This window comes from Micromonospora sp. C95, from assembly GCF_018070465.1.
Taxonomy (GTDB): Bacteria; Actinomycetota; Actinomycetes; order Mycobacteriales; family Micromonosporaceae; genus Micromonospora.
Genome location: NZ_JAGPXT010000007.1, coordinates 1 through 56,527, shown reverse-complemented (window position 1 = coordinate 56,527; position 56,527 = coordinate 1). Strand labels below are relative to the sequence as shown.

The following is a 56,527-nucleotide window of genomic DNA, read 5'->3' as shown; positions in this document are numbered from 1 at the left end:
CGGCCCTGTACGGCCTGTTCACCGGCGGCGGCGGGACGTGGCGTGACGCGGGTGTGGTGATCGTCGAGAAGGAGTCGGGCGCCCGGTTCGTCTACCGGGACGAGCGGCTGCACCCGGTGCTCAACTACGCCTCCGCGCTGCTCATCATCGGCGTGCAGCGGCCGAAGACGGTGCTGGTGTCCCGCCGGTCGATCGACGGGGTGCCGAGGGGGCTGCCGTTGGGCATCCGGGACGCTCCCGACTCGCTGCCTCCGGCGGCCCGGCTCGCCACCGCCGGCTGGACGGTCTGTTCGATGTCACCGACCGGGGACGGAGCGGGCACCCGGTCGGTGCTGCTGGTGGGTGCCGGCGGCACCGGCGGCCGACCGCTGGGCCGGGACGCACTGCTGCTACGTGATCCCGACGGCCGGCTGCATCTGCTCTGGCAGCAGCATCGGCACCTGATCCGGGACACCGAGCGGGTGCTGGCCGCGCTCGCGACCACCCGCTCCCGGTCCGTCCCGGTGGCCGCCGCCCTGCTCAACTCGGTGCCGGCCGGCCTCGATCTGGCCCCGCTGAACCTGCCCGGCCTGGGCCGGCGGTCCACCCGGGTGGTCGGGGCCAGGGTCGGTGACGTACTTGTGGTCCGCAACTCCGGCAGCGGGCGGCAGTACGCGGTGGTGCTACGCAACGGGCTCGCCGGCATCACCGAGCTACAGGCCGGTCTGCTGCTCGCGCTGACCGGCCAGCGGGAGCCGGAGCAGATCAGCCTCGGCCGGTTCGCCGCCCTGCCGCAGCTGCCCGACCTCGTTCCCGCCGGGCCCGACGCGCCGCCGGCTGCCCCGCCCCCGCTGGCCACGCCGGGCCCGGCGACGATCTGCGCGCGGGTCGGCGACGACAGCCGGCCGGTCGAGCTGCGGCTGGGGGTGGAACTGCCCGTGCTCCCTCGGGCACCGGATCGATCGACCGAGCCGACGACCGCCGACCACGTGCTCGTGGAGCCGGGTCGGGGCGCGGTCGTCGAATCGGTCGCCACGCCGGGCGCGGCCGGCGGCGCGATCTCCGTGGTGACCGACCTCGGCCGCCGGTACACGCTCACCGGCCCCGAGGTGACCGGCATGCTCGGCTACGCCGATGTCCGACCTGTCCGGCTGCCCGCGGGTGTGGTCAGCCTCGTACCGGCCGGTGCGCCGCTCGACCCGGACGCGGCCCGCCGGCGCGCCGCCCCCGCCTGACGTGCTCGGACGCGCGCCGCGCAGGTGGTAGGAATTTTTGCCGTGGGCTGTCGAATCCGGCGACTCCCGCTCGTCGCACTGACGACAGCACGTCAGACAACCACCAAGGAGCAACCTGATGCGTACCCTGATCGCCACCGCGTTCGTCTCGCTCGACGGCGTCATCGAGGCCCCCGGGGGAGAACCGGGCTACCGCAACTCGGGCTGGACCTTCAACGACATCGAGTTCGACGAGTCCGCCTACGAGATCAAGGGACGCGAGCAGGACGAGGCCACCGCGATGATGCTGGGCCGGGTCAGCTACCAGGCGTTCGCGCCGGTGTGGCCGGGCATGACCGACGAGTTCGCCGGCTACAACGCGATGCCGAAGTACGTCGTGTCGACGAGCCTCAAGGAGCAGGATCTGGTGTCCAACTGGGGGGAGATCGTCATCCTCCGGTCGCTTGACGACGTCGCCGCCCTCAAGCAGACCGACGGCGGCCCGATCAGCATCCACGGCAGCGCGACGCTGAACCGCAACCTCTCCGACGCCGGCCTGATCGACCGCTACCACCTGTTGGTCTTCCCGGTCCTGCTCGGCGCGGGCAAGCGGCTGTTCTCCGACACCGACCGGGACAAGCAGAACCTCAAGCTGGTCGAGAGCGAGTCCTACGCCAACGGCATCCAGAAGCTGGTCTACGACGTCGCCCGCTGACCGCGCCCCGAATCAGGTGCGGCTCTCTGGGTGCATCTGTTGCTGCTCCGACGACAACAGATGCACCCAGAGCGGAAGCTGCGTCCGTGGCGGAAGCCGTCAGCGGCTGGGCACCGACCGGATGCTCATGGCGATGGCGTCGGCCACCTGTTCGGCCGGCTGGGACACATCGGCGAGATGAGCGCCGGTCACGGCGGCGAAGGTGGTGAGCGCCCGGGCGACATCAGCTTCCCAGGCTGGCGGCTGCCTACTGGTACTCGGCCGCGACGTCCTCCGCCTCGGCGAGGAACTCGTCCAGCTCGGTGACGCTCAGGTTCTTGTCCAGAAGTATGTGGACGAGGACGAAGATCTCGGCGTCGAGCACGGTTTCGGCGGGCATGTTGTCGACCAGCTCCGGTTCGCCGAGGGCAGCGCGGATGAGACCCTCCGTTTCGAGGGCCGGCGGGGTGTCTCCGTCCTGATAACGGGCGCGGACTGTCGACACCCAGGCGGCGACGTCGGTGGGTGTCGCATCGGGCGCGAAGTACCGGTTGACGGCGAGGGCGAACGCGGCTCCGATGACGTAGGGGGCGCCGGCCTGACCGCTGCGGCGAATCTCGTCGCACAGTGCTTCGGCGGTGTCCCAGTCGGCTCGGGCCATGGCCCGGATGAGATCGCTGTACGGCTGTTCGTGCACCATGCCTCACTCGTTGGGTCGGTTGGTGTCCGGGTGGGTCACGGCTGTCGGGTCAGGCCGACGAGCGTGGCGAGCCGGGTGACGTCGGCTGGGGAGTTGCCTGCACGAAGCACGGCGGTGAGCGCGGCGCGTCCGGCGGGCCGCACGCGGGTCTCGGCAGGGGCGATGCGGTCGGCGACGACCAAGGCGCGTCCGGCGGCCTGAGGGTCGCCAAGGGCCAAGTGCGTGCGAGTGATGTCGATCAGGTGCCCGGCGCGGTGTTCGGCGGGCAGCCGATGCCAGGCATCGGTGTTGACGGCGAGTTTGTGGGTGGCAATGGCGAGGCCGTTGTCACCGAGATTGGCGGCTGTCAGGGCCCGGGCGAGATCGACAGCGACCGGCCCGAACCCGGCACCATGTCCGGACAGGCGGGCCAGGCGGGCTGCCTGATCGGTGAGGGTGCCGGCGGTGGTGGCGTCGCCGCAGGTGGCGGAGGCGAGGGCGGCTTCGACGAGCAGGACACCGGCGAGGGCGACGTCCTCCGGTGGGCTGGCGGGGGAGGGCGTCGGGCCGAGGGCGTGCAGGGCGGTGCGGGTGACGGCCAGCGCCAGCCGGCCACGCCGTACGGCTCGCAGCGCCTGCGCCAGGCCGACCACGGCGATCGCGGTACGCCGGGGGTCGCCGCCGGCAGCGGTCATGGCCCGGTCGGCGGTCAGCCAGGCCAGGTCGGGCTCGCCGAGTTTGACCAGAACCTGGGCGGCCAGCCGGTACACCCGTACCAACACGTCGACGGCGGACACCGGCAGGTCGGTGGTGGCGGCGTGGCGGGCGTCGGCAAGCAGGTCGGGCAGGATCCGCAGCAGCTGGGGATACTGGGCGTGTCGGTACGCGGCGAGCGCGTACCCGACCTGCCGGTCAAGGTCTACCGTGGTGGCACAGCTGGTCGGAAGGTCGTAGCGGGCGAGGGCCTCCCGTACCCGCTCCACGGCGGCCGTCATCTCGCTGACCGTCGGCTGCCGGCTGTCGCGTCCGACCAGCACGCCGGTGGCGACGCCGAGTGCCCCGGCGACCGTCTCGATCACCGACAGCCGGTCGAGCCGGCGGGCACCCCGTTCGATCTTGTCGACCCAGCTTTTCGACCTGCCGATCCGGTCGGCGAAGACCTGCTGACTCATCCCACGGCGGACCCGTAGCTGCGCGATACGCCGCCCGATCGGCAGCTCCTGCCGGCCGCCGCCGGTCATCGCCGCGCCGCCGGACCGATGGCCTCCGTGGACGCTCCGCAGCGCGGACACCACCGCGCCTTCACCTTGAACGCCAACAACCCCGCGAGAAACCCCAGCAGTACGCCGCCGAGCACCATCATCGCTACTTCGACGCCCACGCGCACTCACCTCAGGCGGATGGTGCAAGTCGAGCCGCTGACCGCGAACCTTGGCCTTCGGGTACGAGCGGCCCCCACGACCGCCGCAGCTGCGGGGGTTCGATCTCGGCGAGGGATAGGAATGCGTCTTGCATCCACTGCCTGAGCGACCACCGGCCGCATCAGGGAGGCCGGATTCAGTTGGTGATCCTGTCTGGTCTTGCAGAAACTCTGCCGCATCGAAGCTACTCCCGCATGGCTGGTCCGTGGGATCTCGCACCAGCCCGCTCCGGTCTCGAAGTGGGGGTCGGTGCGAGGTCGATCGCTGTAGGACCAACCATGATGGATTGTCCGCAGACAATCAAGTGGTCTGCGGACAATTCTTGCCGCTACACCTCTGGGGGGAAGGCGTAGACCAGCTCGTACACCTCTGCGTCGAGTACCATCAGCGACACCTCGACGCAGCGGTCGCCCGCGTAGGCGTACCTGGTGATCTCAAAGACGAGACCTCCTTCGCGGCGTAAGCCCAGCCCGTCCCGGCCTTCGGTCCCGTTGATTTCCGCCGGGGTGGGCGCGCGACTGATCACTCGTTCCACGAACCTCGTGGGCCCGAACCCCTGCTCATCGAGTCGTGCGAAGGTTCCGCCAGGACCGGTGTCCGTGTGTTCGATGCGAGTTCCGCGCGTCAGCTCGATGGGGAGGTAGGCGGTGGCGAGCTGCACCGAGCGCCGGTCTCGTACGTACCGGCGATACCTCGACAGCACGGCCTCGCCGGGCGGTACTCCGAGCGCCTCGGCAACATGGGCTGGCGGCACGACATCGCCCACCGCTACATCTACCGCCCGTGGTGGGTTATCCGTGTCGTGCGCCTGGATCGACAGCCCGTTACCCCACTGGGTCGGTGACAAGCGACCTGGAGAGGTGCGGGGAATCCGACTCGTTCGGACGTAGCTGCCGGAGCCTCGACGGGACTCGATCAGCCCTTCCGCACGGAGGCGATCGATAGCCTTCTCCGCAACGCCGCGTGCTACGCCTTCTTCCGAAGCGGCGAACTCGCGCAGCGTGGGTAGTTTCGCGCCAGCCTCATAGCCCTTGACGTGCTCCTTGATCCTGCGCCTAAGTTCGGCGGCGAAGGTCTCGGCGCTGTGCTTCCTGCCTGGTTCGCTCGTGTTGTCCACCGGATCTCCAACTGTCGCGTGACAAAAGGTTACTGGTGGCCTGTCTGAGGCAACGCGCTGCCCTTGGTGGGTCGGTATTCGGGCGAAATGTCAGCCGACTAAAAGATTGTCCGCTGACACTTAGCCAGGTGATTGCCGAAGATCGCCCGGAGTCGAATTGCCGAGAGTGAGCATTGCGATGCTTTGGGTGAGGTTGGTTTAGTCAACCGCTTGGCTATCCCATCCCTGTGCCGTTGTAGCGAAACGACTGTGGCGCCACGTTTCTACAGGTGCTCGGCTGCGAGTTGCTCCGCCTCGGCCACGAACTCGTCGAGTTCCGTCGCACTCAGGTTCTCCTGCAGAATTATCTGACCGAGCATGAGGAGTTCGGCCCCGAGCGCGGTTTCGGGAGCAATCGTGTCGACCAACTCTGATTCGCCTAGGGCGGCCCGGACGAGACCTTCCATCTCGAGTGTGGGCAAAGGTTCCTCCCCTTGGTACTGAGCACGGAGCCCAGCGACCCAGTTGGCCACATCGGTCGGGGTGGCGTCGGGGCCGAAGCGTCGGTTGACGGCGAGAGCGAAGGCGGCCCCAATAACCCGGAGGCCGTTTGCCAGGCCATCCTGGCCGATCTCGACTACCAGCGCATCGACAGCATCCCAGTCAGCCCTAGCCAGAGCTTGGATCAGGTCGCGGAGCGTTTCTTCCCTCACCTTTGTTGTCCTTTGCTGTCCATCTGCGGATCAATCTGGTGGCCCGATCAACTACCACGCCGGCTAGTAGGCCGACCACCACGAGGTTTCCGGCGGCTTCTGCCCCATCTATCTTGGGGCGTGGCGCGGGTGCCGGGGCGGTTGGGGTAGCAGTGCCAGCTGTTTGCGTGCCGGAGGGGCCGTTCATATCACGGAGGGCCTTGGCCCAGGATTGAAGTCCTTCGGTGGTGGAGGATGCCACGTCCTGTGCGTCGTCCGCCCGCCGCAGAGAGCGAGTGAGGAACCCTCCCGCCTTTTTGCGGCCGAGGTCGCGGCGGTCGCTGTCGGACAAGAGGTCTTCGCCGGAGGGTGGGCCGGACGGGGCGACGGTTGCTTGCGGCACCGAGCCCGGGGCGATCGCATTCAGGTACGCGGTGACATTCCGGGCGGCCTCGCTGCTCAACCGGGCGAGCCGGTGCGCCTTGTCGACACCGGTGCGGCTGTGGCTCACCGCCGCGCGGATGGTCGGGTGGTCGGAACCCTTGCCGGCCGTCGTGTAACGGGTGTTCGCCCCGGCGACGTCCGTGGCGGCGCGGGTCGCCTGCACCGCGAGGCCGTCCAATCGGTCCACTGCGGATCTGAGTTGGGCGATGACCTGTGCGAGCAGATCGCTCACCCCAGCCGCTTCCGGTACGCGCTGCCGTTCTCCTGGGCCGCGCCGATGGCTCGCAGGGTCAACGTCACCTCGCGGATGGCGTCCGCGATGGCCTTGCGGGCCTGTTCCGCCTCGGCTCGTCGGCTGTCGTGCAGGGTGGCGAAGACCAGCCCGGAAACCTCGTCCAGGGTCGCGCCGACTCCTTCGATCGTGGCCTTGCCCTGGTCGAGCAGGTGGTTCGCCTCATCGAGGGCGGCCTTGACCTCGCCGATGCTCACGGGTCACCCGAGCACGCTGATGTACTGCCGGGCCGCCTGGGTGCTGCCCTGGAGCACCGTCGCCGCCTCGACCAGCCGCTGCTTGCTCTGCTCGGCCCGGTTGATCGCCTCGGCGATGGCGGGATGACCGGTGCCGGCCGAGACCGCGCGCAGCCGAGAGATCACCTGTTCGGTGCCGGCGATGGCGGCCCGGATCTGATTCGTCGTCGCGTTGCACTGCTCGGCCGCCTGGGCGAGCTCGGCCTTCACTTGCTCGATGCTGGCCATGCCGTCCTTCCGGTCCGCCGCAGGGGTCGCGGTCAGTCACGTTTCGTGGCGGAGTCGACACTATCCAACGTGAATCCCGCTCCGCAGCCCCGTACCTCGGGGAGCCGTAGCGCTGACATCCACCTGCTGGCTCAGCCGTGCCAGGAGTGCCAGAGGGCGGCGTAGGCGCCACCGGCGCGGACGAGTTCGTCGTGGCTGCCGAGTTCGGTGATCCGGCCGTCCTCCAGCACCGCCACCCGGTCGGCGTCGTGAGCGGTGTTGAGCCGGTGCGCGATGGCGATGACGGTACGCCCGTTGACCACGGCGGCGAGGGCTCGCTCGGTGCGTCGGGCGGTCGTCGGGTCGAGCGCGGCCGTCGCCTCGTCGAGGATCAGGGTGTGCGGGTCGGCGAGTACCAGGCGGGCCAGCGCGAGCTGTTGGGCGTCGGCGGCACCGAGTTCGCGGGCACCGTCGCCGAGTTGCGTGTCGAGTCCGTCGGGCAGGTCGCCGTACCAGTCGGCGCTCACCGCGCCCAGGGCGGCGCGCATCTGCTCGTCGGACGCGCCCGGCGCGGCGAAGGCGAGATTGTCCCGCAGCGTACCGATGAAGACGTGGTGTTCCTGGGTGACCAGGGCGATCCGGCGACGTCGCTCGGCCGGGTCGAGGTCGGTGACCGCGACGCCGTCGAGGCTGACCACGCCCTCGCGTGGCTCGTCGATGCCGGCGAGCAGCCGGGCGAGGGTGGACTTTCCCGCGCCCGAGGGGCCGACGATGGCGAGGCGTTCGCCAGGACGCACCACCAGATCGATCCCGTGCAGCACGTCGGGGCCGTCGGCGTACGAGAACCGGGCGCCCCGCACCACGAGCCGCCCGGGTGGGGCGGACGCCGGAACCCGTGGTCGCGGTGTCCCGGTGGCGACCGGGGCGGCGGCGGATTCGCTCTGCTGGCCGACACCGAGCACCCGGGCGAACGAGGCGAGGCCGCGTTGGGCCTGTTCCATCCAGAGCAGCAGCCGGTCCAACGGCTCGATCGCCTGTTGCAGGTAGAGCGCCGCCGCGACCACCTCGCCGAGGGTCACCATGCCACGGTTCAGCAGGAAACCGCCGAACAGCAGCACCACCGCGATCGGCAGCGCGTAGCTCGCCTCCACCACCGGGAAGAAGACCGACCGCAGGGCCAGGGTCGCCCGGCGGGTGGCCCACACCTCACCGATGCGCTGCCGGCCGTACCCGATGCGGTCGGCACCGAGGCGGAGCGCCTCCACGGTCCGGGCGCCCTCCGCGGTGGTGGTCAGCGCCTCGGTCAACTCGGCGGTCGCCGCACCCTCGGCCAGGTAGGCGGGCCTGGCCCGACGCAGATACCAGCGGGTGACCGCGACGATCGTCGGCAGCCCGGTCAGGGCGACCAGGCCGAGCAGCGGATGCAGCAGGAAGATCGCGCCGAACAGCAGCGACAGCTGCGTCGCGGCGATGACCATGACGGGCATCACGTCCCGCACGGTCGTCCCGACGGTCGTCACGTCCACCGAGCTGCGGGTGGCGAGTTCGCCGGTGCCGGCCCGTTCGATGACGGAGATGGGCAGGTCCAGCGCTCGCGTGACGAATGCCTCGCGGAGCCGGGCGACGGACCGCTCACCGAACCGGTGACCGACGTACTGGGCGTAGCGGGCGAGCAGCCCGTGCGCCAGCACGCAGCCGCCGATCGCGAGGGCCAGCCGGTCCACCGCGGCGGCACCGGAACCGGCCGTGACCTCGTCGACGATCCGGCCCAGCAGCCACGGCGGGGCGAGCCCGGCGACCGCGGCGGCACCGTGCAGCACCAGGATGGCGGCGACCGCGCGGCGGTCCGCGGCGATGAGGTTCAGCGCGGCGCGGCGGACGACCTGACGGTCCGCGACGGGCAGCCCGCTCATCGCAGTGATCCGTCCACGTCGGCGGGTTCGCTGTCCCGGGACACCAGGGTCCGGTAGCTCGGATCCTGTTCGAGCAGGTCGACGTGGGCGCCGACGGCGACGATCCGGCCGTCGCGCAGGTGTGCGACCAGGTCGGCGCGACCGAGCAGCAGCGGCGAGGTGGTCAACACCACGGTGGTCCGCCCGGCCCGCTCCGCCCGGAGCCGCTGCGCGATGCGCGCCTCGGTGTGCGCGTCCACAGCCGATGTCGGGTCGATGAGGATCAGCACGTCCGGCTCGGCGAGCAGGGCACGGGCCAGGCGTAGCCGTTGCCGCTGGCCGCCGGAGAGTGTGCGGGCCCGCGCACCGACCGGCATCGCGAGCCCGTCCGGGTGGGCGTCGAGAAGATCCTCCGCCGACGCCGTACGCAGCGCCGCGCGCAGCTCGGCGTCGCCGAGATCCGCCCGGACGTGCAGGATCTCGCGCAGCGTGCCGGCGAAGAGGTAGGAGTCGTGGTCGGCGACGAGGATGAGGGCGCGCACCTCGTCCAGCGCGATGCTGGTCAGCGGTACCCCACCCCAGGTCACCTCGCTGGCGACGAACCGTCCGAGCCGGTCGGCCAACGCGCTGGCCTCAGCCGGGTCGTCGGCGGCGACGGCCAGCAGCCGCCCGGTGGGTACGGTCAGCCCGGAGGTGGGATCGTGCAGGTCGGCGGGCCGGTCCGGCGCCTGGCGCGTCCCGCCACCCGGCGACGTCGGGCCGGCCGCGTCCGGCCGCAGGTTGAGCAGCGCGACGATCCGGCGGGCGGCGACCCGCCCCCGGATCACCTGGTGACCGCCTTCGAGCAGGAACCACACCGGCACGATGAGGACCGCCACGTACCCGTAGACGGCCACCATCTGCCCGATGGTGATGTCACCGGCCGAGGCCATCCGTGCCGCCAGCCACACCACGGCGGCCAGGAACACCCCCGGGACGACGATCGTCAGCGACTCGATCCAACTGTTCACCGCACCCACCCGGTACCCCTCGGCCAGCAGCCGTTGCGAGCGGGCCGCGTACCGGCGGGCGAACAGCCCCCGACCACCGACTCCGGCGAGCACGCGCAGCCCGGCCACGACGTCGGCGGCGCGGGTGGTGAGCAGGCCCTGCTGGTGGCGGTAGACCGACTCGACCCGTTCGAGGCGGCGCAGCAGCGGAGCGACGAGCAGGACCACCGTCGGCACGCCGAGCAGCACGAACACCGCGAGCGACGGCGACACCGACCACAGCAGAAAGGCGACGAAGACGTACGCGAGGACCGCCCCGACGCCGGGCCCGGTCATCGTCAGCACCGCCGAGGTGTGGGTGATGTCGGCACCGCCCACCGTGGCCACCTCACCGGCGGCGAGTCTGCGGGGGAGCACCGCACCGATCCGGGAGAGGTGACGCAGCAGGACGGCGGCGGACCGGGCCGAGGCGTCCTCCCGAACGAACGTCATCGTGCGGTGCCGCATGATGCCCAGGTAGGCCAGCCCGACCCCGGCGACGACGATCGCGGCCACCCACCACAGCAGCGTCCGGTGGTCGGCGGCGCGCAGCCCGTCGTCGATGGCCCGGGCGACGAGGTACGGCCGCAGCGACAACCCGAGCATCCAGGCCGTGCCGATCAGACCGCCGCGTAGCACCCGCCACGGCTGGCAGCGGACCAGCCACCAGATGTACCGCAGTGGCCCCCTCGTGTCCGGCGTGCCCGGCTCGACGTGCGGGAGCTGCGGGGGCATCGGTCCAGGCTACGATGCGGCTCGGAACGCTTCCACGTCAATATCAGCCGGTTCGGGCGTGGTTGAGGAGTCAGGTGGGTCGGCGCAGGATGGTGACGGCGAAGTCCGCGTCGTCGCGCCACGGACGCAGGTCCCAGGTGGCGAAGCGATGGTCGAGGCGCAGTCCGGCGCCGACCGCGTCGGCGTCGAAATCGGTGAGCGGATACCCCCGGTCGGTGCCGAATCCGACCGCGACCACCCCGTCCGGGCGCAGGTGCGCGGCGACCCGGCTGAGCACCTGCCGTTCGGTGCCGGCGGCGACGAACGCCATCACGTTGCCGGCCAGCACCGCCGCGTCGAAGGGCTCGCCCTCACCGGCCGCCGCGAGGTCCAACTCGGCGAGGTCGGCGACGAGCCAGCGGGGCGCGGGGTGGTCGGCGCGGGCGGCGTCGATCAGGACCGGGTCCGCGTCCACCCCGACCACCGTGTGACCGCGTGCGGCCAGCTCGGCGCCGACCCGACCGGTGCCGCAGCCCGCGTCGAGAATCCGGGAGGCCGGCGGCACCAGCGTGTCGAGCAGCCGGGCTTCACCGGCCAGGTCCGCTCCTTCGGCCGCCAACTGCCGGAACCGGTTGACGTACCACTGGGAGTGCTCGGGACCGGTGTCGGTGGCCCATCGGGTCCTGTTGGTCATGTCTGCACCGTATCCGGACCGGCTCAGGGCAGCCGTCCGGCCGCCGGAACAGACAAACGGCAGGTATCCGGAGACCATCTCGCGCGCTACCATGTCGTGACTCATGGTGAACCGAACTGTCCCGCCGGCGAGGCCGGGCCCGGCCGTCGGCGCTGATGCCGTCGGCGAACACGGCCGATTGTGGGGGTTGGCGCGCGACACCCTCGACGGCAATTGGGCGGGCGGACACACTGTGCCGTCGCGCACCCTGTATCCGCACCAGTGGAGCTGGGATTCCGCGTTCATCGCGATCGGTTGGGCGCAGGTCCGTCCCGACCGTGCCTGGTCGGAGCTGACCAGCCTGTTCCGCGCCCAGTGGCGCGACGGCCGGGTGCCGCACATCGTGTTCAACCCGGCCGTGTCCGGTGGCGCCTACTTTCCCGGGCCGGGATTCTGGTCGTCGTCGACCGTCGCGGGGACGCCCTCGGTGGCCACGTCCGGCCTGGTGCAGCCGCCCGTGCACGCGCTGGCCGCCTGGCACGCGTACCGTCGCGTGCCGACGCAGGAGAGCCGCGCCGCGTTGCGTCGGCTCTATCCGCACCTGGTGGCGCAGCAGCGCTACCTGGCCACCTGCCGCGATGTCGGTGGTGCCGGGCTGGCCAGCATCGTGCACCCGTGGGAGTCCGGACTGGACAACAGCCCCGCCTGGGACGAACCGATGTCCGCGGTGGCGGCGGAGGTGGCGGTGATGCGCGCGTACCGGCGGCGCGACACCGTGCACGCCGATCCCGCGCACCGACCCACCGACCTGGACTACGCGCGGTACGTCACCATCGTGACCGCGTACCGGGCGAACGGTTACCGCGACGACGGCCTGGCCGACCGGCACCCGTTCCTGGTGGAGTGTCCGCTGTTCAACGCGGCCATGGGTGCCTCGGAGTCGGCGCTCGCCGGGATCGCCGAGGTGATCGGTGCCGACCCGGGCCCGCACCGGGAACGGGCGGTCGCGATCACCGAGGCCGTGGTGGCCCGGCTGTACGACCCGGACACCGGCACCTTCCACCCGCGTGACCTGCGTACCGGCCGGCTTACCCCGGCCCGTACGGTGCTCGGCCTGGCCCCGCTGATCCTGCCCGACCTGCCGGCGCGGCAGGTCGAGGCGGTGCTCGCCGAGGCCCGCTCGGCGCGCTTCGGTCTCGGCGCGCGGATGGACCGGCCGCTGCCCAGCCACGACCGCACCGCCACCGACTTCGAGCCGCTGCGCTACTGGCGCGGCCCGAGCTGGACGAACATCACCTGGCTGGTCCGGCGGGGACTGCTGGTGCACGGACACGACCGGTTGGCGGCCGGGCTGCGCACCTCGATGATCGACCTGGTCTCGACGGCCGGTTGCCACGAGTACTTCCACCCGGACACCGGCGCCGGCCTCGGCTCACCGGCGTTCAGCTGGACGGCGGCCCTGCTGCTGGACGTGCTGGCCGACTGACCGGCGCGGGCGCGACCCGCCCGGTGCCGCAGTCCGGGTGGCACGGGAGGTGACGTCGCCCGGGGACAGGTAGGTTGCTGTCCAGGGTCGGCCGGCCGCCGTGCCGGTTCCGGGCGCCACCGTGACCGGGTGACCGGGCTGGACGGGAGGGACACGCGATGAGCCGGGACAGCTACGACGAGCAGCTCGACCGGCTGACCGGTGTGCTGGCGCTGATGAGCCGGGACGCCAGTGCGGCGATCCGGCGGGCCAGCACCGCCCTGCTGGAGGTGGACCGGGGCGCGGCCGAGACCGTGCTCGCCGAGGACGCCGTGCTGGACACCCGGCGGGCCGAGGTGGAGGCGATGATTCCCGAGGTGCTGGTGCGGCACCAGCCCGTCGCCTCGGATCTACGCCTGGTGGTGTGTGCGCTGCGGATCGGCGGTGCCCTGGAGCGGATGGGCGACCTGGCGGTGCATGTCGCGAAGGTCGCGCTGCGCCGGCATCCGGTCGGGGTGGTGCCAGAGCTGGCGATGCCGGTGATGACGGCGCTGGCCGAGGCGGCGGCAGGGGTGGCCGACAAGAGCGCGGTCGTGCTGGCCACCAAGGACCGGCTCGACGCGATGCAGCTCGGGCTGGACGACGACGAGGTGGACGCCGCCCAGGAACGCCTGCTGTCGCTGCTGGTCTCCGGCTGGCCGTACGGGGTGGAGTCCGCGATCGACCTGGCCCTGCTCGGCCGCTACTACGAGCGTTACGCCGACCACGCGGTGAACGTCGCCCGTCAGGTCGTGTACCTGGTGACCGGCACCATCCGCCTCTGACGAGGCGCGCGAAGGCCAGCATCCGGCCGACAGAATTCCGGACATCCGGTACGGCGCGCCCGCAACGTCACATCCCGGCTCCCAGGTGGCCGTCACCGGGCCGGCAAGTTCATTTTTCGTTCACCTGGGTCCGGGAGTCCGGCTACCTGCGCCTCCTAACTTGACTCGCGTACGGCCCGGACGGGCTGATGCACCCCGATAGAGAGGCTTACCTGGTGAACCGCAACGTGCTTTCGCGGCGCGTCCTTGCCGGCGTCGCGCTTGCCGCGCTCGCGCTTACCGGCTGTGGTAGCAACGACAGCAGCTCGGAGCCGGGCGGCAGTGGCGGCGACGGCGCCTACGCCGACCTGTCCGGCGAGTTGAAGGCGTCGGGCGCCAGCTTCCCGGACGCTTACTACCAAGAGGTCGTCGAAGCCTTCAAGGCCGAGGCGTCCGACGTGACGGTCACCTACAACGCGACCGGCTCCGGCACCGGCAAGAAGCAGTTCGGTGAGGGCCTGGTCGACTTTGCCGGCACCGACAGCCTGGTGAAGGACACCGACGGTGTGACCGCCGGTTCGTTCATGTACGTGCCGACGGTGGCGGCGCCGATCACGGTTTCCTACAACCTTGAGGGCGTCGACAAGCTCCAGCTCAGCCCGGAGACGCTTGCCAAGATTTTCCAGACCGACATCAAGACCTGGGACGACGCGGCCGTCAAGGCCGACAACCCGGGTGTCGAGCTGCCTAGCACCCCGATCGTGGTCGCCCACCGCTCGGACGGCTCCGGCACCACCAGCAACTTCACCAAGTACCTCGACGCCGCCGCCGCGGGCACCTGGAAGCTGGGCAGCGGTGACACGGTGGCCTGGCCGGCCAGCACCCAGGGTGGCGAGAAGAACACCGGCGTCGCCCAGATCGTCAAGCAGACCAACGGTGCCGTCGGGTACGTCGACCTGAGCGACGCCAAGGCCACCGGTCTGAAGTACGCCGCCATCAAGAACAAGGACGGCCAGTTCGTCGAGCCGTCGCTGGAGGGCACCACCGCCGGCCTGGAGGGTGCCGAGATCGCCGAGGACCTGAGCTACAACCCGCTCAACGCCGCCGGTGCCGCTGCCTACCCGATCACCGCGCCGACGTTCATCATCGTCAAGACCTCCTACGACGACGCGAACAAGGCCGCGCTGGTCAAGGGCTTCCTCACCTACCTGCTCAACGACGGCCAGGAACTGGCCGAGGAGGTCGACTTCGCACCGCTGCCGGCCTCGCTCAAGGACAAGGCGCTGGCCCAGGTCGAGAAGATCCAGGGCTGATCAAATCAAGATCGCTAGGGCGTTCCAGCTGGGGACGGGATCACGTCGATCCCGTCCCTAGCGGGGTACCTGAGCTGGAGTGAAGATGACCTTGACGAACAATCCCCCCGCCGCGAAGCCGACGTTGACCCAGCGCGGCCGCAGCGCCCTCGGCGACCGCGTCTTCTCCTGGTGGACGCTCGGCACCGGCCTGCTGGTGCTGGCCATCCTCGGGCTGATCCTGATCACCACCGTCCGGGAGGCCTGGCCCGCGTTCGACGCGATGGGCCTGCGCTTCATCACCGAACGGGTCTGGGACCCGAACCCGGCCACCGGCGACGCCATCTTCGGCGCGTTGTCGTTCGCGTACGGCACCGCGGTCTCGTCGCTCATCGCGCTGCTGTTCGCGGTGCCGGTCTCGGTCGGCATCGCGCTGTTCCTCACCGAGTTGGCGCCGCGCCGGTTGCGTGGCCCGGCGGTGACCGTGATCGACCTGCTGGCCGCCGTACCGTCGGTGGTCTTCGGCCTCTGGGGCATCCTGGTCGTGGCGCCCGCGCTGGTTCCGATCTACCAGTGGATGCACGACCTCCTCGGCGGCATTCCGCTGCTCGGCCGGCTCTTCGGGCCGGTGGCCAGCGGCCGCAACTTCATGACCGCCGGCCTGATCCTGGCGATCATGGTCACGCCGATCATCACGTCGATCACCCGCGAGGTGTTCAGCACGGTGCCGCGCGCCGACAAGGACGCCGCCCTCGCCCTGGGTGCCACCCGTTGGGAGATGATCCGGGGCGCGGTCTTCCCGCACAGCTTCGGTGGGGTGGTCGGCGCGGTGATGCTCGGCCTGGGCCGGGCGATGGGCGAGACGATCGCGGTCGCCCTGGTCATCGGCGGTGCCACGAACATCACCGCCAACCTGTTCGCCCCCGGCAACTCGATGGCCGCCGTGATCGTGCAGCAGTTCGGCGAGTCCACCGGCACGTTCACCGCCGCGCTGATCGGTCTCGGCGTGGTGCTGTTCGCGATGACCGTGCTGGTCAACCTGCTCGCCCAGGTGGTCGTTCGTCGGGCCGAGGCCCGGATGAAGGGAAGCGTCGCGTGACTCTCACCGCACCACCCGCCGCCCGCCCGGCCGCCGGCGGGCCCGACCTGACCCGGGCCGCCCTCTCCGGCCGCCGCCGGTTCACCAACCACCTCGCCACGGCGGCCATCTGGGTCGCCGTGCTGCTCGCCGTCATTCCGCTGGCCCTGGTGACCTACACCGTCATCGCCAAGGGCGGTGGGGTGATGAGCCTGTCGTTCCTCAACGAGGACATCCCCAACTCCTACCGCCGTGACGGCGGCGGCATGGGCCCGGCGATCGTCGGCACGTTGCTCATCACCGGGATGGCCGCCCTGATGGCGATCCCGCTCGGCGTCTTCGGCGCGGTCTACCTCAACGAGTACGGCAAGCAGCGGCCACTGGCCCGGGTCATCCGGTTGATGGCCGACGTGATGACCGGCGTGCCGTCGATCGTGATGGGTCTGTTCATCTACATCTCCTGGGTGCTGCTCGTCGGCGAGCAGACCGGCTTCGCCGGCGCGTTGGCGCTGGCCTGCCTGATGCTGCCGGTGGTCATCCGCAGCAGCGAGGAGATGCTCCGGCTGGTCCCCGACGAGCTTCGGCAGGCCAGCATGGCGCTCGGTGCCCGCAAGTGGAAGACCACGCTCACCGTGGTGCTGCCGGCGGCGATCTCCGGGATCACCAGCGGCTCGCTGCTGGCCGTCGCCCGTGCGGCCGGTGAGACCGCCCCGATCATCATCGTCACCGGCATCGTCTTCTCGCCCAACTGGAACCTCTTCGACGGCTCCAACACGGCGTTGCCGGCGCAGATCTTCCGCAACGCCAGCCAGCCCTTCCCGGCCGCACAGGACCGGGCCTGGGGTGCGGCGTTGACGCTCATCGTGATCGTGCTCGGCTTCACGATCATCGCCCGATTCATCTCCAGCCGGTTCGCCATCAAGGAGCGCTGACATGGCCAGCAACGACACAAACCTCACCACCCGCCCGTCCGTGGCGGTGCACGCTCCCGGCACCACCGTCTCCGGCGCGGACTCCGCCAACTCGTCGGTGATGCAGTTGCGCGACGTGAGCGTCTACTACGGCAGCTACGAGGCGGTCCGCGGCACCACGATGCCGATCCAGCAGAACCAGGTCACCGCGATGATCGGGCCGTCCGGCTGCGGCAAGTCCACCGTGCTGCGGGCGCTCAACCGGATGAACGACCCGATCCCCGGCGCCCGGGTCAGCGGCGACGTGCTGTTCCACGGCCAGGACCTGTACGCCAAGGACATCGACCCGATCCAGGTGCGCCGGCGCATCGGCATGGTGTTCCAGAAGCCCAACCCGTTCCCCAAGTCCATCTACGACAACGTCGCGTACGGGCTGCGGATCAACGGCATCAAGGGTCGCCTCGACGACCACGTCGAGGAGGCGCTGACCAAGGCCGCGCTCTGGGACGAGGTCAAGGACAAGCTGCGCAAGAGCGCCCTGGCGCTCTCCGGCGGCCAGCAGCAGCGGCTCTGCATCGCCCGGACGATCGCCGTCAAGCCCGAGGTGATCCTGATGGACGAGCCCTGCTCGGCCCTCGACCCGATCGCCACGGCGAAGATCGAGGATCTGATCTTCGAGCTGACGAACGATTACACCATCGTCATCGTCACGCACAACATGCAGCAGGCGGCCCGGGTCAGCCACTACACCGCGTTCTTCACGGCCGAGGTGGACGAGGCGCAGGAGCGGCACGGGCGGCTGGTCGAGTTCAGCCAGACCGGCAAGCTGTTCACCAACCCCGCCGACAAGCGTACGGAGGACTACATCACCGGTCGCTTCGGCTGAGGCCGAACGCGACGGTCGACGGTGGGTCGCCGTTGGTCAGGGGGTGACCCACCGTGCGTGGCTGGCTCGTCGTGATGCCCAGCCGTGTTCCGCCGACCGTCGTCGACCTGTAGTGCGGGGGATCGCCCGGCGCGCCCGAGGGTGTCGCGGCGGGCCTGAACTGAACCGGAGCCGGGGTGCGATGAACAATCTCGTCGAGGCCACCAGGGGTGACCATCGATCCGATGGGCGTTTCGTGCTGCTCGTGGTGGACGACGACGAGAGCGTCGGTGCCGCGTTGGTCGCCCAGCTGGCCGACCACCGGGTACGTGGCCACGACTTCGCGCACGCCGCCGAGGCGCTGCTGGCCGCCGGGGCGCTGCAACCGGACGCGGCCGTGGTCGCCGCCGGGCTGTCCACGATGAGCTGCACCGAGCTGGTGCGGTTGCTCGCCGGCCGGGCCGGCATCCCCACTGTGGTCGGGGTGGGCGACGAGGACGGTGGGGTGGCCGCCGCCGCGCTCAAGGCCGGTGCCACGGCCTGCGTCCGGCGTCCCTACCGGGCCGAGGAGGTGCTGCCCATCCTGCGGGCCATCCGCCCGGAGACCTCCGGCGCCCTCGATCCGCCGATCGAGCTGGGCGGGCTGCGGGTGGACCCGGCGACGTTCGAGGTGAGCCGGGACGGCCGCACGGTGGCCCTGCCGTTGAAGGAGTTCCGCCTGCTCTACTTCTTCATGAGCCACGCCGAACGGACGGTCACCCGCGAGCAGCTGCTCGCCGCCGTCTGGGGCGGTATCTCCGACGACACGTCGAACACCCTCACGGTGCACATCAAGCGCTTGCGTCGACGGTTGGCGCTGGACGGGGACCAGGCTCCGATGATCGTGACCGTACGCGGCCTGGGCTACCGGTTCGTGCCCGCCCAGGCCACGGCAACGTCGTCACCGTCGTGAACATGCCGGCGCCGCCGCCGTACCTGCCGTCGGGGACGCCGACGGAGGGCATGGTCCTGGTGGCGGTCCCGCTGGCGTACGTCCCGCACGTGGCCCGCTTGCTGGCCGACCTCGACGCCCGCCAGCGGATGGCGCCGGTACCCCGACGGCGGGTCAACCCGGTGTCCCGTCCGCCCGAGTCCGAGTGGACGGTGGAGGACCTGCGCCAGCTCAGCCAGGGGCCCAGCGCCACCCACCGGACGGTCGCCGCGGTGCTCGACGCGCTCGCCGCCGAGCCGGAGCGGCTGTTCACCGTGGGTGACCTGGCCGAGGTGACCGGCCGGCCGCGCAAGAAGATCATCGGCGCGATGGCGGGGCTGACCCGGTTGTTGAAGGCCCACTACGACTACGCCGGGCGGGGTTTCCCGTTCGATCGGGTGCCCGGGCGGCCGGAGGCCCCACGGGAGCTGTGCTACACGATGGACCGGGTACGCGCCGGACGCTGGCGGGAGGCACGGCTGCGCGGCCCGGACACCGGTGCCCGCGCGGCGCTGCCGGCCGACCCAGGCGAGCGACGTGAGGGGGACGACGCCGACCAGCCGACCGGGCGTGGTGCCGACGAAGGTGCGGCCGGGGGCCCGGTCGCGCACTCCGGAGCGTGAACCGCGCACCTGCGCAACGCTCAGCTCCGGTTCAGCCGCGCGGTGTCCCGGCGCCGACTGCCGGCGGCGACCTCCAGCCGGCGGACCTGCTCGATCACCGCCACCACCAGGGCGTGTCCCTCCGGCGACAGGCGGGCGTCGACCAGCCGCCGGGCCACCTGCCGGACGTACGGGTCGGCCAGCAGGTGCACGAGGTCGTCGTCGGGTGGTTCCCGGTCGGCCGGTCGTTCGGTGAAGAACGAGGGCGGGCGACCGAAGAAGGCGGCTATCGCCTCCACCACCGAGCGTCGCGGGTCCGGTGCCCGGCCCTGGCGCAGGTTGTTGAGGTGGGTGTGGGATATCCGGCAGCCGCGTCGGGTCAGTTCGCCGGCGACGCGGCGGACGCTGTACGGCTTGCCGGTCTGGTCCGGGGTGGTGCGGAACAGCCAGTCGAGACGCTCGGCGAAGGTCGTTCCGGGGTGGTCCGGCTCCTCAGTCATGGAGGCTCCTCGGACGGCGGAACACCAGGTTTACACAACGACTGGATCCGGAATCCAGCATTGACAGGACTCCTTACTGTCCGCGTACGATGGCATTCGCCTGGCAACCCGGGGGCCGGACAGCTCCGGCCCGGAGGGTTGCCAGCGTGGTCTTTCGGGCCGGCACACGTGGTGGTGAACGGGGGCGCGACGTGCGTCGGCGAGCCGCACCGGCGGCCGAGGGGCCTCCGGGCGGCGCTCGTCCCGCCGGCCTCGCTCATGGTCGGTGCCCGGCGGGCCCGCCCGGACACCGCACGCGCCGGGCCGGGCCGCCCCGGCCGTGACGGACGGGCGTTTGTCCGGTGCCGGCGGGGGTATCCAGCGCGGCGCCGACGACAGGAGGGCGCCGTGCGGTTTCCGCTGTTCGTCGCCGCGGTGTCACGTCGTTCCGGGCTGGCGCCCGAACCCGCGGCCATCGTCGCGCGTGCGGTCCTGCAGACCGTGGTGGAGCGGATGACCGGGTCGCCGCCGACCGACCCGACCGGGTACCTACCGGCCGAGTTGACCGACGCGGTGTCTCCCGGCGGCCCGGGGGACTTCCTGCGCCGGGTCGGCGAGCGGGCGGGAGTCGACGAGAGTACGGCGGCTGCCGGGGCCGCGGCCGTCTTCGCCACCCTGCGCGAGACGGTGACCGTCGGCGAGTTCCAGGAGATGGTGGCGCGGCTGTCCACCGCCGGCGGTGGCACCGACCCGGTCGTCGGGTGAGGCGCGACCGGCACGCGGCGCGGGCGCGCACGCTCCCTGCCGGCCGGGGGACCGGTGACGGCGGATAGGCTGCCGCCGTGGCAGGTCTGTTCAGGAGTGTGGCGTCCCGTGTCGGTGCGGTGATCCCGAGGCCGCGCGCGGCCGGGCCCACCCCGGCGAAGCTCGCGCGACGGCGTCAGGTCGGCGCGTTGCAGCGCCGCGAGTTGTCGTACGCCCCGGAGCCCGACGGGCAGGCCGACCCGGGGGAGATCGTCTGGACCTGGGTGTCCTACGAGGACGACCCCCGGCAGGGCAAGGACCGGCCGGTACTGGTGGTGGGCCGGCACAGCCGGACCCTGTTCGGGCTGATGCTCTCCAGCCAGCAGGACCGCCACGGCGACCGGCACTGGCTGGCCCTCGGGCCGGGGGACTGGGACCGTGACCGGCGACCGAGCTGGGTGCGCCTGGACCGGGTGCTGACCATGCGGGAGGACAGCATCCGGCGGGAGGGCGCGGTGTTGGACCGGGCCCGGTTCGACCGGGTGGGTCAGGCCCTGCGCGCCGGGTACGGCTGGCGCTGACCGTCCGGCTCGCCCGGTCCGCAGCCTCAGCCGGCCTGCTGGACCGGGTCGGGCCGGTGGCCTCAGCCGGACCGCTAAGCCGGGCCGACCGCGGCGGCGCGGGCGTCCGGCGGCGGGTACGGTTGTTCGGCGAGCAGTCGCGCCAGGTGGGCGCTGTTGAGCGCCAGCGCCTTCGTCGCCCGACCGGTGGTGTCGGGCTTGGGGCGCGCGTCGATGTAGTCGGTCTTGTGCAGGGCCTCGCCGACCCAGTACGTCGCGCCGGCCGCCGCGCAGGTGAAGCCGACCTCGTTGAGTGCCTGCTGCACCTGGCCGATCGTGTGGTGCGCGCCGTCCTCGTTGCCGACCACCGCCACCGCGGCCACCTTGCCGTAGGTGAGCAGCCGGCCCTGGTCGTCGGTCTCGCTGAGCTCGGCGTCGAGGCGTTCCAGGACCATCTTGCACACGCTCGACGGTTGTCCGAGCCAGATCGGCGTGGCGATCACGAGGATCTGTGCGGCCATCAGTTTCGCCCGGAGCTGCGGCCAGGCATCCCCATCGCCCTCGTCGGTGGAGACACCGAAGCGGACGTCGTGGTCCACCACCCGGATCAGTTCGCCGGTGACCCCCTGCTCGCCGAGGGCGTCGAGCACCTCCCGGCCCAGCACCTCGGAGCTGGACCGGGCGGGAGAGCGTTTCAGGGTGCAGTTGAGGACCAGCGCACGGATGCCAGCCATGATCTTCCCTCCGCCGTACCAGCCTGGTCACGGGGGAGTACCCACCTGGGGGGCGGCGACGCATGGTGCGGGGTGACGTCAGCACTCGGCGAGGTACGCGGTGTCGCGCAACGCCCGGCCCGGCCGGCCGCTGCCGAGCGCCTTGGCCTCGTACATCGCCGCGTCGGCACGGTTGAGCGCCTCGGTGAGCTGGCTGTCCTGCACGGGTGCCAGACCGACCGAGGCGGTCACCCGAAGGGTGAGGGCACCCATCGGGATCGGCGCGGCGAGCATGTCGTAGAGCCGCCGGGTGGCGTGGTCGATCCACCGTCGGTCGAGCGTCGGGCTGGCCAGCAGCCCGGCGAACTCGTCGCCGCCGAGGCGGGCCACCAGGTTGTCGCCGGCGAAGGTGGCCAGCCGCTGGGCGACGCTGACCAGTACCTGATCGCCGGCGGCGTGCCCGTACCGGTCGTTGATCTGCTTGAAGTCGTCGAGATCGCAGACCACGGCGATCAGGTGGCAGCCGGAGCGGTCGGTGAGCAGCGTCGCGGCGAGGCTGTAGAAGGCCCGCCGGTTCGGTAGGCCGGTCAGCGGGTCGTGGCTGGCGGCGTGCCGCTCGGCGGTGAGCTCGGCCTGGAGACGCCCGATCTCCGCCTCGGCCCGCACGGCCCGGCGTCCCAACTGCCAGGAGGAGAGCAGTGCCCCCGCGGCGCAGATGCCGGACGCGACGGTCAGCGGATCCGGCACACCATCTCCCTTCTCCGCGACACACGCCCGGCGTCGAACGGCGGACGCTGCCAGACACCTCGTTTCCCCTGATGGTCGTCAGGTTCGCGGGACAGAGCGTGCGCAGTAGGCGTCACGCTTGTGCGTTATCATCCCCGGTGTCCATTGCAGATGCAATAGCAGATGCACGTGCATAACGAGCCGACGCCGCCCCTCAAGCCGCTACCGCTCCTCCCACGGCACCGGCGCCAATCGGAGAGAACAGAAGCCCCTCATGCAGCAGCCGCCAAACGGTGTACCCGTTGACCACTTGCCTCCCCTCGCCTGGCAGAAGAGCCGGCGCAGCAATCCCAGTGGAAACTGTGTCGAGCTGGCGGAACTGCCCGGTGGTGCCGGCATCGCCCTGCGTAACTCCCGGCACCCGGACGGACCCGCGTTGATCTACACGGTGGACGAGATCGCCGCGTTCGTGCTCGGCGCCCGGGACGGTGACTTCGATCACCTGATCGGCTGACCCCACATCCCATCGACGGGATTCGTCCCGCACGGGATGGGCGGTTCACCTCACTGATGGTTCATGGCATGCTTACACGTCGGTCGAGTCGGTCCACCGGTTCGGCCGCTGACGGCATGCGGAGGACGGTAGGTGACCATGGTTTCCGCCGAGGAGGGGCCGGCGGCCGGCCCGACCGTGCTGCGGATGCTGCTGGGTGCGCAACTGCGACGCCTGCGGGAATCGCGGGGCGTCTCCCGGGAGAGCGCCGGCTGGGAGATCCGATCCTCCGAATCGAAGATCAGTCGGATGGAACTGGGTCGGGTCGGCTTCAAGGAACGCGACGTCGCCGACCTGCTCACGCTCTACGGCGTCACCGCCGAGCAGGAGCGCGCGGCGTTGCTCAAACTGGCCCGCGACGCGAACAACCCGGGCTGGTGGCACCGGTACGGCGACGTGCTGCCGTCGTGGTTCCAGTCGTACCTCGGGCTGGAGGCCGCGGCCGCGCTCATCCGCAGCTACGAGGTCCAGTTCGTCCCGGGCCTGTTGCAGACCCCGGAGTACGCCCGGGCGGTGGTGCTGCTCGGTCACAGCACGGCCGGTCCCGAGGAGATCGACCGTCGGGTGGATCTGCGGATGCGCCGACAGGAGCTGTTGGCCCGGCCGCGCCCACCGCGCCTGTGGGCGGTCGTCGACGAGGCGGCGCTGCGCCGGCCGATCGGTGGCCCGGAGGTGATGCGCGGCCAACTCGAGGCGCTGCTAAAGGCGACCCGTACGCCCAACGTCCGGCTTCAGGTGATCCCGTTCGCCGCCGGCGGGCACGCCGCGGCCGGTGGCGCGTTCACCATTCTGCGCTTCGGCGACCAGGACCTCCCCGACATCGTGTACATCGAGCAGTTGACAAGTGCCATCTACCTGGACAAGCGCGAGGATCTCGACTTCTACGCGGTGGCCATGGAGCGGCTCTGCGTCGAGGCCGAGCCGCCGGAGCGCACCCCGGAGATCCTCGAACGGATGATCGCCGACCTAGCCCCCCACTAACCACAAACCCGTCGCGCACCTAGCCAGCCACACCCCGTCTTCTTCGTCGATCTTGCACTTTTGGTCGTCGATATACCCTATTTGTCGAGCTTTGTGGCGACGAAAAGTGCAAGATCCGCAGGCCTGGGCTGGCGGGGTGGGTGTGGGGTGAGGGGTGAGGGTGTTGACGGGTGGGGGAGTGGGGGTTAGTGTCTGGATCGATCCAGTTGCTGGATCGATCCAGAAGGGGGGTGCCGGGTGAAGCCGACGTTGCGGGCGGTGGCTGAGGCGGTCGGGGTTTCGCGCAGCACGGTCTCCAACGCCTACGGTCGGCCCGACCAGCTCTCACCACAGCTGCGCCAGCGCATTCTGGAGACCGCGCGGCAGATGGGTTATCCGGGGCCCGACCCGACCGCCCGGTCGTTGCGGCGGGGCGTCGTCGGCGCGATCGGGGTGCTGTTCACCTCCCGGCTGTCGTACGCGTTCACCGACCCCTTCGCCCTCGGGTTCCTCACCGGGGTGGCCGAGGCGGCCGAGCGCCACGACAGCAACCTGCTGCTGATACCGCTGCCCGAGGATGCCGTCGGTGCGCGTACGGCGGTGCAGAACGCCGCCGTCGACGGGTTCTGCGTCTACTGCGCCGACGACGAGGAGGGCATCCTCGACACGATCCGCGGTCGCGGCCTGCCCTTTGTCACCACCTCCTCGCGTCCTCGGGCCGACGACCTCTGGGTCGGCATCGACGAGCGGTCCGCCGCCCGGTCCGCCGCAGCACACCTGATCACCCTCGGCCACCGGAAGGTCGCCCTGCTCGGCCACGACGTGCTGCCCGACGCGCCAGCCGGGCCGCTGCTGGTCGCCGACGTGGCCGACGTGCCGCACCCCACCACCCGGGATCGACTTGCCGGCTTCGCCGACGCCTTCGCAGCGGCCGGGGTCGCCTGGCCGGATCTGACCGTGCTCACCGCGACCGACAACACCCGAGCCGCGGGTGCCGCCGCGGTCGGCGCGCTGACGCACCTACCCGAACCGCCCACCGCGGTGCTGGCCTGTTCCGACGTGCTCGCCCTCGGCGCGCTCGACGTCCTGCGTGCCGACGGCGAGTGGGGGCGGGGCGTCTCCGTGACCGGCTTCGACGACATCGCCGAGGCCACCCCGGCCGGCCTGACCACCATCCGCCAGCCCGGCGAGGCGAAGGGCCGAAGCGCCGCCACGCTGCTCCTCGACCCGCCCACGGACGCCGCTGCGGGCCAGATCCTGCTACCCACCACGCTCATCGTCCGGAGCAGCTCCGGACCGGTCCCGAGGAGTTGACCATGGAACAGTCCAGCGGCTTCGTCATGGCCGTAGACGCGGTCACCCGCCACGTCATGTCCGCCCGCCCGGACGCGCCGGTCCGACCCGACGTACCCCGGCCGGAGCGGCTGGTGGCCACCCGCCGGCTCGCCGCCGGGGCGCTGCGCCGGCTCGCCGACCAGATTCAGCCCCGTCCCGTGCCCGCCCCGCCCGCCTGCGGTACGTAGGGCGGGTGGTGCGCCGGGTGGTGCAGCGGGCACACTGGAAGCCCATGTCGCCGTTCACCCCCAGCCTGCGGTTGCACGACCGCTACGTGCTGCACGACCGCGTCGGCCTCGGCGGAATGTCCGAGGTGTGGCGCGCCGACGACGAGGTCCTGGGCCGGTCGGTCGCGGTGAAGGTCCTCGCCGGGACGTTCGCCGTCGACCCGGATTTGCGAGCCACCCTGCGGCGGGAGGCCCGCGCGGCGGCACGCCTGGCCCACCCGCACGTGACCCAGGTGTACGACTACGGCGAGGCGGCACTGACCGACGGCAGCGTCGTGCCGTACCTGGTGATGGAGCTGGTCGACGGGCGTAATCTCGCCGACCGGCTGGCCGACGGCCCGCTGCCCTGGCGGCCGGCCCTGCGGATGGCCGCCGACGTGGCCAGCGCCCTGGCTGCCGCGCACCGCCTCGGCGTGGTGCACTGCGACATCAAGCCGGGTAACGTCATGCTCACCGACAACGGTGCCAAGGTGCTCGATTTCGGCATCGCCGCACTCGCCGGGGCGCCCACGCCCGGTGTGCGACCGGCCGGCGGCGCCCTGATGGGTACGCCCGCCTATCTCGCGCCGGAACGGTTGAGCGCCGACCCGCCCCACCCGGCCAGCGATGTGTACGCCCTCGGCGCGCTGCTGTACCGCGCTCTCACCGGTGACGTGCCGCTGCCCGTGCGCAGCTGGCCGGATGCCGTCCGGGTGCATGCCGACCGACCGGCCGTGGCGCCGCCGCGGGTGCCCGGCCTGCCGGCAGACCTGGCCGAACTGGTGCTGGCCTGCCTCCACCCTGATCCGGAACGACGTCCCACGGCCGGACGACTGGCCACCCGGTTCCGTGCCGCCGCCACCGGCCCGGCGGCACCGGTCACGGTCGACGGACCGGTCACCGGATCGGCCGTCGGCGGCGGTGGGCAGCAGCCGACGGAGGTCACCCGGCCGGTGCGCCACCATCCACCGACCCTGATCGAGCCGGCGAACCGCCCGACGACCGTCGTGTCCGGCATCGCACCACGATCCGCGACTCGTGGACCACTGCGTACCCGCAGCCGGCCGGCACCCGGACGGCCGCCGGGCCGGCGCGGGCGTACCGGCCCGCCGGCGGGCGCGCTCGTCACGTTCGCGCTGGTCCTGCTCCTGGGCCTGGGCGCGGCGCTCGTCCTCGGCGACCGCAGCGACGAGCAGCCGACGGCGGCCCCCACCACGCCCTCGGCCGACCGGCCGACCGCCACCGCGCCCGCCTCACCACGACCCGCCGCGACATCGCCGGCCAACCCGCCGGAGCCGGTGAGCCTGCGACGGGCGACGGTCGAACTCGTCGCGTTGCTCACCGAGGCACAGCTCACCGGCGAGATCGAGCGGAAGGCCGCCGACCGGCTACGGAAGGAGCTGACCGATCTGGTCGTGAGCGGGTCGAAGGACCAGGAGAAGCGAGTGGAGGATCTGCGGAAGCGGCTCGACGACGAGGTGGACCGCGGTCGGCTTCCCGCCGACTTCGCCGACCGGGTGGACGACGTGCTGGACCGGTTCGAGGCGAGCCTGCCGGAGGAGTGACTGGCCCCGGCCGGCGGCGCCGGGCGATCGGGGTCAGCTCAGGGTGGTCCGGACGAACTCACCCGGTGCGGTCCCGGCGCGGGCGAGAACCGACCCGTCCGACGCCCAGATCGTCGACCGTCCGGCTGCCTCGGCGTAGCCGCCACCGGTGGAGCCGGCGAAGCTGGCGACCGCGACCACGACCCGGTGGGTGGTGCAGATCCGCGCCGCCCGCTGATCCGGCACGTGCGCCTGAGCGGCGGCGTCGACGATCGAGGCGGCGTACACGTCGACGCCGGCAGCACAGGTGCGTTCCGCGTGTGCCACGACCCCGGTGTCCTTGCAGATCGCCAGGCCGATCCGCCAGCCGTCGACGTCCAGCACGACCGGTGTCGGTCCCGGGCGGAACCGGCGGGCCTCGACGTCGCCGAGCCACATCTTGCGGTACGCGACCCGGGCCCCGGTGCCGTCCACCGCGAGGGTGGCGATGTGCTCGCCGGCCACCGGTGCGCCGACCAGTGCGAGCGTCCCCGCCGCCATGCACGCGGCGACCAGCGGCGCGAGCCGGGGATCCGACGGGTCGACCGGCGCGGCATCGAGTTCGTAGCCGGTGAGCGACAGCTCCGGGAAGATCACCACCCGGGCCGCAGCGGCGCGGACCACCGCTGCGTGTGCTGCCACGTTCGTCTCCACCGCGTACGACACGCACCGGGGCTGAGCGACGGCGATGGTCAGTGGTGGGCGTGACACCAGCGCAGCTTAGGCTCGCGCATCCGGAAATGTCGACGCCGGTGCGGCGACTCTCAGGTGCGGTTCGTAGCGTGTACGTCATGACGCATGTCCGGTACGCCGCACCCTCGGTCGTCGGCCAGTCCGCACCACCCGAGGACGGCCTTGTCGGTTTCGTCACCGACCTGGTGGAGCGGCTCGGTGGCCCGGGTGCGGGGCTGGCGGTGGCGCTGGAGAACCTGTTCCCGCCGATTCCCAGCGAGGTGATCCTGCCGCTCGCCGGGTTCGTCGCGGCGCAGGGGCGGATGAGTGTCATCGGGGCCATCTTCTGGACGACACTCGGTTCGCTGCTCGGAGCGCTCGCGCTCTATTGGATCGGAGCCGCACTGGGCCGGGAGCGGACGCGGGCCATCGCGGCGAAGCTGCCGCTGGTGAAGCTCAGCGACATCGACCGGACCGAGGAATGGTTTCTGCGGCACGGGGTCAAGGCCGTCTTCTTCGGACGGATGATCCCGATCTTCCGGAGCATGATCTCCATTCCGGCCGGGGTGGAACGTATGCCACTGCTCACCTTCGCGGTCTACACCACGCTGGGCAGTCTGATCTGGAACACCACGTTCGTGCTGGCCGGCTTCCTGCTCGGTGACAACTGGCACCTGGTCGAGGGGTACGCCGGTATCCTGCAGAATCTGGTCATCGTCACCACGGCACTTGGCATCGTCTGGTTCGTCGTCACCCGGTTGCGCCGCTCCCGCCGAGCCGGCGGACTGCGGTCCAACGACAGCGGTGCCGGCCTGACCGACTCCACACCCGTCGGGGTGCCCGACCCTGAGGGGCGGGGCACCATCTACCGCAGCGTCTGGTCCGACGGCCACCCGCCGACCGACCAGGAACGCAGGCGCTGATTGCGGCCCGGCCGGCAAGGATGACCTGCCCACCCGGAACGGCTCCGGCCGTGCCGGCTACCTCCGGGAGATGCCGATGAGCGGATCGGACTGGGCCGACGACATTGGAGTGGTACGGCTGCCCGGCGGGGTGCGGATGCGGGGCCGCCGGATCGGTGACCCGGCCGCACCGGCCGACTTCAGTCTGCTGCTCGCCCCCGGACCGACGCCCGGTTGGGCGTACCGGCGGGTCCGGTGGCCGGACTTCTGGGTGCCGCTGGACCGGGCGGACGCCCTTGACGCGCTCCGCGAGGCGCTGCGCCGTGGGTATGCCGGCCAGCGGGTGGAGGTGGCCTGTCGGGGTGGCACGGGGCGGACCGGCACGGCGTTGGCGGCGCTGGCCATCCTCGACGGGTTGCCCGCCGAGGACGCGGTCGGCTGGGTACGCGCCGCCTACCGGCCGGGCGCGGTGGAGACGCCCTGGCAGCGGCGCTGGCTGCGCCGGCTGTCCGCGGCGTGACGGGACCGACCGCCGCTGTGGTGGTCGGTCCGGCGGGATGCGCAGCCTCCGCAGCGCCGACGACGCAGGAGCACCCGTCCATGGTCAGGCGACGGGTGCCGGAGCCGGGCGGCGGCGCCACCGGCTCCGACGGTGGTCAGCTGGTCACGTAGTCGCGCAGGTGGCGGGCGGTGAGCGTGTCGGCGCCCGCCACCAGCTCGGCGGGGGTGCCGGTGAACACGACCCGGCCGCCGTCGTGACCGGCACCCGGTCCGAGGTCGATCAGCCAGTCCGCGTGGGCCATCACCGCCTGGTGGTGCTCGATGACGATCACCGTGTTGCCGGCGTCGACGAGCCGGTCGAGCAGCGCGAGCAGTCGGTCTACGTCGGCCAGGTGCAGTCCCGTGGTCGGCTCGTCCAGCACGTAGGTGCCGGCCTTGTCGGCCATCCGGATGGCCAGCTTGAGCCGTTGTCGCTCGCCGCCGGAGAGGGTGTTCAGCGGCTGGCCGAGGGTGAGGTAGCTCAGCCCGACGTCGGCCAGCCGGTCCAGGACGACCCGGGCCGGGCCGCTGGGGAAGAAGTCCCGGGCCTCGGCCACCGACATGCCGAGCACCTCGCTGATGGTGCGACCGCGCAGCCGGTAGGTGAGCACCTCGTCGGTGAAGCGGCGGCCCTCGCACTGCTCGCAGACGGAGGCGACGCCGGCCATCATCGCCAGGTCGGTGTAGACCAGCCCGATGCCCTTGCAGGTGGGGCAGGCACCCTCGGAGTTGGCGCTGAACAGGGCGGCCTTGACCCCGTTGGCCTTGGCGAAGGCGGTGCGTACCGGGTCGAGCAGCCCGGTGTAGGTGGCCGGGTTGCTGCGCCGGGAGCCCCGGATCGGGGCCTGGTCCACGACCACCACACCGTCGCGGCCGTGCAGTGAGCCGTGCACCAGGGAGCTCTTGCCGGAGCCGGCCACCCCGGTGACCACGGTCAACACGCCGAGCGGGATGTCCACGTCGACGTCGTGCAGGTTGTGCAGGTCGGCGTGCCGGATCGCGAGGTGCCCCCGAGGCGTACGGACGGGTTCTTGCAGCCGTACCCGGTGATCCAGGTGCCGACCGGTGAGCGTGTCGGAGCGGCGCAGGCCGGCCACGTCCCCGGTGTAGCAGATCCGGCCACCGGCGGCACCAGCACCGGGACCGAGATCGATCACATGGTCGGCCACCGCGATGGTCTCCGGCTTGTGCTCGACCACGAGCACCGTGTTGCCCTTGTCCCGTAGCCGCAGCAGCAGGTCGTTCATCCGGGCGATGTCGTGCGGGTGCAGGCCGACGGTGGGTTCGTCGAAGACGTACGTGACGTCGGAGAGGCTGGAGCCGAGGTGCCGGACCATCTTGACCCGCTGCGCCTCACCACCGGAGAGGGTGGCGGACTCGCGGTCGAGGCTGAGATACCCCAGACCGATCTCGACCAGCGAGTCCAGCAACTCCCGAAGGTTGACGGTCAACGGGGCGACCGACGGGTCGTCGATGCTGCGGATGAACCCGGCCAGGTCGCTGATCTGCATCGCGGCGCACTCGGCGATGTTGCGGCCGGCGATGCGGGAGGACAGCGCGGCCGCGTTGAGCCGGGTGCCGCCGCAGTCGGCGCAGGTGGTGAAGGTGACCGCCCGGTCGACGAAGGCCCGGATGTGCGGCTGCATGGACTCCCGGTCCTTGGCGAGGTAGAGCCGGCGCACCTTGACGAACAGACCCTCGTAGGTCAGGTTGGTGCCACCCACCCTGATCTTCGTGGCGGGCTTGTGCAGGAGGTCCTGCCACTGCTGCGGGGTGAAGTCCTGAAGCTTGACGTCCGGGTCGAACAGACCCGAGCCGACGATGGTCTGCCAGTACCACGTGTCGACGGCGAAGTTCGGCACGGTGATCGCGCCGTCGTTGAGCGACTTCTCCACGTCGACAAGCTCGTTGACGTCCAGATCGGAGACCCGGCCCAGGCCCTCACAGGTGGGGCACATCCCCTCCGCCAGGTTGAAGCTGAACGCGCCGGCTCCGCCGACGTGCGGGTCACCCAGCCGGCTGAACACGATGCGCAGCATGGCGTACGCGTCGGTGGCGGTGCCGACGGTGGAGCGCGAGTTGGCGCCCATCCGCTCCTGGTCGACCACGATGGCCGGGGTGAGATTGCGTAGCGAGTCCACCTCTGGCCGGGAGAGGTTGGGCATGAACGACTGGAGGAAGGCGCTGTAGGTCTCGTTGATCAGCCGCTGGGACTCGGCGGCGATGGTGCCGAAGACCAGTGAGGACTTGCCGGATCCGGAGACGCCGGTGAAGACGGTCAGCCGGCGCTTGGGGATGTCGACCGAGACGGCGTCCAGGTTGTTCTCCCGCGCCCCGCGTACCTCGATGACGTCGTGACTGTCGGCGGCTGACCCTGCTGGCTGCTGCATGTGAACCCTTCGCGAGATCATGGATGGACTCCGGCCCGGGAACTGGCTTCCGATGGCCTGGCCGGTTTCAATTGTCTCATTAATGCCCCCGTGGAGGGTTTTGCGACGATCACTGCGGGACGGCTGTCCGGTAGATGGAGAGAAGTCTCAAACGGACGCGAGAGGCTAAGCTGAACCGGTGGTGGGTCGTCGGGGCGGCGGGCGGCTGCGTGCGGTGGATCTCGCCGCGGCCGGGGGCGTCTCGGTGCAGCAGGTGCGCAACTACGTCGACCTTGGTGTGCTGCCCCCGGTGGACCGCACCCCGAGCGGCTACCGGATCTTCACCGACGCGCACGCGCGGGCACTGACGGTGGCCCGGGCGGTGGCCGACGGGCACGGCTGGACGCGTACCCGCGAAATCATGGCGGCGGTCCATCGGGGTGACCTGCCGACGGCGCTGGCGTCGCTGGACGCCGGGCACGCCGAGCTGGACCGCGAACGGGCCGAGATCCGGATGGTGCTCGGCGCGTTCGAGACCGTGGTCAGCAGTCCGCGCCGGCACACCGCAGTGCCACGTCGGGCGGTGCGGGTCGGCGTCGTCGCCGACCTGGTCGGAGTCCGCACCTCGCAACTGCGCTCGTGGGAGGCTCGCGGCCTGCTTCGCCCGACCCGCGAGGCGGGCACCGGCTACCGGGTGTACGACGAGGCCGAGCAGCGCGCCGCGCAGGTGGTGGCACTGCTGCGCCGGGGCGCGTACCCGTTCGAGATCATCACCGCGGTGCTCGCCGAGATGCGGACCACCGGTAGCCCGCAGCGGGTCCGCGCCGAACTGGCCCGCCGCGAGCAGGAGCTGCACCGCCGTAGCCGGCGACGGTTGGCCGCCTCGGCGGCCCTGCACGACTATCTACACCAGGTGGCCGGCTGACTTCGCGGGGAACGGGGGTCAGCCCGTCGAGCTGGGCGACGCCCAAGATCCTGGCGCTAGTCTGCGTGTTCATGAGAATCCGGGCCATGGCCGCCGGTTGCGCCGCCCTCACCGCCGTGATGATGCCGGCGACGTCCGGTGCTGCGGCGATCACTGTCGGTTTCGGATCGTCCACCTCGGTCGCCTCACCGGCTCCTGCGGTGACGCCGTCCGCGCCGGGACCCACCGCCCCGACCCCGGCGGGCCTGCCCTGCCCGAAGGCGGTGGCGCCGAAGGTGACCCGGTCGCCGCGGCCGACGCCGCCCCCACCCGTGCCGGAGCACCGGGTGGTCGGCGGCGACGCGCTGGCCACTCCCGGGCTGATCGCGCCGGCGGGAGCACCCGTTCCGCCCAAGGTGACGGCGACCTCGTGGCTGGTGGCCGATCTGGACACCGGCGAGGTGCTGGGTGGCTGTGGTCCCCACGAGTACGCGACCCCGGCCAGCGTGCAGAAGTTGCTGCTGGCCGCGACCATGCTGTCGAGACTCGATCCGGCCCAGGTCGTCACGGTCACCAGAGCGGACCTGGACATCGCCCCCGGAAGCTCGGCCGTCGGACTGTTGCCGGGTGGCCGGTACCGGGTGGAGACGCTCTGGCTGGGGTTGCTGCTGCAATCCGGCAACGAGGCGGCGAACGCCCTGGCCCGCCTCGGTGGCGGCGCGGACGGCATGGCCGGCGGGGTGCGGGCGATGAACGAGCAGGCGAGACTGCTCGGCGCGTACCAGACCCACGCGGTCACCCCGTCCGGGCTGGACGCACCCGGGCAGTTCACCAGCGCGTACGACCTGGCCCTGATCGCCCGGTTCTGCTTCGCCGATCCGGCCTTCCGGCGGTACGTGCTCACCGAGCGCACCCGAATCCCGGCGCAGAAGGCGTTGCGGGGCAAGGGTTTCGAGATCCAGAACGAGAACCAGCTGGTGTACCGCTATCCCGGTGCGCTCGGCGGCAAGACCGGCTTCACCGACTACGCGCGGCACACCTACGTCGGCGCGGCCGAGCGGGATGGTCGCCGACTGGTGGTGACGCTGCTCGGCGCCGAGCCCCGGCCGCAACGCGGCTGGGAACAGGGCGCCGCGCTGCTCGACTGGGGCTTCGCCCTGCCCCGGCAGGTAAGTGTCGGGCGGCTGGTGGAGCCGGGGGAGTTGGACACCGAACCCTCACCGGTGCCGACCCGGCCGGTCGACGCGGCACCGCCCGCCGGCACCACCTCGGCTCAGCCGGCCGGCACCACCTCGGCCGCTGGTGGGCCGAGCGCCGGAACGTTCGTGGCGCTCGCCGTCGGAGCGCTCGCGATCACCCTGGCAATCCTCGCCGCCCGCCACCCTCGCCGAACAAATCTTGGTGCGAAACCGCCCTCATGAGGTCTGTCCAGGTCCAAGATCCGGGACCGCGGTGGTTGATTCGCGAGACTTGGTGGGAATCACTCGATAGTGTCGCTGATTGTGAGGGTTTTAGCACTTGCGATGGCGGGGGCGCTGCTGGCGACGCCACTGGTGCCCGTCGCGGAGGCCCACGCGGCGGCGGTGCCGTGTCCACGTCCAGCGCCGCCGGCTCCCGGCCCGACCCCTGCCGCGACGCCCTCCCCGGACCCGGTGCAGCGGGCCGTCGGCGGGCCGCGGCTGGCCACGTCCGGTCTGGTCGTGCCACCGGGCGTACCGCAACCGCCGAAGGTGGCCGCCACCTCGTGGCTGGTGGCCGATCTGGACACCGGCGAGGTGCTGGGTGGCTGTGGTCCCCATGAGTACGCAACCCCGGCCAGCGTGCAGAAGTTGCTGCTGGCCGCGACCATGCTGCCGAGACTCGATCCGGCCGGCGTCGTCACCATCACCGCCGGTGACCTCGACATCGAACCGGGGAGTTCCGCGGTTGGGCTGGTGGCGGGCGGCCGGTACCGGGTGGAGACGCTCTGGCTGGGGTTGCTGCTGCGCTCGGGAAACGAGGTGGCGAACGCGCTGGCCCGGCTCGGTGGCGGCGCGGACGGCATGGCCGGCGGGCTACGGGCGATGAACGAGCAGGCGAGACTGCTCGGCGCGTACCAGACGCACGCGGCGACGCCCTCCGGGCTGGACGGTCCCGGGCAGTTCACCAGCGCGTACGACCTGGCTCTGATCACCCGGGCCTGCTTCGCCGACGCACGGTTCCGGCGTTACGTGGCCACCCGGGAGGCGGCCATCCCGGCGCAGCCGAGGCAGCGCGCCAAGGGTTTCACCATCGACAACGACAACCAGCTGCTCTACCACTATCCCGGCGCGTTGGGCGGCAAGACCGGCTACACCGATCTGGCCCGACACACCTACGTCGGCATCGCCGAGCGAGGCGGACGGCGGCTCGTGGTGACGTTGCTGGGCGCGGACGTGATCGACAAGCGGGGCTGGCAACAGGGCGCGGCCCTGCTCGACTGGGGATTCGAGCTGCCCTCGGCGGCGTCGGTGGGGGTACTGGTGAGCCCGGGCGCGGCCACCGCCTCGGCGCCGCCGGCCGGCGTACCCCCGCAGGCGCTGCCCGGTGGCGCGTCCGGCGCGGAGACATCGCAGGCGGCGGTCCTGGCCGGTCGCCTGCGGTCGGCCTCGCTGATCGGCCTCGCCGTCGGGGTGACGCTGCTCGCGGGCGGTCTGGCCGGCCGCCGTCGCTGGCGGCACCGCACCGCCGCCACCCGCGCCGGCCGGCGGTGAGGTGACCTCGCCGCGCACCCTCGCCCTCGGTCTGACGGCGACGCTGGCGCTGGTGACCGGTGGCTGCGGACGGGGTGACGAACCGGAGCCGCCACCACCACCGTCACCGTCGGTCTCGGTGTCGCCGGACTTCGTCGTGTTGTCCGATGTCGATGATCGCATTCTCACCGACATCCGGTACGCCACGGCGGACAACTTCGTCGGCCGCCGCGTCGACGGCTACCAGGAGCCGCTGTGCCTGCTCACCGCCCGGGCCGCCGAGGCGCTGCACCGGGTGCAGGACGCGGCGCTCGCCGCCGGCCGGAGCCTCAAGGTGTACGACTGCTACCGCCCGCAGCGGGCCACCGACGACTTCCTGGGCTGGGCCGGCCAGCCGGACCAGGACGCCACGAAGGCCGCGTTCTACCCTCGGGTGCCCAAGGCCGAACTTGTCGATCGCGGCTACCTCGGTGCACCGAGCGCGCACAGCCGGGGCAGCACCGTCGACCTCACCCTGGTCGACGTGCCGCCGCCCGAGCCGGCCCGCGTCGAACCCGGTCGGCCGTCGGTGCCCTGCACCGCTCGACGTCTCGCTGACAACAGCGTCGACATGGGTACCGGCTTCGACTGCTTCGACCCGCTGTCGCACACCGACTCGGACCGCGTCGGTCCAACCGCGCGGGCGAACCGGCGGCAGCTGCGGCAGCTGATGACCGAAGCTGGCTTCGTCGGCTACGACCGGGAATGGTGGCACTTCCGCTACCGCGACGAACCCTGGCCGGACACCTGCTTCGACCTGCCGGTGACCCGATCCTCGGCCGGCTGACGCCGCCGAGGTCGCTGGTAGCTGGGAGGTGAATGCGAGATCTTGGACATTTTCCGTTCGCGAAACGGAAAATGTCCAAGATCTCGTCTGGATGGGTGCGGGGGTGGGGCGGGCTCTGCCGTGGGCAGAATGGTTGGCGTCGCGCCTGGTGTCGTGGGCAGGCTGGCGAGGTGAGGGCGGACTTCAGCGGTGAGGTGGCGGCGTACTACGCGAGGCACCGGCGCGGCTACCCGCCCCAGGTGCTCGACGCCCTGATCGCCGCATGCCGGCTCGACGTCGACGACACCGTGCTCGACCTCGGCTGCGGCACCGGCCAGCTGACCCTCCCGCTCGCCGCCAGGGTGGGGGCGGTCATCGGCGTGGACCCCGAGCCGGACATGCTGGCCAAGGCCCGCGAGGCCGCCCGCCGCGCGACGCGCGCGAATGTCACGTGGGTGCTCGGCGCTGACCGGGATCTGCCCGCGCTGGGCCGGCTTCTCGGTGCGCGGACCATCGGTGCGTTGACCATCGCCGTCGCTGTCCACTTCATGGACCGCGACACGCTGTTCGCCGACGCCCGTCACCTGCTGCGTCCCGGCGGCGGCATCGCCGTGATCACCAACGGTGCTCCCTTGTGGGCGCAGGACGCCGAGTGGTCGGCAACGCTGCGCGACTGCCTGGGGCGGCTGCTCGGGCATCCCGTCACCGCCACCTGCCAGACCGACGAGACAGGTCGCCGGCTCAACCAGGAGGCTCTCGTCCGGGCCGGCTACCGGTACGCCGAGTCGTTTGTGCAGTACGACGCGCAGCTCACCGTCGAGGACATGGTCGGTGGCGTCCTCTCCGCCATGTCGACCGACCGGCTGCCCTCGGCAGCGGGCCGGGCCGCGTTCACCGCCGAGGTTCGTGCTGCCCTCGGCGGGCGGGACGACGTCACCGAGCGCGTCCGGGTCTGGTTGCAGTTCGGCACCATCGACTGAGCGCGGTGGCAAGGTCCGGCGGAGACCGGGGGAGAGGCCGTCGACAGCGACCGGCACCACTGCGCGGCGCTGCGAGGTGTGGGTCGCGGTCATGTCGGCGGTGACGCAGGTCACGCTAGCGTCGCCGTACGCCGACACCACCGCCGGCGCTCACCGAACCCCAGGGAGCGTCATGATCAGACCTGTCTCGCGGCTGCTCGCCGCCGCCGTCGCGGCCCTGCTGCTCACGCCCGTGGCGCCCGCCCACGCCGCCGGCACCCCGTACACCAAGACTCCCGTGTCCGGGAGCCTGTCGACCTACCGCATCTCGGGGGTGTACGTCGCCGGCGTCTCCTCGGGCGCCTACCTGGCGGGCCAACTCCAGGTGGCCTACTCGCAGCGGATCAGGGGAGCGGCGCTGTTCGCCGCCGGCCCCTACTACTGCGCGCAGAACAACGTCGCGCAGGCGCTGTACGGCTGCGGCGACAACACCTACCCGACGTATCTGAGCGCGTTGCAGTCGTACACCCGGACCTGGGCCGGATACGGCTGGGTCGACCCGGTCAGCGGGCTGTCCGGCGAGCCGGTCTACGTCTTCCACGGTGGCTCCGACGGCACCGTGAAACGGTCGGTAAGTGACGACCTGGTCCGCTACCAGCAGCACTTCGGGGCCAGCGTCCAGTACGACAGTGGCTCGGCCGCCGGGCACGGCTGGGTCACCCCCTACGGGACGGTGGGCTGTACGGCCACGGCCGCCCCGTACCTCAACGACTGCGGCACCGACCCGCAGCACACCTTCCTGCGCAAACTGTTCGGCTCGGTGCAGCCGCCCAACACCGGGCCGCTCGGCGGCACGCTCGTGCGGTTCAGCCAGAACGGCTTCGCGCCGAATGGCTGGGCCAACGGCCTGAGCATGGACGCCAACGGTTTCGCCTATGTCCCGTCGTCCTGCGCCTCGGGTGCGAGTTGCCGGCTGCTGGTGGCGCTGCACGGTTGTCTCCAGGGCCGCAGCCGGGTCGGCACCGCCTTCGTGGACCGGGCAAACCTCAACCAGTACGCCGACACCAACGCCACGATCGTGCTGTACCCGCAGGCCATCGCCGTGCCCAGCAACCCGAACGGATGCTGGGACTGGTGGGGTTACCTCGGCGCCACCAACTACCCGATAAAGGGTGGCGCCCAGGTGGAGACGGTGATGAACATGGTGCGCCGGCTGGGCGGCTGAGCGCGACCTTCGTCGCCCCGTAGGCTGTCGCCCATGATTGCCGTACGTCAGCACACCGCCGACGCACGGTGGGTAGCGACACCGGCCCCGGTGTCCGCGCCGGGGCCGGTCGCACGATGAGTGGTGCACCCGTGCCGGCTCCGCGAGGCGGACGGGCGCGTACCACCAGGTTGTTCGGGTGCTGTGCCCGGCTCGCCGCGTCGCGCTCCTTCGAGATCGCCATGGTCGGGGTCATTCTCGCCAACGGGGTCGTGCTCGGCCTGGAGACCTATCCGGACCTGGGCCCGGCGGGTATCGCGTTGCGCGCGTTGGAGTGGGCCTTCCGGGCGGTGTTCGTCGCCGAGATCAGCATCCGGATCCTGGCGTACGGTCGCCGCCCGCAGGACTTCTTCCGGCACGGCTGGAACGTCTTCGACTTCCTGGTGATCGCCGCGATCTTCATCCCCGGCCTGCACGGTGACTCGGCGCTGCTGCGGGTGGTCAGGGTGTTGCGGATCGTCCGCCTGGTGCGGTTCTCGCCCGGCCTGCGCACGATCGTCTCCGCGCTGTGGCGCAGCCTGCCCGGCATCGGTGGCTTCTTCGCGCTGGCCGTGGTGACGCTCTACGTCTACGGCATGGCCGGCTGGCTGATCTTCGGCGAGGTCTATCCGGAGCAGTACGGGGACATCGGCCGCTCCCTGCTGACGTTGTTCGTGCTGCTGTCGCTGGAGACGCTGCCCGATCTCATCGAGCAGGGCATGGCGTTCTCGCCCTGGACGGTGCTGTACTACGCCAGCTTCGTGGTGATCACCGTCAATCTGCTGCTCAACATCCTGGTCGCGGTCTTCGTCAACTCCATGGAGGAGGCGCGACGGCTGGAGATGACCGAGGGACTCGGCCCCGGCTACGACTCCGACGGCGACGGCGTGCCCGACGAGGTGGACCGGATCGCGATCAGTCAACGCCTCGACGACCTGCGTACGCTCATCGTCGAGCTCGAACGTGAGTTGCGCATCGACCGTGACGACGGACGACTCCGCCGCGTCGGCAAGGAGTGACACCAACCAGGCGCGTGCGCCGTTGACCAGGATCACGACCCGAGCGGATAACGGGCGTCACCGGATAGGGTCGTTACACCGGCTGATGATCTCTGGGGAGGGTGCGTGCTGGCACTGGTGGCGGTCCATGCGCTGACAGCCGTGATCGCCCCGGCGCTGGTGCGACTCTGGGGGCGCAACGCCCTCTATCCGGTGGCGCTGGCACCGGGCGCGACGCTGATCTGGGCGCTCAGCCACACCACCGGCGTACGCGACGGCGCGCCGGTGGTCGAGACGGTGCCGTGGGTGCCGCAACTCGGGCTGGAACTCGCCTTCCGGATGGGCACGCTGTCCTGGCTGATGGTGGTCCTGGTCGGTGGGGTCGGCGCGCTGGTGCTGGCCTACAGCGCCCGCTACTTCCGCACCGACGATCCCGGCCTCGGCCGCTTCGCCGCCGTCTTCGTCGCCTTCGCCGGTGCGATGCTCGGCCTGGTGGTCGCCGACGACCTGCTGCTGCTGTACGTGTTCTGGGAACTGACCACCGTCTTCTCCTATCTGCTGATCGGCAGCGACCCGGCGAAACGGGCCAGCCGGCGGGCCGCCATGCAGGCCCTGCTGGTGACCACGCTGGGCGGCCTGGCGATGCTCGCCGGGTTCGTCATGCTCGGCCGGCACGCCGGCAGCTTCCGTTGGTCCGAGATAGCCGGGAACCTGCCCGGCGGTGGCTACCTCACCGTCGCCGTGGTGCTGATCCTGCTCGGCGCGCTCAGCAAGTCGGCGATCTTTCCGTTCAGCTTCTGGCTGCCGGGTGCGATGGCGGCACCGACGCCGGTCAGCGCGTACCTGCATGCCGCCGCCATGGTGAAAGGCGGCGTGTTCCTGGTCGCCCTGTTGGGGCCGGTGCTCGCCGAGGTCACCCCGTGGCGGCCGGTGTTGCTGACCGCCGGTCTGATCACCATGTTCCTCGGCGGCTGGACGGCGTTGCGCCAGACCGACCTCAAGCTGCTGCTGGCCTACGGCACGGTCAGCCAACTCGGCCTGCTGATGGTGATCCTCGGTGCCGGCACCCGCGACACCGCCTTGGCCGGCGCGGCGATGGTGCTCGCACACGCCCTGTTCAAGGCCACCCTCTTCCTCACCGTCGGGGTCATCGATCACGCCACCGGCACTCGGGACCTGCGCCAACTCAGCGGGTTGGCTCGGCGGGCACCGGCGCTCGCCGTGGTGGCCGGGCTCGCGGCGGCGTCGATGGCCGGCCTGCCGCCGATGGCCGGGTTCGTCGCGAAGGAAGCCGCCGTCGACGCGCTGCTGCACGGCGGCGGGCCCGACCTGCTGGTCCTGGCCGGTGTGGTGCTCGGCTCGGCGCTGACCGTCGCGTACACCCTGCGGTTCCTCTGGGGAGCCTTCGCCCGCAAGCCGGACGTCGCGCCCGCCGAGGTGGCGCCCGTGTCCTGGCCGTTCCTCACCCCGGCGGCGGCGCTGGCCGTCGCCGGGGTCGCGGCCGGACTGCTCGCCCCGGCGGTGGACCGGCTGCTCGCCCCGTACGCCGACCGGTTTCCCGGCGCCGCGCCGGGCTACCACCTGGCGCTCTGGCACGGGCTCACTCCGGCGCTGGGGTTGTCGGTGCTGGCGGTGGCCGGCGGCGCCGGGCTGTTCCACCTGTTGCGTCGCCGCGAACGGGTGTCTGCCACGCTGCGGCTGCCCTTCGACAGCGCGACCGGCTACACCCGGGTCGTCGGTGCCGTCGACCGGTTGGCGGTGGAGCTGACCGGCGCCACCCAGCGTGGATCGTTGCCGTTCTACCTCGGCGTCATCCTGGTGGTGCTGGTGCTGCTGCCCGGCGGGGCGCTGCTGATCGGTGCGCCCTGGCCGCAGCGGTTCCACGTCTGGGACACCCCGCTCCAGGGGGTTGCCGCCGCCGTGGTGATCGTGTCGGCGGTGCTGGCGGCTCGGGCCCGGCGCCGCCTCACCGCGATGATCCTGGTCGGCGTCGCCGGTTACGGCACCGCGCTGCTGTTCATCCTGCACGGCGCGCCCGACCTGGCGCTCACCCAGTTCCTGGTGGAGACCGTCACCATCGTCATGTTCGTGCTGGTGCTTCGCCGCCTGCCGGTGAGGTTCTCGGAGCGGCCGATCCGGTCCAGCCGGCGCGGTCGGGTGGCGATCGGCGTCGCCGTGGGCGCGGTCACCGCCGGCATGGCGTACGTCGCCGCGGGCTCCCGCCAGGCCATCCCGGTCTCCGTCGGGTTCCCCGACGAGGCGGTGTCGTACGGCGGTGGCAAGAACATCGTGAACGTGGCCCTGGTCGACATCCGGGCATGGGACACGATGGGTGAGATCGCCGTGCTGGTGGTGGCCGCCACCGGCGTGGCCAGCCTGATCTTCCGGCGGTCGGGTGACCTGCATCGGCGGGCCGACATTCCCGGCGGCGGCCGGGCCGAGTCCACCCGGCCCCGCTGGCTGACCACCGGCGCCACCACCCGGGCCCAGTCGGTGGTCCTTCAGGTGGTGACCCGGCTGCTGTTCCACGCCATCGTGCTCTTCTCCATCTACCTGCTGTTCAGCGGTCACAACGCCCCGGGCGGCGGCTTCGCCGCCGGCCTGGTCGCCGGCCTCGCGCTGGCCGTGCGCTACCTGGCCGGCGGGCGTACCGAACTCAACGGCGCGGCGCCCGTCGATGCCGGTGTGGTGCTCGGTGCCGGGCTGTTCGTCGCCGTCGGCACCGGGGTCGGCGCGATGCTGCTCGGCGGCGAGTTCCTGCAGAGCGCGGTCCTCGACCTCCACCTGCCGGTGCTGGGGCACGTCCACTTCGTCACGTCGGTCTTCTTCGACGTCGGTGTCTACCTGATCGTCGTCGGTCTGGTGCTGGACATCCTGCGCAGTCTCGGCGCGGAGATGGACCGACAGAGCGAGACCGAGGACGCCGAGACCCGGGAAAGGGAGCTGGTGTGACCCCCAATCTCACCTACGTGATCGTGGTCGGCGTGCTCGTCGCCGCCGGCGTGACGCTGCTGCTGGAACGCAGCCTCACCCGGGTGCTGATGGGGGTCATCCTGCTGGGCAACGGGGCAAACCTGCTGCTGCTGACCGGCGGGCGGGCCGGTGGCGCGCCGATCGTCGGCACCACCGATCCGGAGCAGATGAGTGATCCACTGCCCCAGGCGATGATCCTCACCGCCATCGTCATCACCCTCGGCATGACGGCGTTCCTGCTCGCCCTGGCGTACCGCAGTTGGCATCTCAACGGGCACGACGAGGTGCAGGACGACGTCGAGGACCGCCGGATCATGGACCTCGCGATCCGCGACGAGGGTCCGGGCACCGCCGACACCGAGGGCGGCACCGGCGACGGTGACGACGACGGGCCGGTCGGCGGTGCTCGACCGGGCGCCGACGTGGTGGAGGCAGGTCGGCCCGGATGACGTACCTCGTTGCGCTGCCGGTGGTGATGCCGCTGCTCGGCGCGGCAGTGACGCTGCTGCTGCTCGGCCGGCCGCACGCCCAGCGGTGGGTAAGCCTCACCGTGCTCACCGCCACCGTGGCGGTGTCCGCGACGCTGCTGGTGCAGTCCAGCCTGCACGGCCCGCTGGTGGTGGAGGTCGGCGGCTGGGTCGCCCCGCTGGGCATCGTGCTGGTCGCCGACCAGCTGGCCGCACTGATGCTCGTGGTCTCGGCGGCGGTGACGCTCTGCGTGCTCGTCTACTCGATCGGGCAGGGCATGGCCGACGGCCACGAGGAGACCCCGCTGTCCGTCTACCACCCGACCTACCTGGTGCTGACCGCCGGTGTCTGCAACGCGTTCCTCTCCGGTGACCTGTTCAACCTCTACGTCGGTTTCGAGATCCTGCTGGTCGCCAGCTACGTCCTGCTGACCCTGGGCAGCACGGAGAACCGGATCCGCGCCGGCACCACCTACGTGGTGGTGAGCCTGCTCTCCTCGGTGATCTTCCTGATCGCGATCGGTCTGGTCTACGCCTCGACCGGCACGCTCAACCTCGCCCAACTCGTCGAAAGGCTGGACACCCTGCCGGACGACCTGCGCCTGGTGTTGCAGGGCATGCTGCTGCTGGCCTTCGGCATCAAGGCGGCGGTCTTCCCGCTGTCGGCCTGGCTGCCGGACAGCTATCCCACGGCACCGGCCCCGGTCACCGCGGTCTTCGCCGGCCTGCTCACCAAGGTCGGCGTGTACGCGATCATCCGTACCGAGACGTTGCTGTTCCCCGGTGGACGCACGGCCACGCTGCTGCTGGTGACGGCGGTGCTGACCATGGTGGTAGGCATCCTCGGCGCGGTCGCCCAGTCGGACATCAAGCGGTTGCTGTCGTTCACGCTGATCAGCCACATCGGCTACATGCTCTTCGGGGTGGGTCTCACCTCGTCGCTCGGCCTGTCCGCGGCGATCTTCTACGTGGTGCACCACATCACCATCCAGACCACCCTCTTCCTCGCCGCCGGCCTGGTCGAACGCCGGGGCGGCAGCACCGCCCTGGACCGGCTCGGCGGGTTGGCGCGGCTGTCTCCGCTGCTTGCCGTGCTGTTCTTCGTACCCGCGCTGAACCTCGCCGGCATCCCGCCGTTCTCCGGGTTCCTCGGCAAGCTCGGCCTGATCCAGGCCGCTGTGGACGATGGCGGTGTGCTGGCCTGGATCCTGGTGGCCGGCGGACTGGTCACCAGCCTGCTCACCCTCTACGCCATCGCCCGGGTGTGGAACCTGGCCTTCTGGCGGACGCCGCACGCGGACATGCCGGCCGACGACGACGCGGCACAGGCCGCTCGTACCGAGGGCGCGGTGCAGCCCGACCGGGGAGGTGGCGGGCGGACGGGTGCGGTGCTGCCCGGCCTGATGATCGCGCCGACGCTCGCGCTCGTGGTGCTCGGACTGGCGTTGACCGCGGTCGCCGGCCCGTTGTTCGACCTCAGCACCGACGCCGCCGACGACCTGCTGCGCCGGACACCCTACGTCGATGCCGTCTTCCCCGGAGGTGCGCCGTGAGCTCCGATCCGTCGACGGAGCCGACCGACCGAGCACATCCGCCGTTGAGCCGCACGGCCCGACGACGCAACCAGGCGATCGCGGTGACCGCGTTGGTCGCCGTCTGGGTGCTGCTCTGGGGCACCCTCTCCTGGGCCAACATCATCGGTGGACTGGTGGTGGCCGTCGTCCTGCTGGCCGTCTTCCCGCTGCCGCCGGTGACCTTCGCCGGCCGCATCCACCCGCTGCCGATGCTCCGCTTCTGGTTGCACTTCCTGCGCGATCTCGTGGTGGCCTCCGCGCAGGTCGCCTGGCTGGCGATGCGGGTCGGTCACCCCCCGCGAAGTGCGATCATCGCGGCGCGGCTACGGGTCAACACCGACCTCAATCTCACGCTCACCGCCGAGGCGTTGTCGCTGCTGCCGGGCAGCCTGATCCTGGAGGCCGACCGGCGGACCGGCACGCTCTACGTGCACGTGCTGGGGGTGACCGACAAGGCCGAGGTCGAACGATTCCGCCGAGGCGTGCTGGAACTCGAGGCCCGCATCATCGAGGCCATCGGGTCAGCCGAGGAGTTGCGCCGTATCCGGGAAAATCCGGCTGACCGGGAAGGGGTACCCGCATGACCGCGGTCGCCGTGATCGTCACCGTGCTGCTCGCCGTGGCCGGCGGGCTCACCCTCGCCAGGATCATCCGCGGGCCGTCGATCCTCGACCGGGCCGTGGCCACCGACGTGCTGCTGGCCGTCATCGTCGCGGCGATCGCCACGGAGGCCGCCTACAGCCGGGACGCCACCGCGCTGCCGGTGCTTGTCGTCCTCGCGGTGCTCGGGTTCGTCGGCTCGGTGAGCGTCGCCCGGTTCGCCGCTCGACGCGACGACACGTCCACGTCCACCACGTCGGAAGGGAGCCAGCCGTGAGCCTGGACGTGGTGTTCGACGTCGTGGCCTCGATCTGTCTGATCGCCGGGGCGTTGCTGAGCGTTGCCGCCGGGGTGGCCCTGGTGCGCTTCCCCGATCTGCTCACCCGGATGCACGCGGCGGCCAAGCCGCAGGTGCTCGGGCTGCTGCTGGTGCTGGTCGGCTGCGCGTTGCGCCTGCGTACCGGGGTGGACATCACCACGCTGGTGCTGGTCGGTGCCTTCTCCCTCGCCACGGCCCCGGTCGCGGCGCACATGGTCGGTCGGGCCGCGTACCCGCACGAGGACATCCGCACCGACCTGCTGGTCACCGACGAACTCGCCGCCCACCTGGACCGTGCCGCCGACGAGCGGGAGCACTCCGCGCCGGCCTGACCGGGCCCTCGACGGCGTCGTCCGGTCAATATCCATTGCGGGCGCGGCGGATCCTCCCTAGCCTTTCCGGCATCAGGTCGATCATGACATGAGCCGGAGAGGAGTTTGCCGTGCGAGAACTCGACCGCAGCCAGGCGGGTGGCCGCTTGTGGTGTCTGGCCGTCGCGCCAGCCGGCAGACTCGCCCCTCCGACGACCGGCAGGTAACTGCGGCGATCGGTACGTCGCCGCAGGGCAGGCCCGCCCTCACCAGCGGTCGTGGATCATGCAGTTTTCGTCCCAACATATCGGGACGAAAGCTGCATTTCAGCGACCATAAGTGCATGATCGGCGGGCTTCGTCGCAGAACCAGGAGAACATCACCATGGGCTTCAGGCTGCTCGCGGGGACGCGGGCGCCGGTGCGGGTGTGGACCGACCCGTACGGCATCGAGCCGCAGGCCGCAAAGCAGCTGCGCAACATCGGCGCGCTGCCGTGGGTGCACGGCGTCGCGGTCATGCCGGACGTGCACTTCGGCAAGGGTGCGACCGTCGGGTCGGTGATCGCGATGCGGCAGGCGGTCTCACCGGCGGCCGTCGGGGTCGACATCGGCTGCGGCATGTCGGCGGTGCGTACCTCACTGACCGCCGACGACCTGCCCGACGACCTCGCCGGGCTGCGCCGGGCGGTCGAGGCCGCCATCCCGGTCGGCTTCGCCCAGCGGGACGAGCCGGTGAACCCGCGCCGGGTGCGGGGGCTGGAACAGCGCGGTTGGGACGACTTCTGGCGGCGCTTCACCGACCTGGACCGGCGAGTGGCGCAACTGGAGACGCGGGCGAAGCGGCAGTTGGGCACCCTCGGCGGCGGCAACCACTTCATCGAGGTCTGCCTGGAACAGGGCGGCACCGACGCCGGCCGGGTCTGGCTGATGCTGCACTCCGGATCCCGCAACATCGGCAAGGAACTGGCCGAGCGGCACATCGCGGTGGCCCGCCGGCTGCCGCACAACGCCGACCTGCCCGACCGGGACCTGGCGGTGTTCCTCGCCGGCACGCCCGAGATGGACGCCTACCGCCGGGACCTGTGGTGGGCGCAGGAGTACGCGCGGCGCAACCGCGCCGTCATGCTCGCCGTCCTGATGAACCTGATCCGGGACCGGTTCACACAGGTTCGCTACGACGAGCCGATCAGCTGCCACCACAACTACGTGGCGGAGGAGAGCTACGAGGGGGTGGACGTGTTGGTGACGCGCAAGGGTGCCATCCGGGCCGGCCTCGGTGACCTGGGCATCATCCCCGGTTCGATGGGCACCGGCTCGTACATCGTCCGTGGCTCGGGCAACGACTGGAGCTACCGTTCGGCCTCGCACGGGGCGGGCCGGCGGATGTCCCGAGCACAGGCGAAGCGGACGTACAGCACCGCGGACCTGGCGGCGCAGACGTCGGGAGTGGAGTGCCGCAAGGACGCCGGGGTGGTCGACGAGATCCCCGGCGCGTACAAGGACATCAACGAGGTGATGGCGCAGCAGGAGGACCTGGTCGAGGTGGTCGCCCATCTCAAGCAGGTGATCTGCGTCAAGGGCTGAGGTACGGTCGGCGCCCGTCGGGGGGCGGGCGCCGGCCGTCCGCCAGCGGGCGGAGTGGCAGTACCTGCCGGTGCCGGTGCCCGCCGAACCAGTCGATCCAGCCCCGGTCGTGCGGCAGTGGGACGGGTATACCGGAGTCGATCATGGCGAACGACGGTTTGACAGCACACATATTCTGATCCTCCGTACCTTCGGCGGACCGTGAGTCGCGAGGGGGGGCCCTGCCCTCTCGACACTCAGGAGCCGCAATGCGTCGGGCGCCCGCCCTCACCGTTCTCCTCGGCACCGTCTTCCTGGACATGCTCGGGCTCGGCCTGATCGTGCCGATCGTGCCGGCCCTGATGACCTCGGTGACCGAGGACGCCGCCGCCGCCGTCTTCTGGTCCGGCCTGCTCGGCTCGGTCTACGGGCTGCTCCAGTTCGTGGTCTCGCCGCTGCTGGGGCGGCTGTCCGACCGCCACGGCCGCCGTCCGGTCCTGCTCGCGTCGTTGACCTGCCTCGGCGTCGACTGGTTGGCCCACGCGGCATCGCCGAGCCCGTGGACCCTGCTGGTGTTCCACGCTGCCGCTGGTGCCTGCGCGGCGACGTACACCGTGGTAAACGCCTACATCGCCGACGTCACGGAACCCGGGGCGCGGGCCCAGGCGTACGGGTTGGTGGGCGCCGCGTTCGGGCTCGGCTTCGTCGCCGGTCCGGTCCTCGGTGGCCTGCTCGGCACCGTCGACGTACGCCTGCCGTTCGTCGTCGCCGCCTTACTGTGCTTCGCGAACGCCGCGTACGGCTGGTTCGTTCTCCCGGAGTCGCGTCCCGGTGACCCGAGCACCCCGTTGACCCTGCGGCTGGCGAATCCGATCGGTGCAATCGCCGCCGTCCTGCGCCGACCGGTGCTCGGTAGCCTCCTCGGTCTCGCCTCGCTCTGCGGTACGGCGTTCGTGTCGGTGCCGTGGCTGCTCTATCTCCTGTGCGCGGTCGGCGTGCTCGGCTCGCTCGCCGGTGCCGCCGCACAGTCATGGATCGCCCGTGCCGTTCGGGCCGAGGAACAGGGCACTGTGCAGGGCGCGCTGACCGGCATCGGTGCCGTGGCGGAAACCATCGTGCCGATCACGGCCGGAGTGGCGTTCGGCTGGTCGCTGACGTACGCGTCGCCGGGCTCGGTCTATCTCGGCGCGGCCGTCTTCGCGGCCGGGGCGGCGCTGCTGCTGGCCACGACGCCCGATGTCTCGCAAGGGCAATGAAGCAGGTCAGGTGTCGGTCGACCGCCACAGCCAGCGCAGCGCGTCGGGCAGCAGGACGCCACCGTGGTTGGGGTTGTGGCCACCGTCGCCGAGCACGAGCCGGAAGTCGTAGCCGGCCTCGGCCAGGGCGGCGGCGACCCGCAGGTTGTGGGAGAGCCAGTTGCGGTGCGGCTCGTTCCAGTGCAGATCCCGATGACCGGCCTGCATGAAGACGCGCAGGGGTTTGCGGGCACCGTTGACGATGATTCCCGGATACGGATTCCCGCCGGGCATCTGGGCGAAGCTGGACAGGCAGCACAGCACCCGCCGGAACCTGTCCGGCCGCAGCCAGGCGGCGGTGAACGCGGCATTGCCGCCGCTGCTGCCGCCACAGATGGCCCACCGGTCCGGATCGTCGGCGATCGAGTAGCGTGCGGTGACCTGCGGGATGATCTCGGTCAGCAGGAAGGTGGCGAGGCGGTCGTCGAACGCGTCGTACTCGGCGTTGCGGTTCTTCGGCTGCTCGGCATCGACGAGGACGCCAGGGTCGACGAACAGGCCAACGGTGACCGGGATGTCGCCCTGGTGGATGAGATTGTCCAGGACGATCGCGCCACGGATTTCTCCGGCCGGATCCAGGTACCACTGTCCGTCCAGGAACACGATCAGCGACGCCGGTCGCAACGGGTCGTACTGGTCCGGTAGGTGGACCCAGAACTTCCGTGACGTGCCGGGATAGACGGTGCTGTCATCCCAGTCGAACTCGATGGTCTGACCTGCCGGCGTGCTCGGCTGTCGGCGGGAGTCGGGGCCGTGGCGGTATCGGACGTCCGACTGATCAATGGGCAGGGGACGGAACGGCACCTGAACGGTCACGCGGTGACGTTACGAGCCGTCGTCGGACCGGACAACGACAATTTCGCATCGGGCGGCGTCTCAGACCGCTGGTGTGGTCTGGTCGAGCGCGAGCGCCGCCGCGTCGCGTGCGCAGCCCCAGGACAGCATCACACCGTTCCCGGAGTGGCCGTAGTTGTGGACGACGAGGGTGGAGCCGCGTCGTTCGGCCTCGAGCCGGGGCACCGGGCGCCCCGGACGGAGTCCGACAGTGTGCTCGATGACATCGGCGGCGGCGAGTGCGGGTTCGATCGCGGCGCACCGCGCGACGATGTCGGCTTCCTCCGCCGGGTCGGGCGTGGTGTCGTCACTGCGCCGCTGCGCGCGGCCGAGGACCACGTGGTCGCCGTGCGGGAAGATCGACGCCCAGGTCGGCGTGATCGGTGCTTCGAGGAAGAACCGCTCGATGCCTGGGTTGCGCAGCACGATCCTCGGGCCGCGTACCAGGGCACACTCACCGTGACGGCGGTCGGCGGGTGGCGTTCACCGAGCACGGTGGACGGTGGGATCACGCCGTGGGGCACCGGCTGAGCAGAATCGGCACGCCGTCGCCGGTCAGGTCCGCGCAGTAGGCCCGCCGCCCGGTCATCGCCATCGTCAGCGCGAGCGTGCCACCGGACACCAGCGGCCCGGAACCGGTGGCAAAGGGGCCGTCCGTCGCCGCCAGGCGCAACCCACCGATCCGACCCTTGGCCGGCACGGTGAGGTCGGAGCCGGCGAAGTACTCGGCGACCCGGGTGACGGTCTCGATCGGGTACCCGCGCTCCAGCCCCAGCGGGCGGCGGATGTCCTCGCCGTGCACGACCTGCTCGCCGAGCATCGCCAACACCGGCAGGGGCGGCTTGGTGGTGCTGGTGACGATCCGGCGGAACCTGCCGAGGGTGTCGTCGGGGGTATCGCCCAGTTGCTCCCGGAGCCGCATGAGCACCTGCCGATCGAAGTCCCACCGGCATCGGATCACGCCCAGCATCCAGCGCGCGGGGTTCAGGCTCGCCGCCGCGGTGAGATGGGCGAGGACCTCACGCACCGTCAGACCCATGCAGAGCGACGGAGTGGTCCACCGGTCGGCGGTCAGGCCGACGAGGTCGTCAGCCAGCGCCGCCCGTTCCGCGTGGACCAGCGACCAGACGGCGGTGCGGTCACGTTTCGCAGTGTGCTCGGTCATGCAGTGAACCTCCTGTGGCGGCCGCCGTCACGTCATGCGAACGGGTCCGACGAACGGCGCAGGCGTGCCGTGTCGAGAGAGAAGACTCCGGGCGTCGGGCAGAATCGTCGCTCGTCACCGACCCTTCTTCCGAGCCGGCTGCCGGGGCGCTGCCCGAGGTCGAGGATCCGGACCTCGTCCGGGCGCGTGCCGGTCCGCGTCGGTGAGGAAGCGGGCGGTCGTACGGCCCGGGGAACGCCGCTAGATCACCAGGGTGTCCTCGCGGCCGGTGCGGCGGCGGACGTGACCGCGCCACCCGGCGAGCACGGCGATCAAGGTCCAGCCGCTGACGCCGAGCATGAGCGCGATCAGCTTGCCGCCGGAGTCGACCCGGTCAGCGTCCTGAAGGGTGAGCGGCCCGTCCGGGTCGGTCAGCACGGTGAGCCTGTCGCCGACCCGGTACCCGGGGTCACTGCCCTGGTAGACCAGCGGTTCCGCGAGGGGCCCGGACGCGCCCGAAAGGGTGAAGGTGTGCCGACTGCCGTCGGCCTGTGCGTCGACGACGGTGACCTCCTGGCGTACGCCGCGCTGTTCGAGCGTCAGGTCGGGGGCGAACTGCACCGAACCGACGAGGACGAAAAGGGCCGGGAGGAACGAGAGGAAGGCCAGCCAGGCCGCGCGGTGCAGGAGGCGTACGGCGAACACGAAGACCAGCGACAGGACGACGCCGGTCCCGATCGCGACAGCCCTGGTGCCGGCGGCGGCGTACCCGATGCCGGTGTTCAGCGCGGCGATGACGAACCCGGACAGCGCCAGCAGCGCCGTCCGGCGGGCCGAGGTAGCGGCCGTCCAGGCACCGGCCATCCCGGTTACGGCGTTCGCAGACACGTCGGAGATCGTAACTGCGGTCGTCGAACTCGGATCGCCGGCCGCGACCGACCTTCCGCCCGTCGCCGCGGAGCCGGCTCAGCGCGTCGCGGCCAGGGTCACCGGCACCGCGACCACCTTCGTGCGGGAGCCGTCGACCGCCGACACCTCGTACACCTCGATGGTGCCGGCCTGCTCGGTCGGCAGCCGGTATCGCACGGCGACCCGGTAGGCGCCCCGGCAGCCGGTGCCGCAGGTGGCGGTGGTGAAGGCGGTGGCGAGTTGGCGGCCGGCGGCGTCGAGTACCCGGACATTGACTGTCGCCTCGAACACGTCGGCGCTACCGGTGACGGTGACCGGGCTGGTCACCCGGTCGCCGATGACCGGTCCGGTGACCACGATCGGTGGCAGCAGATCGGCGTGGTCGGCGCGACCGACCGGTGCGGCGGTACCGAAGTCGACCTGTCGCACGGTGGGGAACTGGGTGAGGGTGTAGACCACCTGCGCCTCACGGAGCCGGGCGGTGACCGGGTCGGCCACGGGGGCCAGCCGGACGGTGGCGACACCGGCGGCGATCCGGCTCACCTCGGCGCCGTCGGGCAGCAGGGTGACCATTCCGGCGTCGGCCTCGCGCCGGGTCGGCCCGGCGGCCAACTCGGCCAGGGCCAGCCGGGAGGTGGCCACGGTGGTGGGTCGGGTGCGTCGGGTCGGGACGAGTCGCCCGTCCCGGACGTACCACAGCTCCAGGGTGAGGGGCGCCGGCCGGGGGACGTCGGTGGTGTCGGTGGGCGGTGTGGCCGGTGCGGGGGAGTCCGTGGGCGACGGCGCGACGGTGGCGGACGGGCTGACGCCGGTGGGAGCCGGCACGGTCGGCGCGGCGGCCGTCGGCGCCGGGCCGAGCGAGCCGGACCGCGACGGCGCGCACCCGGCGGCCAGCAGCGCCAGGACGATCGGCGTCGCGAGTCGGCGGCGGCTCATCAGGTGCCGCCCGTCGGCTCGGACCCGCCCGCGCCGGGCAGTCCCGCAGACGTCCGCCCAGACCCGCTGCGCTGCGCCACCGTACCCGCAGACGGGATGCCTTCCGGCGCGATGTCGGGCAGGTCGAGGCGGAACCGGGTGCCGACGCCGGGGGTACTGTGCACGGTCAACCGGCCGCCGAGCAGCCGGGCGTTCTCCAGGGCGATGGCCAGACCGAGCCCGCTACCGCCGCCGGAGCGCGCCGGGTCGACCTTGTGGAAGCGGTCGAACAGGCGGGGCAGGTGCTCGGTCGGGATGCCCGGCCCCCGGTCGTCGACGTCGATGTGCACCCGGTCACCGGAGCGGACCGCCCGCACCCGGACCTCACCTGCGCCGTGCTGCACCGCGTTGGCGATCAGGTTGCCCAGCACCCGCTCCAGTCGGCGCGGGTCGGTGCGAAGCCGCAGTGGGCCGCAATCGACCGTCACCCGGTCCGACCAGCCGCGCGCGGCCACCACTGCGCGCACCAGGGCCGGTGCGTCGACGTCGGTCGGGCTGACCGCCTCCCGCCCGGCGTCCAGCCGGGATATCTCCATCAGGTCCTCCACCAGACGACGCAGCCGGACCACGTCGCTGACCAGCAGCTCACCGGCGCGCCGGGCGTCGGCGGGCAGCTGGTCGAGGTGGTCGCGCAGCAGCGAGGCCGCCCCCACCAGGGCGGTCACCGGGGTACGCAGCTCGTGCGCCACGTCGGCGGTGAACCGCCGCTCCCGTTCCTGGGCGCGGTGCAGGGCGGCGATCTTCGCCTCCAACGCCTCGGCCATCTCGTTGAACGACGCGGCCCACCCGCTGAACTCGTCGCGCCCGGCCACCGGCAGCCGGGTGGCGAGCAGGCCCTCGGTGATGGCCCGCGCGGCCCGGCTGGCCCGCCCCACCGGTTCCAGGGTGCGCCGGGCGAGGGTGTGCCCGACCGTGGCAGCGAGCAGCACCACGAGTACCCAGCCGGCGGCGAGCGCGTTGCGGAGCTGTTCCAGTCCCGCCGCGAGGTCGTTCTCGTCGGTGATGACGTACAACTCGGCGGTCGAGCCGGGAATCCGGCCACCCACCACGAGCAGCCGGGTCGGCTCCGAGGTGCGCTGGTAGCCGAGCTGCCCGGCCGCGACGGTGGTGCGCAGTCGGTCACTCAGGGGTGGCGCGAAGTCCGGGTCCGAGGGCCAGCTGTCTCCGGCGACCAGCACCACGTGCCGGCCACTGCCCTCGAAACTGGTCAACAGTTCGGTGCGGCGCTGCTCGGTCAGCGGCCGGAACTGCCCGGCGAGCACCAGCCGGTACCGGGCGTCGGCCGCGGCGGCGTGCAGCGACGCGTCGTAGCGGGCCTGCCGCAGCAGCAGGTACGACCCACCGGCGAGCACCCCGGCGGAGATCCCGGCGACCAGTACGAACGCGATGGTCAGCCGGCGGCGCAGCCGGCCGGGGCGGACGGCCGATGTGCTCACCGGTCTCCTGCCCATCGCCGTCGGCCGCTCATCCGGCGACGAGCTTGTATCCGGCGCCGCGTACCGTGCGGATCAGTCGCGGGTTGCCCGGATCCGACTCGACCTTGGCGCGCAGCCGCTGCACCGCCACGTCGACAAGCCGGCTGTCGCCGAGGTAGCTGTGGCTCCACACGCGATCGAGCAGCAGCTCCCGGGTGAAGACCTGCCCGGGTCGGCGGGCCAACTCCAGCAGCAGTCGGAACTCGGTGGTGGTCAGCGGCAGCTCCACACCGGCCCGGCAGGCCACGAACGCGCCGGGGTCGATCTCCAGGTCGCCGACCCGCAGCGGCCCGGGCTCGGGCGGCACCACCGCCCGGCGTAGCACCGAACGGACCCGGGCCACCAGCTCGGGCAGGTCGAAGGGCTTGCGCAGGTAGTCGTCGGCACCGCATTCGAGGCCGACCACGACGTCGATGGTGTCGGTGCGAGCGGTCAGCATGAGGATCGGCACCGCGCTGCTGCGTCGGATCTCCCGACACACCTGGAGGCCGTCGAGGCCGGGCAGCATGACGTCCAGCACGATCAGGTCGACGGTCCCGGCGCGCCAGGCGGTCAGGGCCTGCCGGCCGTCGGCGGCGGTCTCCACCCGGAAACCGGCGCGGCGCAACCCGAGGGCGATGACCTCCCGGATGGAGGCGTCGTCCTCGACCACCAGCACGCGGCCGTCCATGACGGATCCAGGGTAGTCCCGGGCGATCGGCAGGTCGCTCGGCGTGACGGGCGGCAACGGGGGGCCGGCCGGTGCCGGACCCCCGCCGCAGCGGTCGGTCATTCCTGCCACTGGTGCGCCACGTCGAGCACGATCCGGCTGTGGCTGCCGGGCCCGGCCAGCACGAACACCCGGAACGGCAGCCGGGCGCGGACGCCGACGGCGAAGGTGCTGTAACCCTCGAAACTGCCGCCGAAGACCACGTCGCGCAGGGTCTGGTAGCGCAGCACGTTCGCCACGTGCTCGCCGGTCCGGTACGGCACCGTCGCGAGGTGCTCGTCGTCGTACGCGGGGGCGCGCAGCGAGACCCGCAGCAGCGCGTCACCGGCGGTGTACGGCGACAGCGCCAACCCTTCACCCTCGGTGTACGTCTCGCCGTATCCGACCGAGTAGCCGGTGACCGGACCGTCGAACTCGAACACCACCCGGTCGTGGCAGTCGTGCCGTCCGGTTCGTACCTCGATCAGGGGTGCGGAGCTGAGCGCTCCGGCGGTCTTGTCGCCGCTGCCCCAGGTGATCCCGCAGTACGGCGAGCCGGTCGCCGCCTGCGTGGCGGTGGTGGGCGCGGCGGTGGCGGCGATCAGCGCGGCGAGCGCCACGAGCAGTGTGGTGACGGTCCTTCTGATCTTCATTCTCTGCTCCCTTCCAGCCCGCCGACCGCTGGGACGGGCGGGCTCGACCCTGGTGAGGTCCCACCGTCGCGCTGCTTCGCCACGGCAGCTTCGCCGTGGCGTAACGCGCGGGTAACAGCGGTGGGCGGTATGACGCTTTCGCGATGACAACCCGCGAAGGACGGCAATTTAATATTCACGCACATCGATCGCGGCGTGTGGGTACGCCGCTCAGTCCGCAGGGAGTGCGTGATGATCCGACGACAACTGCTGCGCGCGGCCACCGCCGCGCTGGCGGCGGTGCTGGCGGGGACGGGGCTTCAGGTGGCCACCGCCGCCAGCGCCTCGGCGGCCCGGACCGTCTACTACGACGCCAGCCGGGCCGGCGAGTTCCGGACCAACTTCGACCAGGCCGCGCAGATCTGGAACAGCCGGGTCAGCAACGTGCGGCTGGTGCCCGGCACGCCCGCCAGCGTCACCATCTACGTGGACAGCGGCTGGCCCCGGGCACAGGTCACCGGACTCGGCTCCGGACGGATCTGGATGGGCTGGCAGGCGGTCGACCAGGGTTACCACCGCACCCGGATCGCCACCCACGAGTTCGGTCACATCCTCGGTCTGCCTGACCGGCGCACCGGCCTCTGCTCCGACCTCATGTCGGGCAGCAGCGCGCCGGTCTCCTGCACCAACGCGTACCCCAGCGCCGCCGAGGCGAGCCGGGTCAACCAGCTCTTCGCCGGTAGCCGGAGCGCGTCGGCCGCCGCCGGCAGCTACACCTGGACCGAGGACACCGGTGTCGGAATTCTCGTGGTCAACGGCCGCCCGGCCACGGAGAACTACCCGTGGCTGGTCTACACCTCCGGCTGCACCGGCACCCTGATCAAGGCCAACTGGATGGTCACCGCCAAGCACTGCCCGACCCCGTCGTCGGTGCGGGTGGGCAGCATCAACCGCACCAGCGGCGGCACGGTGGTCCGGGTCAGCCGGGCGGTCAACCACCCGAGCATCGACGTCAAGCTGTTCCAACTCGCCAGCTCGGTCAGCTACGCACCCGCGCCGATTCCGACCACCTCCGGCGCGGTCGGCACGGCCACCCGGATCATCGGCTGGGGCCAGACCTGCGCACCCCGTGGCTGCGGCTCCGCGCCGACCGTGGCGCACGAGCTGGACACCTCGATCGTGGCCGACAGCCGGTGCAGCGGCATCAACGGCCCGTACGAGATCTGCACCAACAACACCAACGGCAACGCCGGCGCCTGCTACGGCGACTCCGGCGGCCCGCAGGTCCGCCGGATCAACGGCGTGTGGAACGTGATCGGCGCGACCAGCCGGGCCGGCAACAACAGCTCCACCTGCGCCACCGCCCCGTCCATCTACGGTGACCTGCCCTCGATCCGCTCCTGGATCAACACCCAGGTCGGCGGCCTGCCCGCCTAATGGGAGCTACCGGGTGAGCCGCTGGCAGACTCGGTGCCTGGTAGCCGCGAGCGGGTGAGCACTCCCGCCGCCTGGACCAATGCGAGTCCTGGTGTCAGAACGTGCCCCCGCTCGTGGTCGGG

The 56,527-nt window shown here is 71.4% G+C and carries 59 protein-coding genes (1 of these 59 cut by a window edge); 35 read left to right on the top strand and 24 right to left on the bottom strand.

Going from position 1 to position 56,527, the window contains the following annotated elements:
• Positions 1-1,214, top strand: the 3' portion of a protein-coding gene (gene eccB / locus KBX00_RS10835) for a type VII secretion protein EccB (protein WP_210825847.1). It extends 163 nt beyond the left edge of the window; only the last 1,214 of its 1,377 coding nucleotides appear in the window; the start codon falls outside the window, past its left edge; it ends in the stop codon at positions 1,212-1,214.
• A 118-nt stretch (positions 1,215-1,332) separates the two neighbouring features.
• Positions 1,333-1,908 (top strand): dihydrofolate reductase family protein, encoded by a 576-nt coding sequence (locus tag KBX00_RS10830; RefSeq protein WP_210825845.1) that lies wholly within the window; start codon positions 1,333-1,335, stop codon positions 1,906-1,908.
• Positions 1,909-2,155: 247 nt separating this feature from the next.
• Here KBX00_RS10830 and KBX00_RS10825 read toward each other — a convergent pair whose 3' ends face one another.
• The 11 genes from KBX00_RS10825 to KBX00_RS10775 all read right to left on the bottom strand — a co-directional run bounded on the left by KBX00_RS10825 (position 2,156) and on the right by KBX00_RS10775 (position 11,282).
• Complete coding sequence (locus KBX00_RS10825; protein WP_210825844.1) at positions 2,156-2,587, bottom strand: hypothetical protein; 432 nt, start codon at positions 2,585-2,587, stop codon at positions 2,156-2,158.
• Between the two features lie 35 nt (positions 2,588-2,622).
• Complete coding sequence (locus tag KBX00_RS10820; RefSeq protein WP_210825843.1) at positions 2,623-3,807, bottom strand: helix-turn-helix domain-containing protein; 1,185 nt, start codon at positions 3,805-3,807, stop codon at positions 2,623-2,625.
• Complete coding sequence (locus KBX00_RS10815) at positions 3,804-3,947, bottom strand: hypothetical protein (RefSeq protein WP_210826185.1); 144 nt, start codon at positions 3,945-3,947, stop codon at positions 3,804-3,806. The genes KBX00_RS10820 and KBX00_RS10815 overlap by 4 nt, the downstream gene beginning before the upstream one ends.
• A gap of 368 nt (positions 3,948-4,315) precedes the next feature.
• Positions 4,316-5,104, bottom strand: a complete 789-nt coding sequence (locus KBX00_RS10810; protein ID WP_210825842.1) for a GntR family transcriptional regulator — start codon at positions 5,102-5,104, stop codon at positions 4,316-4,318.
• A gap of 263 nt (positions 5,105-5,367) precedes the next feature.
• Complete coding sequence (locus KBX00_RS10805; RefSeq protein ID WP_210825841.1) at positions 5,368-5,796, bottom strand: hypothetical protein; 429 nt, start codon at positions 5,794-5,796, stop codon at positions 5,368-5,370.
• The gene (locus KBX00_RS10800) at positions 5,753-6,451 is read right to left on the bottom strand and encodes a hypothetical protein (protein ID WP_307868427.1); all 699 of its coding nucleotides are present in this window, start codon (positions 6,449-6,451) and stop codon (positions 5,753-5,755) included. Before KBX00_RS10800 ends, KBX00_RS10805 begins: the two co-directional genes overlap by 44 nt.
• Entirely contained in the window at positions 6,448-6,708 is a 261-nt protein-coding gene (locus KBX00_RS10795) for a hypothetical protein (RefSeq protein ID WP_210825840.1), read from the bottom strand. The genes KBX00_RS10800 and KBX00_RS10795 overlap by 4 nt, the downstream gene beginning before the upstream one ends.
• A gap of 3 nt (positions 6,709-6,711) precedes the next feature.
• Complete coding sequence (locus tag KBX00_RS10790; RefSeq protein ID WP_210825839.1) at positions 6,712-6,975, bottom strand: hypothetical protein; 264 nt, start codon at positions 6,973-6,975, stop codon at positions 6,712-6,714.
• Between the two features lie 131 nt (positions 6,976-7,106).
• Entirely contained in the window at positions 7,107-8,867 is a 1,761-nt protein-coding gene (locus KBX00_RS10785; protein WP_210825837.1) for an ABC transporter ATP-binding protein, read from the bottom strand.
• Complete coding sequence (locus tag KBX00_RS10780; protein WP_210825835.1) at positions 8,864-10,609, bottom strand: ABC transporter ATP-binding protein; 1,746 nt, start codon at positions 10,607-10,609, stop codon at positions 8,864-8,866. The genes KBX00_RS10785 and KBX00_RS10780 overlap by 4 nt, the downstream gene beginning before the upstream one ends.
• A gap of 70 nt (positions 10,610-10,679) precedes the next feature.
• The gene (locus tag KBX00_RS10775; protein WP_210825833.1) at positions 10,680-11,282 is read right to left on the bottom strand and encodes a bifunctional 2-polyprenyl-6-hydroxyphenol methylase/3-demethylubiquinol 3-O-methyltransferase UbiG; all 603 of its coding nucleotides are present in this window, start codon (positions 11,280-11,282) and stop codon (positions 10,680-10,682) included.
• Between the two features lie 232 nt (positions 11,283-11,514).
• Here KBX00_RS10775 and KBX00_RS10770 point away from each other — a divergent pair, with 232 nt between their 5' ends.
• From KBX00_RS10770 to KBX00_RS10735, 8 genes are all read left to right on the top strand, one after another.
• Complete coding sequence (locus tag KBX00_RS10770) at positions 11,515-12,747, top strand: hypothetical protein (protein ID WP_307868424.1); 1,233 nt, start codon at positions 11,515-11,517, stop codon at positions 12,745-12,747.
• Positions 12,748-12,905: 158 nt separating this feature from the next.
• Positions 12,906-13,550 (top strand): phosphate signaling complex protein PhoU, encoded by a 645-nt coding sequence (phoU, locus tag KBX00_RS10765; protein ID WP_210825829.1) that lies wholly within the window; start codon positions 12,906-12,908, stop codon positions 13,548-13,550.
• Positions 13,551-13,765: 215 nt separating this feature from the next.
• The gene (pstS, locus tag KBX00_RS10760; protein ID WP_210825827.1) at positions 13,766-14,842 is read left to right on the top strand and encodes a phosphate ABC transporter substrate-binding protein PstS; all 1,077 of its coding nucleotides are present in this window, start codon (positions 13,766-13,768) and stop codon (positions 14,840-14,842) included.
• Positions 14,843-14,927: 85 nt separating this feature from the next.
• Complete coding sequence (gene pstC / locus KBX00_RS10755) at positions 14,928-15,920, top strand: phosphate ABC transporter permease subunit PstC (RefSeq protein ID WP_301547707.1); 993 nt, start codon at positions 14,928-14,930, stop codon at positions 15,918-15,920.
• Positions 15,917-16,831: a phosphate ABC transporter permease PstA gene (pstA, locus tag KBX00_RS10750; protein ID WP_210825823.1), complete on the top strand. Its 915-nt coding sequence runs from the start codon at positions 15,917-15,919 to the stop codon at positions 16,829-16,831. The genes pstC and pstA overlap by 4 nt, the downstream gene beginning before the upstream one ends.
• 1 nt (position 16,832) lies before the next feature.
• Complete coding sequence (pstB, locus tag KBX00_RS10745; RefSeq protein WP_210825820.1) at positions 16,833-17,696, top strand: phosphate ABC transporter ATP-binding protein PstB; 864 nt, start codon at positions 16,833-16,835, stop codon at positions 17,694-17,696.
• 181 nt (positions 17,697-17,877) lie between these two features.
• Positions 17,878-18,627, top strand: a complete 750-nt coding sequence (locus KBX00_RS10740; protein ID WP_210825818.1) for a response regulator transcription factor — start codon at positions 17,878-17,880, stop codon at positions 18,625-18,627.
• A gap of 2 nt (positions 18,628-18,629) precedes the next feature.
• Positions 18,630-19,268: a hypothetical protein gene (locus tag KBX00_RS10735; RefSeq protein ID WP_210825816.1), complete on the top strand. Its 639-nt coding sequence runs from the start codon at positions 18,630-18,632 to the stop codon at positions 19,266-19,268.
• 20 nt (positions 19,269-19,288) lie between these two features.
• Here KBX00_RS10735 and KBX00_RS10730 read toward each other — a convergent pair whose 3' ends face one another.
• Positions 19,289-19,747, bottom strand: a complete 459-nt coding sequence (locus tag KBX00_RS10730; RefSeq protein WP_210825814.1) for a hypothetical protein — start codon at positions 19,745-19,747, stop codon at positions 19,289-19,291.
• A 387-nt stretch (positions 19,748-20,134) separates the two neighbouring features.
• Between KBX00_RS10730 and KBX00_RS10725 the strand changes: the two genes are divergently transcribed.
• Both KBX00_RS10725 and KBX00_RS10720 read left to right on the top strand, forming a co-directional pair.
• A complete protein-coding gene (locus KBX00_RS10725) occupies positions 20,135-20,491 on the top strand; it encodes a DUF2267 domain-containing protein (protein ID WP_210825812.1) in 357 nt (118 codons plus the stop codon).
• 77 nt (positions 20,492-20,568) lie between these two features.
• A complete protein-coding gene (locus KBX00_RS10720; protein ID WP_210825809.1) occupies positions 20,569-21,051 on the top strand; it encodes a type II toxin-antitoxin system PemK/MazF family toxin in 483 nt (160 codons plus the stop codon).
• Between the two features lie 74 nt (positions 21,052-21,125).
• On the opposite strand, the gene KBX00_RS10715 is transcribed toward KBX00_RS10720, so the two are convergent.
• Positions 21,126-21,764, bottom strand: a complete 639-nt coding sequence (locus KBX00_RS10715; protein ID WP_210825807.1) for a flavodoxin family protein — start codon at positions 21,762-21,764, stop codon at positions 21,126-21,128.
• Between the two features lie 78 nt (positions 21,765-21,842).
• Positions 21,843-22,490 (bottom strand): GGDEF domain-containing protein, encoded by a 648-nt coding sequence (locus KBX00_RS10710; RefSeq protein WP_210825805.1) that lies wholly within the window; start codon positions 22,488-22,490, stop codon positions 21,843-21,845.
• A 253-nt stretch (positions 22,491-22,743) separates the two neighbouring features.
• On the opposite strand from KBX00_RS10710, the gene KBX00_RS10705 reads away from it, so the two are divergent.
• From KBX00_RS10705 to KBX00_RS10685, 5 genes are all read left to right on the top strand, one after another.
• Positions 22,744-22,983, top strand: coding sequence for a DUF397 domain-containing protein (locus KBX00_RS10705; protein WP_164449783.1), 240 nt, complete (start codon positions 22,744-22,746; stop codon positions 22,981-22,983).
• Positions 22,984-23,121: 138 nt separating this feature from the next.
• Positions 23,122-24,003, top strand: coding sequence for a helix-turn-helix transcriptional regulator (locus tag KBX00_RS10700; protein ID WP_301547738.1), 882 nt, complete (start codon positions 23,122-23,124; stop codon positions 24,001-24,003).
• A gap of 237 nt (positions 24,004-24,240) precedes the next feature.
• A complete protein-coding gene (locus KBX00_RS10695) occupies positions 24,241-25,296 on the top strand; it encodes a LacI family DNA-binding transcriptional regulator (protein WP_210825801.1) in 1,056 nt (351 codons plus the stop codon).
• Positions 25,297-25,298: 2 nt separating this feature from the next.
• Positions 25,299-25,505, top strand: coding sequence for a hypothetical protein (locus KBX00_RS10690; protein WP_210825799.1), 207 nt, complete (start codon positions 25,299-25,301; stop codon positions 25,503-25,505).
• Positions 25,506-25,549: 44 nt separating this feature from the next.
• On the top strand, positions 25,550-27,088 hold the full coding sequence (locus tag KBX00_RS10685; protein ID WP_210825797.1) for a protein kinase: 1,539 nt from the start codon (positions 25,550-25,552) through the stop codon (positions 27,086-27,088).
• Between the two features lie 33 nt (positions 27,089-27,121).
• Here the strand turns inward: KBX00_RS10685 and KBX00_RS10680 are convergent, their stop codons facing one another.
• Positions 27,122-27,817, bottom strand: coding sequence for a carbon-nitrogen hydrolase family protein (locus KBX00_RS10680; protein WP_374225282.1), 696 nt, complete (start codon positions 27,815-27,817; stop codon positions 27,122-27,124).
• A gap of 80 nt (positions 27,818-27,897) precedes the next feature.
• Between KBX00_RS10680 and KBX00_RS10675 the strand changes: the two genes are divergently transcribed.
• A complete protein-coding gene (locus tag KBX00_RS10675; protein ID WP_210825795.1) occupies positions 27,898-28,701 on the top strand; it encodes a DedA family protein in 804 nt (267 codons plus the stop codon).
• A 76-nt stretch (positions 28,702-28,777) separates the two neighbouring features.
• Positions 28,778-29,200: a protein-tyrosine phosphatase family protein gene (locus KBX00_RS10670; protein WP_210825793.1), complete on the top strand. Its 423-nt coding sequence runs from the start codon at positions 28,778-28,780 to the stop codon at positions 29,198-29,200.
• Between the two features lie 136 nt (positions 29,201-29,336).
• On the opposite strand, the gene KBX00_RS10665 is transcribed toward KBX00_RS10670, so the two are convergent.
• A complete protein-coding gene (locus tag KBX00_RS10665; RefSeq protein WP_210825791.1) occupies positions 29,337-31,610 on the bottom strand; it encodes an excinuclease ABC subunit UvrA in 2,274 nt (757 codons plus the stop codon).
• A gap of 178 nt (positions 31,611-31,788) precedes the next feature.
• On the opposite strand from KBX00_RS10665, the gene KBX00_RS29645 reads away from it, so the two are divergent.
• The 15 genes from KBX00_RS29645 to KBX00_RS10590 all read left to right on the top strand — a co-directional run bounded on the left by KBX00_RS29645 (position 31,789) and on the right by KBX00_RS10590 (position 48,272).
• On the top strand, positions 31,789-32,514 hold the full coding sequence (locus KBX00_RS29645) for a MerR family DNA-binding transcriptional regulator (RefSeq protein ID WP_210825789.1): 726 nt from the start codon (positions 31,789-31,791) through the stop codon (positions 32,512-32,514).
• Positions 32,515-32,585: 71 nt separating this feature from the next.
• Entirely contained in the window at positions 32,586-33,914 is a 1,329-nt protein-coding gene (locus KBX00_RS10655) for a D-alanyl-D-alanine carboxypeptidase family protein (RefSeq protein WP_301547706.1), read from the top strand.
• 81 nt (positions 33,915-33,995) lie between these two features.
• Positions 33,996-35,225, top strand: a complete 1,230-nt coding sequence (locus KBX00_RS10650; RefSeq protein WP_307868420.1) for a D-alanyl-D-alanine carboxypeptidase — start codon at positions 33,996-33,998, stop codon at positions 35,223-35,225.
• A 1-nt stretch (position 35,226) separates the two neighbouring features.
• Positions 35,227-36,030: a M15 family metallopeptidase gene (locus tag KBX00_RS10645; RefSeq protein ID WP_307868417.1), complete on the top strand. Its 804-nt coding sequence runs from the start codon at positions 35,227-35,229 to the stop codon at positions 36,028-36,030.
• A 170-nt stretch (positions 36,031-36,200) separates the two neighbouring features.
• On the top strand, positions 36,201-36,989 hold the full coding sequence (locus KBX00_RS10640) for a class I SAM-dependent methyltransferase (RefSeq protein WP_210825785.1): 789 nt from the start codon (positions 36,201-36,203) through the stop codon (positions 36,987-36,989).
• Positions 36,990-37,161: 172 nt separating this feature from the next.
• Complete coding sequence (locus tag KBX00_RS10635) at positions 37,162-38,193, top strand: PHB depolymerase family esterase (RefSeq protein WP_210825783.1); 1,032 nt, start codon at positions 37,162-37,164, stop codon at positions 38,191-38,193.
• A gap of 131 nt (positions 38,194-38,324) precedes the next feature.
• Positions 38,325-39,230, top strand: coding sequence for an ion transporter (locus KBX00_RS10630; protein ID WP_307868415.1), 906 nt, complete (start codon positions 38,325-38,327; stop codon positions 39,228-39,230).
• 105 nt (positions 39,231-39,335) lie between these two features.
• On the top strand, positions 39,336-42,161 hold the full coding sequence (locus KBX00_RS10625) for a Na+/H+ antiporter subunit A (RefSeq protein ID WP_210825779.1): 2,826 nt from the start codon (positions 39,336-39,338) through the stop codon (positions 42,159-42,161).
• A complete protein-coding gene (locus KBX00_RS10620) occupies positions 42,158-42,631 on the top strand; it encodes a Na(+)/H(+) antiporter subunit C (RefSeq protein WP_307868414.1) in 474 nt (157 codons plus the stop codon). Before KBX00_RS10625 ends, KBX00_RS10620 begins: the two co-directional genes overlap by 4 nt.
• Positions 42,628-44,202: a Na+/H+ antiporter subunit D gene (locus KBX00_RS10615; protein ID WP_210825777.1), complete on the top strand. Its 1,575-nt coding sequence runs from the start codon at positions 42,628-42,630 to the stop codon at positions 44,200-44,202. Before KBX00_RS10620 ends, KBX00_RS10615 begins: the two co-directional genes overlap by 4 nt.
• Positions 44,199-44,807, top strand: coding sequence for a Na+/H+ antiporter subunit E (locus KBX00_RS10610; protein ID WP_210825775.1), 609 nt, complete (start codon positions 44,199-44,201; stop codon positions 44,805-44,807). Before KBX00_RS10615 ends, KBX00_RS10610 begins: the two co-directional genes overlap by 4 nt.
• A complete protein-coding gene (locus KBX00_RS10605) occupies positions 44,804-45,100 on the top strand; it encodes a monovalent cation/H+ antiporter complex subunit F (protein ID WP_210825773.1) in 297 nt (98 codons plus the stop codon). Before KBX00_RS10610 ends, KBX00_RS10605 begins: the two co-directional genes overlap by 4 nt.
• The gene (mnhG, locus tag KBX00_RS10600; RefSeq protein WP_210825771.1) at positions 45,097-45,474 is read left to right on the top strand and encodes a monovalent cation/H(+) antiporter subunit G; all 378 of its coding nucleotides are present in this window, start codon (positions 45,097-45,099) and stop codon (positions 45,472-45,474) included. Before KBX00_RS10605 ends, mnhG begins: the two co-directional genes overlap by 4 nt.
• Positions 45,475-45,837: 363 nt before the next feature.
• Positions 45,838-47,037: an RtcB family protein gene (locus KBX00_RS10595; RefSeq protein ID WP_210825769.1), complete on the top strand. Its 1,200-nt coding sequence runs from the start codon at positions 45,838-45,840 to the stop codon at positions 47,035-47,037.
• A gap of 248 nt (positions 47,038-47,285) precedes the next feature.
• The gene (locus tag KBX00_RS10590; protein WP_210825767.1) at positions 47,286-48,272 is read left to right on the top strand and encodes an MFS transporter; all 987 of its coding nucleotides are present in this window, start codon (positions 47,286-47,288) and stop codon (positions 48,270-48,272) included.
• A gap of 6 nt (positions 48,273-48,278) precedes the next feature.
• Here the strand turns inward: KBX00_RS10590 and KBX00_RS10585 are convergent, their stop codons facing one another.
• The 8 genes from KBX00_RS10585 to KBX00_RS10550 all read right to left on the bottom strand — a co-directional run bounded on the left by KBX00_RS10585 (position 48,279) and on the right by KBX00_RS10550 (position 54,989).
• Entirely contained in the window at positions 48,279-49,127 is an 849-nt protein-coding gene (locus KBX00_RS10585; RefSeq protein WP_210825765.1) for an esterase family protein, read from the bottom strand.
• A gap of 60 nt (positions 49,128-49,187) precedes the next feature.
• Positions 49,188-49,571: an FAD-dependent oxidoreductase gene (locus KBX00_RS10580; protein WP_307868411.1), complete on the bottom strand. Its 384-nt coding sequence runs from the start codon at positions 49,569-49,571 to the stop codon at positions 49,188-49,190.
• A gap of 82 nt (positions 49,572-49,653) precedes the next feature.
• Positions 49,654-50,310 (bottom strand): maleylpyruvate isomerase family mycothiol-dependent enzyme, encoded by a 657-nt coding sequence (locus KBX00_RS10575; RefSeq protein ID WP_210825763.1) that lies wholly within the window; start codon positions 50,308-50,310, stop codon positions 49,654-49,656.
• A 240-nt stretch (positions 50,311-50,550) separates the two neighbouring features.
• Positions 50,551-51,177: a hypothetical protein gene (locus KBX00_RS10570; RefSeq protein ID WP_307868409.1), complete on the bottom strand. Its 627-nt coding sequence runs from the start codon at positions 51,175-51,177 to the stop codon at positions 50,551-50,553.
• Positions 51,178-51,255: 78 nt separating this feature from the next.
• Positions 51,256-52,134, bottom strand: coding sequence for a Gmad2 immunoglobulin-like domain-containing protein (locus KBX00_RS10565; protein WP_210825761.1), 879 nt, complete (start codon positions 52,132-52,134; stop codon positions 51,256-51,258).
• On the bottom strand, positions 52,134-53,609 hold the full coding sequence (locus KBX00_RS10560) for a HAMP domain-containing sensor histidine kinase (protein WP_210825759.1): 1,476 nt from the start codon (positions 53,607-53,609) through the stop codon (positions 52,134-52,136). The genes KBX00_RS10565 and KBX00_RS10560 overlap by 1 nt, the downstream gene beginning before the upstream one ends.
• Positions 53,610-53,637: 28 nt before the next feature.
• The gene (locus KBX00_RS10555; RefSeq protein WP_210825757.1) at positions 53,638-54,318 is read right to left on the bottom strand and encodes a response regulator transcription factor; all 681 of its coding nucleotides are present in this window, start codon (positions 54,316-54,318) and stop codon (positions 53,638-53,640) included.
• Positions 54,319-54,416: 98 nt separating this feature from the next.
• Positions 54,417-54,989 carry a hypothetical protein gene (locus KBX00_RS10550; RefSeq protein ID WP_210825756.1) on the bottom strand — a complete coding sequence of 191 codons (573 nt, stop codon included), beginning with the start codon at positions 54,987-54,989 and terminating at the stop codon, positions 54,417-54,419.
• A gap of 231 nt (positions 54,990-55,220) precedes the next feature.
• On the opposite strand from KBX00_RS10550, the gene KBX00_RS10545 reads away from it, so the two are divergent.
• Positions 55,221-56,405 carry a snapalysin family zinc-dependent metalloprotease gene (locus KBX00_RS10545; RefSeq protein ID WP_210825755.1) on the top strand — a complete coding sequence of 395 codons (1,185 nt, stop codon included), beginning with the start codon at positions 55,221-55,223 and terminating at the stop codon, positions 56,403-56,405.
• The last annotated feature ends 122 nt before the right edge of the window (positions 56,406-56,527 follow it).

Coding starts and splice junctions, on each gene's coding strand:
- KBX00_RS10790 (WP_210825839.1), bottom strand. CDS start 6,975: ATGGCCAGCATCGAGCAAGTGAAGGCCGAGCTCGCCCAGGCGGCCGAG.
- KBX00_RS10785 (WP_210825837.1), bottom strand. CDS start 8,867: ATGAGCGGGCTGCCCGTCGCGGACCGTCAGGTCGTCCGCCGCGCCGCG.
- KBX00_RS10735 (WP_210825816.1), top strand. CDS start 18,630: ATGCCGGCGCCGCCGCCGTACCTGCCGTCGGGGACGCCGACGGAGGGC.
- KBX00_RS10545 (WP_210825755.1), top strand. CDS start 55,221: ATGATCCGACGACAACTGCTGCGCGCGGCCACCGCCGCGCTGGCGGCG.
- phoU (WP_210825829.1), top strand. CDS start 12,906: ATGAGCCGGGACAGCTACGACGAGCAGCTCGACCGGCTGACCGGTGTG.
- KBX00_RS10820 (WP_210825843.1), bottom strand. CDS start 3,807: ATGACCGGCGGCGGCCGGCAGGAGCTGCCGATCGGGCGGCGTATCGCG.
- KBX00_RS10635 (WP_210825783.1), top strand. CDS start 37,162: ATGATCAGACCTGTCTCGCGGCTGCTCGCCGCCGCCGTCGCGGCCCTG.
- KBX00_RS10575 (WP_210825763.1), bottom strand. CDS start 50,310: ATGACCGAGCACACTGCGAAACGTGACCGCACCGCCGTCTGGTCGCTG.
- KBX00_RS10830 (WP_210825845.1), top strand. CDS start 1,333: ATGCGTACCCTGATCGCCACCGCGTTCGTCTCGCTCGACGGCGTCATC.
- pstB (WP_210825820.1), top strand. CDS start 16,833: ATGGCCAGCAACGACACAAACCTCACCACCCGCCCGTCCGTGGCGGTG.
- KBX00_RS10700 (WP_301547738.1), top strand. CDS start 23,122: ATGGTTTCCGCCGAGGAGGGGCCGGCGGCCGGCCCGACCGTGCTGCGG.
- KBX00_RS10690 (WP_210825799.1), top strand. CDS start 25,299: ATGGAACAGTCCAGCGGCTTCGTCATGGCCGTAGACGCGGTCACCCGC.
- KBX00_RS10555 (WP_210825757.1), bottom strand. CDS start 54,318: ATGGACGGCCGCGTGCTGGTGGTCGAGGACGACGCCTCCATCCGGGAG.
- KBX00_RS10655 (WP_301547706.1), top strand. CDS start 32,586: ATGAGAATCCGGGCCATGGCCGCCGGTTGCGCCGCCCTCACCGCCGTG.
- KBX00_RS10615 (WP_210825777.1), top strand. CDS start 42,628: ATGACGTACCTCGTTGCGCTGCCGGTGGTGATGCCGCTGCTCGGCGCG.
- KBX00_RS10605 (WP_210825773.1), top strand. CDS start 44,804: ATGACCGCGGTCGCCGTGATCGTCACCGTGCTGCTCGCCGTGGCCGGC.
- KBX00_RS10565 (WP_210825761.1), bottom strand. CDS start 52,134: ATGAGCCGCCGCCGACTCGCGACGCCGATCGTCCTGGCGCTGCTGGCC.
- KBX00_RS10715 (WP_210825807.1), bottom strand. CDS start 21,764: ATGGCTGGCATCCGTGCGCTGGTCCTCAACTGCACCCTGAAACGCTCT.
- KBX00_RS10705 (WP_164449783.1), top strand. CDS start 22,744: ATGCAGCAGCCGCCAAACGGTGTACCCGTTGACCACTTGCCTCCCCTC.
- pstC (WP_301547707.1), top strand. CDS start 14,928: ATGACCTTGACGAACAATCCCCCCGCCGCGAAGCCGACGTTGACCCAG.
- KBX00_RS10670 (WP_210825793.1), top strand. CDS start 28,778: ATGAGCGGATCGGACTGGGCCGACGACATTGGAGTGGTACGGCTGCCC.
- KBX00_RS10740 (WP_210825818.1), top strand. CDS start 17,878: ATGAACAATCTCGTCGAGGCCACCAGGGGTGACCATCGATCCGATGGG.
- KBX00_RS10685 (WP_210825797.1), top strand. CDS start 25,550: ATGTCGCCGTTCACCCCCAGCCTGCGGTTGCACGACCGCTACGTGCTG.
- KBX00_RS10675 (WP_210825795.1), top strand. CDS start 27,898: ATGACGCATGTCCGGTACGCCGCACCCTCGGTCGTCGGCCAGTCCGCA.
- KBX00_RS10665 (WP_210825791.1), bottom strand. CDS start 31,610: ATGCAGCAGCCAGCAGGGTCAGCCGCCGACAGTCACGACGTCATCGAG.
- KBX00_RS10825 (WP_210825844.1), bottom strand. CDS start 2,587: ATGGTGCACGAACAGCCGTACAGCGATCTCATCCGGGCCATGGCCCGA.
- KBX00_RS10775 (WP_210825833.1), bottom strand. CDS start 11,282: ATGACCAACAGGACCCGATGGGCCACCGACACCGGTCCCGAGCACTCC.
- KBX00_RS10780 (WP_210825835.1), bottom strand. CDS start 10,609: ATGCCCCCGCAGCTCCCGCACGTCGAGCCGGGCACGCCGGACACGAGG.
- KBX00_RS10595 (WP_210825769.1), top strand. CDS start 45,838: ATGGGCTTCAGGCTGCTCGCGGGGACGCGGGCGCCGGTGCGGGTGTGG.
- KBX00_RS10550 (WP_210825756.1), bottom strand. CDS start 54,989: ATGAAGATCAGAAGGACCGTCACCACACTGCTCGTGGCGCTCGCCGCG.
- KBX00_RS10590 (WP_210825767.1), top strand. CDS start 47,286: ATGCGTCGGGCGCCCGCCCTCACCGTTCTCCTCGGCACCGTCTTCCTG.
- KBX00_RS10730 (WP_210825814.1), bottom strand. CDS start 19,747: ATGACTGAGGAGCCGGACCACCCCGGAACGACCTTCGCCGAGCGTCTC.